The following is a 56,153-nucleotide window of genomic DNA, read 5'->3' as shown; positions in this document are numbered from 1 at the left end:
GGGCGACCGGTGCCGTGCCGTCGGATGCGCCGTCGGACGCGCAGGGCTCCTGCTCCGGTGACCGGCATGACACACAGCCGCGTTCCGCCGCACATAGGGTGGGGCCCATGACGTCAGTGGAGGAGGAACCCCCGCGCGCGCTCCTCGCGGGGGCGTCGCGTCGGTGGGTACGGCTGCTGCCGTGGGGCGTGGCGTTCGTGCTGTGCGTCGCCCTGCTGCCCACCACCATCCATGTGCTCAGCGTCGACTACGGCCTGAACGGCGGCATCGCGAGCGTGCTGGCCGTTGCGCAGACGGCACCGCTGCTGCTCGCCGTCGTCCGCCCGCTGCGGGCCTGGTACGTGATCTTCGCCGCCGACGTGGCCGGGGCGCTCGCCCTGCTCACCGTCGACTTCGACGAGCGGCACCTGTGGCCGTTCCCGCCCATGGAGATCGTCGGGTACGTCGGCCTCTGCCTCGCCCTCGGCCTGCGCGAGCGGCGCCGAACGCTGCTGCTGGTGTGGCTGGCGACGGCGGGCGCCAACGCCGCCCTGGAGTTTGTCGCGCCCACCGGTACGAGCGGCACCAGCACACTGCTCACCGTACTCAGCGGCGTCGCACTCCTGCTCGCCGGTGCGCTCCGCGAGCGGTACGAGGCGCAGCGCAGGCTGGCCGAGCAGGAGACGATCAGCGAGGCCGAGCGCGGCCGCCGGACGCTGCTGGAGGAACGCGCCCGCATCGCGCGCGAGTTGCACGACGTGGTGGCGCACCACATGTCCGTCATCACGGTGCAGGCGGACACCGCCGCGTACCGCCTCGACGGGCTGCCGCCCGACGTGCAGAAGGAGTTCACGTCCATCGCGGCGACCGCGCGCGATTCGCTCGGCGAGATGCGACGGCTCCTCGGTGTGCTGCGGAACGAGGAGGCGCACGGCGAGCTCGCGCCCCAGCCGGGCCTGACGCGGATCGGGCAGCTGGCGGAGGCGACGGTAAGGGCGGGCGTGCCGGTGGAGTTCACCCCCTGCGACGCCGACGTGCCCGAGGGGGTGGGCCTCTCCGCGTACCGCATCGTCCAGGAGGCCCTCGCGAACGTCGTACGGCACGCGCCGGGTGCTCCGACGCAGGTGTCGGTGTCGGAGTCCGTCTCGGAGGGCAGCGCGCGGCTCACCGTCCTCGTCGTCAACGGGCCGCCGCCCGAGCCGCCCGCCGCGCCGCTGGAGGAGGGCGGCACCGGGCACGGCCTCGTCGGCATGCGCGAGCGGGTGCGGCTCGTCGGCGGCACCCTCGACGCCGGGCCGCTGCCGGACGGCGGCTTCCGGGTGGCCGCCCAACTCCCCCTGACCGGAAAGGACCTGACGTGACGACGCGCGTCATCATCGTCGACGACCAGGCCATGGTGCGGGCCGGCTTCGCCGCACTGCTGGCCGCCCAGAGCGACATCGACGTGGTGGGCGAAGCACCCGACGGTGCGCAGGGCGTCGAGCTGAGCCGGCGCACCCATCCCGACGTCGTGCTGATGGACGTCCGCATGCCCGAGATGGACGGCCTCCAGGCCGCGCGCCGCATCCTCGCGCCCCCGCCGGGCGGTGGGGGCACCGCCCTGGGGGAACACCGGCCGCGCGTCCTGATGCTCACCACATTCGACGTCGACGACTACGTCTACGAGGCGCTGCGGGCGGGCGCGAGCGGCTTCCTGCTGAAGGACGCGCCGCCGGCCGACCTCATCGCGGCGGTACGCGTCGTGGCCTCGGGCGACGCGCTGCTCGCCCCCTCCGTGACGCGCCGCCTCATCGCGGACTTCGCCCGGCAACGTCCCGCCGCCCGAGGCAAGCCCGCGCTGCGGCTCAAGGCCCTGACGGAACGCGAAACCGAGGTCCTCACCCTGGTGGCCCGCGGCCTGTCCAACGCGGAGATCGCGCAGACGCTGGTGCTGGCCGAGCAGACGGTGAAGACACATGTGAGCCGCGTCCTCACCAAGCTCGGCCTGCGCGACCGTGCCCAGGCGGTGGTCTTCGCGTACGAGTCGGGGCTGGTGGCCCCGGGCGAGTAGGACTTGAGTTCTGGTGGTCCTCGCGGTCCTCGCACCCCCGGCTCAAGGGGTGCGGTGGACTTCGAGATCCGCACGGTGCGGACCGTGGCTCAGGGACGGAAGAAGCTCCGTGCCCGGCGCCGGAACGAGGAATGCGTCCGGCTCGTGAGTGCGGGCTACAGCAACAGGGAAGCGTGCCGGATCGTCGGTATGAACGAGCGGACCGGCCGTGACCGGCGCAACAATCCCTGGAAACCGCCGGACGGCCCCTCCCCGGGGACGCGCCCCGGAACCCCGAGCACGTCGCCATCAAAGGCGGAGGGGCCTGCGGCCCCTGGTGCCCGCACGGTGCTGGTGCCGGCGTCCCTGAGCCGCGTCGGGCGGGTCGCGGTCCCGTTGGGGCGGCTCGCTCCACGACCCCCGACGGCGCAGGCGCCCCCCACCCAGTCGGCAACGTGGCTCCCTCGCCGCGGCTACGCTCCGGACCCCGGCACAGGGCGGCAACGGGGCGAAGGCTCCTGCACGCCACGCGAGCGGCAGCCCGGCAGCCCCTTCCCCAAGCTCGCCGACAAGCCCCGAGCAAAGGATGCCCCGTTCCGGCGCAGGCCGGGGCTTCGTCCCCGGGCCCCGGGCGGTAGCCCTCCGGCGGAGGGTAGGACCTGTCCTTCCTCCACCCACCCCCTACCGTGGTAGCACCTCCACATTGGCTCCCGGGTGTGACGCCCGGCGCGCAGCCGTCCCCGCACACTTCAACTCGTCGGCACGAGAAGATCGCGAGAGGGCGGAACATGAGGCTACGCAACGGCAAGCGGCACACGGTGGACGACCGACCGGAGGTCCCGGCCGCCACACCCGGTCCTGCCGTCGAACTGCGCGGTGTCCGGCGGCAGTACGGCCGCGGCGCGGGCTCCGTGCATGCCCTCGCGGGCGTCGACCTCGCCCTGCCGCGCGGCACGTTCACCGCGGTCATGGGGCCGTCCGGGTCCGGCAAGTCCACCTTCCTGCAGTGCGCCGCCGGGCTCGACCGGCCGTCGGCGGGATCCGTGCGCCTCGGCGGCACGGAGATCACGGGCATGAGCGAGAACAGGCTCACCGAACTCCGCCGCAGCCGACTCGGCTTCGTCTTCCAGGCGTTCAACCTGCTGCCGTCGCTGACCGTGGAGCAGAACGTCCTGCTGCCCCTGCGCCTGGCCGGGCAGCGCCCCGACCGCCGCCGAGCGGCCGCGGTGCTCGCGCAGGTCGGGCTCGCCGACAAGGCGCGGCGCCGCCCCGGCGAGCTCTCCGGCGGCCAGCAGCAGCGCGTGGCCGTCGCCCGCGCCCTGGTCACCGGCCCGGACGTGGTGTTCGCCGACGAGCCCACCGGCGCCCTTGACACCGGCACGGCCGCGGAGGTCCTCGGACTGCTCCGGCACGCGGTGGACACCCTCGGCGCCACCGTCGTCATGGTCACCCACGACCCGGCCGCCGCCGCCTGGACCGACCGTGTGCTGTTCCTCGCCGACGGCACCTTCGCCGACAGCCTGGAGCACGGTTCGGCGGAGCAGATCGCGGCGCGGATGACGCTGCTTGCCGGCCGTACGGGTGCGATGGCAGGGGCCGCGGCATGAGGAGCTTCGCCCCGAACGGCCTCGCCCGCGCGGCCGTACGCTTCAAACCCGCCTCGTTCGCGGGCACGTTCGTCGCGCTGATGATGTCGGCACTGATCGTCGCGGCCTGCGGCATCCTGCTGGAGACCGGCATCCGCGCCTCGGTGCCGGCGGAGCGGTACGCGAAGGCGCCGGTCGTCGCGGCGGCCGACCAGTCCGCGCGACTCGTCACCGACACCATCGACGGCCCCGAGGAAACCGCGTACCCGCTGCCGGACACCGCTCGCGTGGACGCGGGGCTCGCGGCGAAGGCCGCACGGGCGCCCGGCGCCGAGGCCGCGGTGCCGGACTTCACCTTCCCGGTGCGACAGAGCGGCGAGGGCGGCACCGGTGAAGACGCCCGCGCCCTCACCGGCCATGGCTGGGGCGCGCACGCCTTCACCGGTACGGATCTGGCCGCCGGCGCCGCCCCGCGCACCGGCGACGTGGTGCTCGACCGGGCCGCCGCCCGTGGCGCCAAGGTTGCCGTCGGTGACACCGTCACCCTCGAAACCGCCTCCGGCCGGGCCGACTTCCGCGTCTCCGGCCTAGCCGCCGCCGGTCCCGGCGACGGCCGCACCGGCCCCACCGCCTGGTTCGCCGACACCCGGGCCGCGACCCTCGCCGGGCACCCCGGCAAGGCCGACGCCATCGCCGTGCTGGCCAAGGACGGCACCGGCGCCGACGCCCTTGCGAACGCCGTCGAGAAGGCACTTGCCGGCTCCGGCGCGCAGGTGCTCACCGGCAACGGCCGCGGCGAAGTCGAGGACCGGGGCCTGGCGTACGCCAAGGAGACGCTCACCGCACTCGGCGGCTCCTTCGGCGGGATCGCCACCCTCGTCGCCGTCTTCACCGCGGCCGGCACGGTCGCCCTCTCCGTCGGCCAGCGCACCCGCGAGTTCGCGCTACTGCGCGCCGTCGGCGCCACCCCGCGGCAGATCCGCCGCGCGGTCGCCGCCGAAGCGCTGCTTGTCGCGCCGCTCGCCGGGCTGTTCGGGTGCCTGCCGGGGATCGCGCTGGCGAGCTGGTGGTTCGGGCAGCTGCAGGACCGCGGAGCCATCCCGGAGGCGGTCGATCTGCATGTCTCGTGGATCCCGCTGCTCATCTCCGTCGGGACCGGGCTGCTCACGGCGCTCGGCGCCGGCTGGACGGCCGGGCGCAGGCCCGCGAAGATCAAACCGGGGCAGGCGCTCACCGAAGCCTCGGTGGAGCGGCTGCGGCCGGGCATCCTCCGAATCGTCCTCGGCCTTGCCGCCCTCGGCGGCGGCGCGGTCCTCGCCGGCGTTGCCGCCTCCGCCGCCGGTGCCGACGCGGCCAACGCCTCCCTCGGCGTCGTCATGCTCTTCATGCTCGCCGTCGCGCTGCTCGGCCCGCTGGTGGCCCGGCTGTGCGCCGCACTCTTCGGTCTCCTGCTGCGCGGCGGCGGCGCCGCGGCGGCGCTGGCCGCCGCCAACTCCCGTACCAACGCCCGCCGGTTGGCCTCCGCGATCACCCCGATCGTGCTGGCGATGGCCTTCGCCTCGACGCTCGTCTTCATGCACACGAGCGAGAGCCAGATCGCCGCAGAACAGCTCCACGACGGCATCACGGCCGACCACGTCGTCACCAACCCGGCGGGCCTGCCGGCCGGCGCCGCCGACCGGGCCGCCCGCGCTCCCGGCGTCGATGCGGCCGTGAGCCTGCTCGACACACAGGTGCTGGTGCCCGTCGACTCCGGCGGCGAGACATCGCTGCAGGGATCGGCGACCCAAGGCATCTCGGGCTCCGGCGCCCAACTCGCCGAGGTACAGGACCTGGACGTACGCAGCGGCAGCCTGGACCGCGTGGGTGCGGGCCGTATCGCCATCGACAAAACCCTCGCCACCGCGGCGAAGGTCAAGGTCGGCGACAAGCTGCCGCTCCACCTCCCCGACGGCACCGAGGCCCGCCCGGAAGTAGTCGCGGTCTACGGCCGCGGCCTGGGCCTGGCGGCGGTGACCATGGACCGTGCGTCCCTGGCCGGCCACGTCACATCGGGCTTCGACAGCACGCTGCTGGTACGCGGCGGCGACGCCGAACCGCTCGCCGCACTCGGCAAGGTCACCGACGCCTCGGGCTACGCCGTCGAGCAGAACGTGGACCGCGAACTCGGCGCCTGGGCCAACTACATGATGGCCGCCGTCCTGGGCGGCTTCGCCGCCATCGCCGCCGTCAACACCCTGGTGATGACGGTCCTGGACCGCCGCCGCGAACTGACCACGCTCCGCCTCGTCGGCTCCACCCGCCGACAGGTGCTGCGCATGCTCCGCTGGGAGAGCCTGCTGGTATCGGCAGCGGGCGTGGCCCTGGGCACCACCATCGCCATGATCACGCTGACCCCGATGATGCGGGGCCTGACGGGCGAGTCCCCCCACATACCCCCGCTGCTGTACGCCACATTCGCCGCAACCGCGGTATCCCTCGGCCTCCTCGCCGTGACCCTCCCGGCCCGCGCGGCACTGCGCGACCGGGATGCCTGAGACCATGACGCGAAACCGGCGCTTCACGCCGGGAGATCGAGTGCGGCCGCGCGGGGAAACGGATCATCCCGAGGACCCGGTCGGTACGGTGCTGACCCCGGCCGGTTCGGTGCTGACCCCGGTCGCCACGAGGCAGTTCCTCGCCGATCTCCCCCTCGCCGACGGCGAGTTGTACCTGGACGAAGAACGCGACCTGAGCGGCGCTCATCCCGAAGAAGCTCTCGGCCCGGGCGGCGACCGCGTCGACGCCGGCCCGGTCGAAGCCGTCGGCGAGGAACAGTTCCCCGGCCGCCGACAGGATGGCGGCCCACTTCCGGGTGGACCCGAGCCCCGCGTGAAGGGCCGTCGTATCCGCGCCGGTCCCGGCAAGGCGGCCGCGCTACGCGTACGTACGGCCGACCCCTTACCCGCCCGGCAATGACGGAAAGGACATACATCCATGACCGCGACTCTGGCTCCCCCGGTCCACATCGGGAAGGCCGCTGTCGGGGCTCTCGGCATGCTGGCAGTGGCCACCGGTGCCTTGGAGTCGGTGGTGACGCCGACGCTCCCGCTCCTGCAACGCGAGCTGGACATGAGTCCCGCCGAAGGGGCGTTACTCAGCATCATGCTCCTCATCACCGGCGCGCTCGTCACACCGGTCGCAGGCAAGTTCGGCGACCGCTACGGCGGAAAACGGGTCCTGATCCGGCTGATGGCAGTGGTCTGTGCCGGTGGACTGGTGTCCGCCCTGGCGCCGAACCTGCCCGTGCTGCTGCTCGGCCAGGTACTCCAGGGAGCGATGGTGGGCGCGCTGCCCCTGTCGTTCATCCTGGTGCGCGCACACCTCCCCGCGGGAGAGTCGAAGGTGGCCATCGGAGTGGTCAGCGGGTTGTTCGTGGGGGGCGGGATGGCGGGAACGCTGTCGGCCGGGCCTGTGGCGGAAGGGCTGTCCCGACACTGGATGTTCGCGCTGCCGACGATCGCGGTCATCGGGGCCACCCTGCTGGTGAGCAGGCTGATGCCGCGCGATCCGCCGGGCCGGTCGGACGACGCCGGGGTCGACTGGCCCGGCCTGTTTCTCCTGAGCGGGACGCTGGTCACACTCATGCTTGTGCTCGCGCTGGCGCCCGATATCGGCTCGCAGCCACTCGTACTCGGCGCCCTCATCGTGGTTCTGGCCGCCTGCGTGACCGGATGGGCAGCCGTCGAGCGTCGTGCCGCCTCGCCGATGGTCGATCTGCGCATGCTGGCACGGCCTGCGGTGTGGAAGTCATGTGTGCTGACCTTCGTGATCTGCGTCGGCACCTCGGTGGCGGTCTATCTCGTCCCGCAGCTGTTCGCGGTGCCCGCCGACGCGTACGGCTTCGGGGCAGGTGCCACCGAGATCGGCTTCTTCCTGCTGCCCGGCGTCGTGGCCGCGTCGCTGGCCGGGCCGATCAGTGGGATCGGGGCGCGGCGTCTCGGCTCGCGTGCCGTGGTCACCGCCGGGATCGTCATCATGGTCGTCGCCCTGATCGCCCTGGCAGCCGTGCACACCGAGATCTGGCACCTCGTCATCGGCAAGGCGATGATCGCGCTGGCCAACGGCCTGTGCGTCACGGCGATGGTGACCGGCACCGCCACATCCGTCGACCAACGTGACACCGGCATCGCCACCAGCCTGGTCCTGGTGACCCGCGTGCTCGGCTACGCCGTGGGCGCGCAGGTCAGTGGTGCGATCCTCACCGCCGGGACCCCTTCCGGGTCGGATGTCCCGGCCGAATCGGCCTTCGTCACCGGCTTCGTCATAGCCGGCGCCGTCACGGCGCTGTCCCTGCTTGTCACCCGCACCATGAGCAAAGGAGTCAAGGAATGACCCGCACTGATGTGTTGAGGGATACCCGTACCACGGCGCGGCGCACGGCCCTGATATCCGGGGCCGGCGTCGCGGGGGCCGCCCTCGCGTTCTGGCTGAACCGCTACGGATTCACCGTCACGGTGGTCGAGAAGGCGGGCACACTTCGAGACGGCGGTTACCCCATCGACGTGCGCGGCACCGCACTCGAGGTTGTCCGCAGGATGGGAATCCTGCCGCGGCTGCAGGACGCGCACATCGACCTGCGTCGGCTGACCTTCCTCGACGGGGACGGCCGCGAGGTGGCCGCGGTCACCCCGCACACCCTCACCGGCGGGGTCGCGGGACGGGACCTGGAGGTGCGGCGCGGCGATCTGACCGACGCTCTCTACACGGCGGTCCGTGACGACGTGGAGTTCTTGTTCAACGACTCCATCGACACCCTCGACCAGTCCGGCCACGGGGTCGACGTCACCTTCCGCGGGGGCGGCAGGCGTACGTTCGACATGGTGTTCGGTGCGGACGGAGTGCACTCTCGTACCCGAGAGTTCCTGTTCGGCCCCGAAGAACAGTTCCACCGATACCTCGGCTACTGCTTCGCCGTGTTCACCCTGCGCAACACCTTCGGGCTCTCCCGCGAGACCGTGATGTGGAACACCCCGGGCAGGGCCGCGGCACTCTACGCCGTGGGGGACAACGACGACGTGCACGCCTTCCTCAACTTCGCCCTCCCGGAACCGCCGTTCGACACGTTCCGGAACCCGCAAGCCCAACGGGACCTGGTCGCCGGGGTCTTCGCCGACGCGGGATGGGAGGTCCCGGGCATGCTGGCCGCCCTGCGCGACGCGGACGACCTGTTCTTCGACGGGGTCAGCCAGATCCGCATGCCCCGCTGGTCCAGCGGCAGGGTCGCGCTGGTGGGCGACGCCGCGTACGCGCCCTCGTTCCTCACCGGACAGGGCACCAGCCTCGCGCTCGTCGGTGCGTACATGCTCGCCGGTTCCCTCGACGACCGGGACCACGCCGCGGGCTTCGCCGCCTACGAACACAGCACCCGTGAGTTTGTGACCGTGAACCAGGGGCTGGTCGGTGAGGGCGGTGCCACACTCTTCCCGATCACCGCTCGGGCCCTGGAACAGCGCAACGACAGGCTGCGCAAGCTCAGCGCCATGCCCTCCACGGAGGGACGAGCGGCCCATTCGGCCCTCACCCTGCCCGAATTCACGTCCTCCTCCGGTCCCTCGCAGCCGATCCTGGGTCTCGCCTGTCCGTGAGGCACGTCACGATTGGTCGTCGGAACTCGACGTCCCGTCGACTCGACTACTGAAGCGGTACGACTTCAACTGCCCTCGCCTGTGCGACGGTTCGATGCGACCAGGAAGGTCGAACATGGCCGATGTTCCGCTGTCACCCCGCCCCGCCGGTGCGGTCTCCCGCAGTCTGCTGCCGCCTCCCGCGCTCTGCGGCTTCCTGCTCCTGCTCGTGGCGGTGTTCTCGGTGTCCTACGCCGTCGGAACGGCGGCGGGGCCGGTGGCGCCCGGCATACACGGCACCGGGGGCAGCGGTGGGAGCGGCGGCGGCAGGGACGACGTACCCGGAACGGACGGGAGTACGCAGGACATGCCGGGGATGAGCCACGGGCACGGTGAGTGATGGGGGCCGAACTGACGACGAGCATCGTGGTCACGGACATCACCGTGGGCGGGATGACCTGCGCGGCCTGTGTCCGGCGGGTGGAGAAGAAGCTCGGCAAGCTGGAGGGCGTCACGGCCACGGTCAACCTGGCCACGGGGCTCGCGCGGGTCAGTCATCCGGCCGGTGTCGCGCCCGAGGACCTCGTCACCGCGGTCGAGCAGGCCGGATACCAGGCCGCTCTGCCCGTGCGCGAAGACGATGAGGCGACCGAGGAGGCGGACGAGGCCGGGACCGAGGCCCGGCGCGAGCGGGAACGACTCGTGGTCACCGCGCTGCTGGCCGTGCCGGTCCTGGTGCTGTCGATGGTGCCGGCCCTGCAGTTCCGCAACTGGCAGTGGCTGTGCTTCATGCTGACCGCTCCGGTGGCGGTGTGGAGCGCCTGGCCCTTCCACGTCAGGGCGGTGCGGGGGCTGCGTCACTCCACGGCCACCATGGACACCCTGGTTTCCCTGGGGGTCGTGGCATCGTTCTCCTGGTCGGTGTACGCGCTTTTCCTCGGGGGAGCGGGCGAGCCGGGGATGCGGATGTCGTTCAGCCTGCTGCCCTCCGCGTCGGAGGGCATGGCGCACCTGTATCTCGAAGCCGCCGTGAGCGTCCCGCTGTTCGTGCTGACCGGCCGGTTCCTGGAAGGCCGGGCCCGGCGGGGAACCGGGCAGGCGCTGCGGTCGCTGGCCGAACTGGCGGCGAAGCAGGTGTCCGTACGGGACGAGCACGGTGAACGGTCGATCCCCATCGAGCGGTTGCGGGTGGGGCAGGTTTTCGTGGTGCGCCCCGGTGAGCGGGTCGCCACCGACGGGCGGGTGACGGAAGGCAGCTCCGCCGTCGACCTGTCCCTGGTCACCGGCGAGAGCGAACCCGTGGAGGTCAGTCCCGGCTCGGCCCTGATCGGCGGGGCCGTCAATGCCGGCGGGCTGCTTCTCGTCCAGGCGACCGCGGTCGGCGCGGACACCCAGCTGGCCCGGATCACCCGCCTCGTCACGGAGGCGCAGGCCGGCAAGGCGCGGGCACAGCGGCTGGCCGACGCGGTCGCCGGCGTGTTCGTACCCGTCGTCCTGGCCGTCGCGGTGACCGTCCTCGGGTTCTGGCTGGGCGCCGGAGCCGATCCGCAGGCGGCGCTCACCGCCTGCGTGGCCGTCCTCGTCGTGGCCTGTCCCTGCGCACTGGGACTGGCGACACCCACGGCCCTGATGGCCGCCACCGGGCGTGGGGCGCAGCTGGGTGTGCTGGTGAGCGGGCCGCAGACACTGGAAGCCCTTCAGCACGTGGACACGGTTGTCCTGGACAAGACCGGCACGCTGACCACCGGTCATATGACGGTGGCCCATGTCACCGTCGTACCGGACGCGCTCGGGCAGGACGCGGTGGTGCGGCTGGCCGGGGCCGTGGAGCAGGGTTCCGAGCATCCGATCGGGCGGGCGATCACCGCGTATGCGCGCCGCACGGCGACAGCCGAACCGCTGCCGGACGTGACGGACTTCGTCGCGGTGCCGGGCCGCGGGGTCAGCGGCCGCGTGGACGGCCTCACGCTCGAGGTGGGCGCGCCGGACGCCAAGGTGCCGGGTGTCCTGGCCAAAGCACTGGACGCGGCGGAGGAAGCCGCGCACACTCCGGTTCTGGTGCGGGTCGACGGTCGGGCCAAGGCGCTGATCGACGTCGGAGACATCGTGCGCCCCGGCAGCTACCGGGCCGTGGACCGGCTGCGCCGGCTCGGTGTCCGCCCGGTGCTCGCCACCGGCGACCGCTCGGCGCCCGCCGAGGCCGTCGCCGACGCGCTCGGCATCGACGAGGTGCACGCCCGCTGCACCCCCGAGGACAAGGCCACCCTCGTAGCGGAGCTGAAGCAGCAGGGCGCACGGGTCGCGGTGGTCGGCGACGGCGTGAACGACGCCGCCGCGCTCGCCGCCGCCGACCTCGGCATCGCCATGGGCAGCGGCACCGACGTCGCCATCGGCGCGGCCGACCTGACCCTGGCACGCGGAGACATCGAGGCGCTCGTCGACGCCGTCCTGCTGGCCCGGCGCACACTGGGCACGATCCGGGCCAATCTGGCGTGGGCGTTCGGCTACAACGTCGTCACCGTGCCGCTCGCCATGGTCGGCCTGCTCGATCCCATGGTCGCCGCCGCGGCGATGTCGGTGAGTTCCGTGCTGGTGGTGGCCAACAGCCTGCGGCTGCGCAACTGGCAGCCGTCTTCCGCTCGCGGCCGGGGGCACGGTACGCGGGGCGGCAAGGCAGGTGCCCGATGAAGCGGATCCTGGGCCGGGTGGCCTTGTTGGGGAGTTACGACCGGCGGCGGCTGCGGGACGGCGCGCTCGCCGCCCTGGTGCCCGTCGCCGCGTGCAGCGTGGCGCTGGCGGGCCTGACCACCTGGGTCGGCACGGGCCGGGCGGGCAGCCCGGCGCGCATCCGTGTCACGGACGGGCGGGTGCTGCTGCCGTCCGCCGGAGTCCCGGAGACGGCGGCGTTCTTCCGCATCGCCAACGAGGGCGGCTCGGCCGACACACTGGTCCGGATCACGGCGCGTGACGTCCCCGGCGATGTGACGCTCTCCCGGCACCGTATGCAGCGAGGGAACGCGGCCTACCGGTCCGCGATCGACTCCGTTTCCCTCGCGGCGGGCGACAGCCTCGCCATGTCGCCGAGCGGGGTCGACCTGACGGTGCCCGTGCCCTCGGAGGAGTGGCGCTCGGGTGATCTCGTGCCGTTCACCCTGGAGTTCCGGCGCGGCGGCAGGGTTCAGGTCCTGGCCGTTGTGGTGCGGCCCGGTTCGGTGCCGTTGCCGTAGTCGTTCCCCACGGTTCCGAGGTCCTGAGTTCCCGAATTCCCCCGTGGCTGCTGTGAGTTGTGTCACGTCCCTGACGGTGAGTCGGGGGGCGGGGGCTCATACGTACCCCTTGATGACAATCGGGCGCCGGGTGCGAGGATGGGCGGGCTATGACTGTCCGAGGGTGGTGCCGCACCGTGCGGGCCGGCGTGTTCGCCGCCGCCTGCGTGCTGCTCGCCGCCCTCGGCCACGCGACCATGTCGGGGACCTCCGTTCCTTGGTGGGCCATGGCCGCGGGTGCGACCGGCACCGGTGCGGTCGGCTGGCTGCTGGCCGGTCGGGAGCGCGGACGCACACTGATCGTCGCGGTCGTGACCGCCGCGCAGGCCGTGCTCCACGAGACCTTCTCCCTCGCGCAGACGCTCGCGTCCACGTCGACATCCGATCCCACCGCCCTGCCCCACACCACCGGTGTCCCGACGGGCACGAGCGCCATGGACATGGGCTCCATGGGGTCGATGCACATGGGGCCGATGCACATGGGCACGATGCACATGGGGCCGATGCACATGGGGTCGATGCACATGGGGTCGATGGGCTCGATGGGCATGGGCTCCATGGGCGGGACGGACCTGGGGTCCACCGCGCACGCGGTGCACGGCATGGGCGGCCTCGACCACCTGCACGGGGGCATGCACGGCATGCACGGCATGGCCGATATGAGCGGTGCCGCCTCGGCCGGGATGTTCGCCGCGCATCTCCTTGCCGCGGCCCTGTGCGGGCTGTGGCTGGCCTACGGCGAGCGGGCCGTTTTCCGCGTCCTGCGGGCGGCGGCGGCCTGGCTGGCGGCGCCCCTGCGGCTGCTGCTGGCCCCGCCCACGCCGTTCCGTCGCCCGCCCGTGCACAGGTGTCGTGATGCCGCCTGCCCGACTCCGGTGCGTCTGCTTCTGTGCTGTTCCCTCACCTTCCGGGGCCCGCCCGCGGGTACCGCTGTCGTCTGAGACAGCTGGATCCACCGGGGCCCACTTCGCCTCTCGTCCTGCGGTGCTCTCGCACGCAGGTCCCTCGGCGGGCTCCTCGCCTCGGCGCGTCCACGCGCCGCCGCGAGCGGCCGGGCCATGACGGGCTCCGGGCATCGCCGTACCTCTCGCCTACGGACGCACCCCATGTGCCGGTGAGCCATGCCCCTGTGCGGGCCCGGCCCCCGGAAGACCCGAGAAGGACATCACGTGATGATCTCTGTCCTGCCCGCTCCCCGGGCGGATCGCGCCTCCGCGGACGCGTCGGCAACCGCCTGGGCGCTGGCCGCCCGCGGTGGAGACCCCGACGCGGCCGAGCACTTCGCCCGTGCCCTGCACGGCGACGTGTTGCGCTATGTCGCCCGACTCAGCGGCGATCCGCAGACCGCTCACGATCTGACTCAGGACACCTTTGCGCGGGCGTTCGGCAGCCTGCACCGCTACGAAGGCCGCGCCTCGGCCCGTACCTGGCTGCTGTCGATCGCCCGTCGCGCGGTCGCCGACAGCCTGCGCCGCGCCGCGGCCCGCCCCCGGATCGCGGATGCCATGGACTGGCAGGCGACGGTGGAGCGCAGTCAGCCGTGCGGTCTGCCGGGCTTCGACGAGGGCGTGGCCCTGCTCGACCTGCTGGACACCCTGCCCGACGAACGCAGGGAGGCGTTTTTGCTGACCCAGGTGGCCGGACTGTCGTACGAGGAGGCGGCCGGTTTCGTCGGCTGTCCCATCGGCACGGTCCGCTCCCGGGTGGCCCGCGCCCGCGTCACCCTCGAACGGCTGCTCAAGGAAGCCGACGAGCCGAGCACACTGGCGGCCTGACCCGGACGCCGTCCTGTGCGGCGGCACCGGCGTCGGCGGCACCGGCGTCGGCGGCACCGGCGTCGGCGGTCTCGGCGTCGGCGGTCTCGGCGGCGCGGTCCTCAGAAAAGGGCTGTGCCGCCGGGAACCCGACGGCACGAGCGGGCGACTACTGGAGCGTGGGAGTCAACAGCATGCGATTTTGTTGTCCGGCACCGCAGTTGTCGCCGCTCGCGGCCGATCCGGTCGCGCCGGACCACTCCGACGCGCGCCGTTCACCTGCGGCGATGAGTGAAGGACCCAACTTCCTTGGTGTGCCAAAGATTTGAGGGAACGTCCCGGGAACTCCCGGGCTTCTTCACCCGACTACTACACCGATACCCGACGCCAGACACCACACCCGACACCGACTCGGCAGCCGGCCACGGCGGTAGCGGCCACGGCGGTAGCGGCCAGGAGGGGCCCGCATGACACCCGAGATAGAGAACGCCTTCGCGGCGATCAGAGGCGAGCATGGCACGGACTCCATCATGCGTGTGGAACAGATGCTGGAACCCGGGGGAGGGGCACCGCGGCACCCGCTCCAGAAGGGAGCCAAGTGGATTCTGCCCGGGCTGTCCCCGACCCCCTGGCACGATCCTCACGGTCATCCCGAACTGACCCCGGTCGTCGAGGCGTTCGAAGCCGCTCATCCGGCGATCAAGGCGGAGCTGACCGCGGCCTGGGCGGGGCGCCGGGAGGCGTTCTCGGACTACGAGCACTATCTGACCCGTCAGGAGGACTGGCAGGCCCTCTATCTGTACCGGGCGGGGGGTCTGGTCGAGGAATCGGCCGGGACCGTGCCCACGGCGTACAAGGTGCTCAAGGAGTTCGCGGTCGAGACGGACAAGATATGTCCTCTCCTGGAATGTCATTTCTCCACCCTGCTGCCGGGTGCGGCCATCGCTCCGCATTGTGACCTATGGAATTTCAGCATCAATCTGCATCTCGCCGTGGACATTCCGGACGGCTGCGGTATCACGGTGGCGGGCGAAACCCGTTCCTGGGAGGAGGGGAATTGTCTGCTCTTCGACTATTCCTTCGAGCATGAGGCGCGAAACGATGGCAACCGCCCACGGACCTGTCTGCTCATAGACCTCTGGCATCCGGAGACAAGCATTCCGGAACGTCGGGCGCTCACTGCACTCATCACGGAGATCAGGCGTCTCATGGGGGACGGCTGACCGTCTGAAACTCGCACCGAAAAACATCCGGCAGAGCGGTACTGCCGGATTTCAGCGCTGCCCGAAAATGCAATTCAAACCCTCGGGAAATGTTGTTCTGCGAACCGTTCTCAATTCCCCTTCCGGGTGTTATGGTGACTGAAAATGGTCGGCCGGTTCGATTTTCCGATCTGAATTTTCGCCGTTTTCCGCTGATGGGTGAGGGGGATGTCGACCGGTGCGGGCACGACTGTCTCTTCTCGTTCTGGCGCTGGCCCAGCTGGTCATCGCGCTCGACTACAACATCGTCTACGTCGCCCTTCCGGACATAGGCACCGGTCTCGGCTTCTCCCCGCACGACCTTCAGTGGGTGGTGAGTGCCTACGTCGTGACGACGGGCGGCTTCCTCCTGCTGGGCGGCCGGACGGCCGATCTGCTGGGCCGGCGCCGGACCTTCGTCGCCGCGGCGCTCGTGTACGCGGGGTCCTCGCTGGTGGGCGGGCTGTCCGGGTCGGCGGGGGTCCTGGTGGCCGTCCGCGCGGTGCAGGGCATCGGCGGCTCGCTGCTGTTCCCGGCCACCCTCGCCCTGATCAACACCATCTACAAGGAGGGGCCGGCCCGGAACCGGGCCCTGGCGGTGTGGGGCGCCGCGGGGGCCGGGGGCCTGTGCTTCGGATCGCTGCTGGGCGGGGTGCTCGTCGAGGCGTTCGGCTGGCCGTCGGTGTTCTTCGTCAACGTTCCCGTGGCGGCGGCCCTGGCGTGGGCGGGCCGGCTGCTCTTCCCGGTGGACGGTCCGCGCAGCGGCACCCGGCGGTTCGACGTCACCGGCGGGCTGGCCGCCACCGGTGGGATCACGCTCCTGGTGTTCCTGCTGATACACGCCCCGGAGGCGGGCTGGGACAGCCCGTCCGCCCTGCTCGGCGTCGTCCTCGCGGTCACCCTGCTGACCGTCTTCGCGGTCGTCGAGACCCGCTCGCGCGACCCGCTGGTGCCGGCCCGGCTGTTCGCCCACCGAGGGCTGATCGCCGCGATGGCGGTCACCGCCCTCTACAGCGCCACCTTCAGCTCCCTGCCCTATTTCATGACCCTCTACTTCCAGAATGTGCGCGGCTACAGCGCGTTCGCGAACGGACTGGCGTTCCTGGTCCCCGCCGTCGTGACCGCCCTGGGCACCCAGGCCGGCGAACGGGCGGTCGCCCGGGTCGGGGTGCGTCGCATGCTGGTCGGCGGCATGGTGCTGGGCGCGGCGGGAGCCGGTGCCCTCGGTCTCGCGCTCACCGCGGACGGCTCGTATGCCCTGCTGCTGCCCGGGATCGTGCTGCTCGGGCTCGGGCAGGGCGCCGCCTGGACCGGCATGTGGATCGTCGCCGCCTCCGGGGTGGCCGCCGAGGACCAGGGCGTCGCCTCCGGCATGGCCTCCACCACCCTCCAGGTGGGTGGTGCGGTCGGCCTCGCTCTGCTGGTCGCCCTGTCTGGGGGCGTCGGCCAGGGCCCGCCGGACGACGCCGCACTGACGGGGATCCGGGCCGCCGTCTTCGCGATCGCGGCCGGCCTCGGCTGCGGCGTGCTGCTCACTTTGGCCCTGCGCAGAACCGCGACGACCGCCGCGTAGGCGCCTCACCCCGCTCCCCTTCTCACCCCTCTCTCACCCCTTCTCACCCCACGAGGAGAACAGCTGTGCCCAGAAACACCCTGAGCCCGCCGGGGTCGGCGGCCGTCCTGTGCGGACTGGCCGGATGGGTGCCGCCCCGCGTGGTCACCAACGACGAACTGGCCGAACGGCTGGACACCGACGACGCCTGGATCCGCACCCGCACCGGGATCCGTCGACGGCACATCGCCGCGCCCGGCCAGGCCACCTCCGACCTCGCCGTCGAGGCCGGCCGGCTCGCCCTGCGCTCCGCCGGCACCGACTTGGCCGACGCGGTGATCGTCACCACGACCACCCCGGACCGCCCCTGCCCCGCCACCGCGCCCATGGTCGCCACCCGCCTCGGCCTGGCGGGAGCCGCGGCGTTTGACGTCGGCGCGGTGTGCACCGGGTTCGTGTACGGCCTCGCCACCGCCGCCGGGCTGATCGCCTCCGGTGTCGCCCGCCGGGTCCTCGTGATCGGCGCGGACACCTACTCCACTATCGTCGACCCGCTGGACCGGGCCAACGCGATCATCTTCGGGGACGGTGCCGGAGCGGCCGTCCTGCGCGCGGGGCACGCCGACGAGCCCGGCGCGGTGGGCCACTTCGACCTCGGCAGCGACGGCGCCCACGAGGATCTGATCACGGTCGCCGCGGGCGGCTCCCGTCAGCGTTCCACCGGCGGTCGTCAGCGTTCCACCGGCGGTGACTCCACCCACGCCGACTCCACCCACGGCGACTCCACCCACGCCGAACCCACCCACGCCGAACGCCACTTCGCGATGCGCGGCAAGGAGGTCTACCGGCACGCGGTGACCCGCATGGCCGCCTCGGCACGGGCCGCGCTGTCCGATGCCGGCTGGAAGACCGGCGACGTCGACCACTTCGTGCCCCACCAGGCCAACCTGCGCATCCTGCACTCCGTCGCCGACGACCTGGGTCTGCCCCGGGAGCGCTGCGTGGTCAACGTCGACGCCGTCGGCAACACCGGAGCCGCCTCCATCCCGCTCGCCCTGGCCGACGCCATGGCCCGGCAGCGGTTCCGCACCGGCGACCGCCTCCTGCTCACCGCCTTCGGCGGCGGCCTCACCTGGGGCTCCTGCCTCATGACCTGGCCCGAACTCGCTCCACATCCGCAACCGGAACGGACCACATCATGACCACCTACGAGCAGATCGTCGACATCATCGCGAAGCTGCACGACGTTCCCGCCGACCTCACCCGCCCCGAGACGACCCTCGGCGAACTCGACATCGACTCCCTGACCACGGTCGAGATCAGCATCCGTATCGAACGCGACCTCGGCGTCACCGTTGGCGACGCCGAACTCCAGCCCCGGCTCACCCTCGGCGAGATGGCCGATCTCGTCGACTCCCGCCGCACCACCACCGTCTGACCCCGCGAAAGGACCGCCCGCCATGCAGATCAAGGACCAGCCCGGCGCCGCGCTCGGCGTCACCGTCGAGGACTTCGACCACACCAGGGCCTCCGACACGGACATCCAGACCCTCAAGCAGACCATCTACACCAAGAAGATCGCCGTCCTGAAGGGACAGGACCTCTCCCCGCAGGAGTTCCTCGCCCTCGGCAAGCGCCTCGGCCGCCCCGAGACCTACTACGAGCCCATGTACCAGCACCCGGACGTCCCGGAGATCTTCGTCTCTTCCAACGTCCCGGAGGACGGCAAGCAGATAGGTGTGCCGAAGACCGGCAAGTTCTGGCACGCCGACTACCAGTTCATGCCCGACCCCTTCGGCATCACCCTGATCCACCCGCAGGTCATCCCGGAGAAGAACCGCGGCACCTACTTCATCGACATGGGCGCGGCGTACGAGCGGCTGCCCGAGGAACTGAAGAAGGAGGTCGCCGGAACACACTGCCGGCACTCCGTGCGCAAGTACTTCAAGATCCGCCCGCATGACGTCTACCGGCCCATCTCCGAGATCATCGAGGAGGTCGAGACGAAGACCCCGCCGGTCGTCCGACCCACCACCTTCACCCACCCGATGACCGGCGAAACGGTCCTCTACCTCAGCGAGGGCTTCACCGTCGGCATCGATAGCCAGGACGGTGAACCGCTCGACGAGGAACTGCTGGGGCGCCTCTTCGAGGCCACCGGCCAACTCGACGACACCTTCGAGCACGATGGCATCCACCTCCAGAGCTTCGAGAAGGGCGACCTGCTGGTCTGGGACAACCGCAGCCTCATCCACCGGGCCCGGCACACCACCACCCCGGAGCCCACCGTCTCCTACCGCGTCACCGTCCACGACGAGCGCAAGCTGTACGACGGGATGCGGGCCGCATGACCGCGCCCGCCGCCGACCACGCCGCCGACCGCGCCGCCGCCCCGCCGCAGCAGTCCTACCCCACCGACGAGGAACTGCTGTCCCGGGTCCTGGTGCCCTACAAGCAGCACTGCGAGTACCTGAAGTCCGCCGAGGTCACCGCCGTCGCCGGGCTCTCCTCCGTACGGGGCGCGTTCGCGATCCCGGAGTCCTGCTATATCGACGACACCGGCCATCTGAACTCGGTCGAGGTCAACATCGCCTACAACCAGATGATGTACTACCTGGTCGCCAAGTCCGTGAAAGAGGGACTGCTGACCGGGTTCGGGAACTGGACCCTCGACGACTTCTGGCGCCACCAGCTCCCGGACATCCTCATCGCCCGCTTCGCCGCGAACTTCCGGCGCCCCGTCAACCCCCGCTCCTTCACCGGGGAGATGGAGTTCCGCTCCGTGACCCGGCGCACCCCCGGCGGCGGCAGCCCCTTCCTCCACGCCCACACCGTGTTCCGCTACCAGGACGCCCACGGCGGCCGGTGCGACGGCGAGGCGACCCTCGCGTTCGTCAACGTCCCCTGACCCACGAAGGGAGACCGCTCATGGAGAACTCGACGGCGCCGCAGCACAAGGGCACAAGGCTCCACCACCCCGAAGTGAACACCCTCGTCCACACCACCCGCTTCCACGCCGGCCGTCAGCCCGAAACCCCCGCGGTGATCTGCGAGGGTCGCACCCTGACCTACGCGGACCTGCACCGCGGCAGCAACCGCCTCGCCCACGCCCTGCGGGCCGCCGGACTCACCGAGGGCGACCGGGTGGCCTACCTGGGCAAGGAGTCCGAGCACTACTACGAGGCCCTCTTCGCCTGCGCCAAGACCGGCACGGTGCTGGTCCCGGTCAACTGGCGGCTCACCGCGCCCGAGGTGAGCCACATCCTGCGGGACTCCGGCACCCGGCTGCTGTTCCTGGAGGACGAGTTCGCCCCGAACGTCGAGGCCATGCCCACCGAGCCCACCGGACCCCCCGGACCCCTCGGACCCCCCGGACCCCCCGAGATCATCGTCCCCGTGACCTCGATCGAGACATGGCGTGCGGAACACCCCGAGAGCGACACGGAGTTCGAGGCCACCCCCGACACCCCGGTCGCCCAGCTCTACACCAGCGGAACCACCGGCCTGCCCAAGGGGGTCGTGCTCGCCCACCGCAGCTTCTTCGCGATCCGCGACGCCCTCGCCGGCGAAGGACTGGACTGGATCGACTGGCGGGCGGGCGACATCGCGCTGATCGGCATCCCCGGATTCCACGTCGGCGGCCTGTGGTGGGCCACCCAGAACTTCAATGCCGGCACCACGGTGGTGGCGATGCGCGCCTTCGCCGCCCGGCAGGCCGTGGACCTCATCCGCGACCTCGGCATCACCACCGCCTGCGTGGTCCCGGCCATGCTGCGCCTGATGCTCACCGAACCCGGAGTGAGCGCGAAGGACTTCACCACCCTGCGCAAGACGGTGTACGGCGGCTCCCCGATCTCCCAGGCGCTGCTGGAGGAGAGTCTCGCCGTCCTGGACTGCGAGTTCGCGCAGATCTACGGACTCACCGAGACCGGCAACACCGCCGTCTGTCTGCCCCCGGCCGCCCACGTCCCCGGCGGCCCCCTCATGCAGGCCGCCGGGCACCCCTACCCGGGGGTGCGGGCCAAGGTGATCGACGACCAGGGCCGTGCACTGCCACCGGGCGCGGTGGGCGAGATCTGCCTGCACACCCCCGCCCGGATGGTCGAGTACTGGGGGCTGCCCGACAAGACGGCGCAGACGCTCGTCGACGACTGGATCCACACCGGTGACGCCGGCTACCGCGACGAGGACGGCTACGTCTTCATCCGCGACCGCATCAAGGACGCCATCCTCGTCGCCGGCGAGAACGTCTACCCCGCCGAGATCGAGAACGTCCTGGAACACCATCCCGCGGTGGGCGAGGCGGTCGTGGTCGGGATACCCGACGAACGCTGGGGCGAGAAGGTGCACGCCTTCGTCGTACCGGCGGCGGGCCACCGGCCCAGCCCCCGGGACCTGCACACCTTCCTCGTCCCGCGACTGGCCGCGTTCAAACTGCCCGCGAGCTACGAGTTCACGGACCACGTCCCGCGCAACCCCAGCGGCAAGATCCTCCGCCGCGAGCTGCGCGACCGCTTCTGGAGCGACTCCGCGCGCAAGGTCAACTGACCGGTCCGCCCGTGCCGTTCCCGCCCGTGCCGTGCCTGCCCGTGCCGTTCCCGCCCCGGCGCGGGCGCGCCGACGGCACCGGCACACCACCGGACGAGCCACTGAGAGAGAGTCCCATGCCTGAACCCCTCACCCTGGACGGTTTCCGCGCGGACCTGGCGGAGTGCCTGTTCCTGGAGCCCGGCGAAGTCGACCTGGAGGACAGCCCGCTGGACGCGGGGCTGGACTCGCTGCGCATCGTCACCCTGCTGGAGCGCTGGCAAGAGGCGGGTGCCGAGGTGACCTTCGTCGAACTTGCCGAGCGCACCTCCTTCGCCCAGTGGTGGCAGCTGCTCACCGAACGCCGGCGAGGTGCCGACCATGCCGACGCCTGAGCGCCGTCCGCTGCTCGCCGCCCAGGAGGGCATCTGGGCCGGCCAGCAGCTCGACACGGACAGCCCGGCGTACAACACTGCCGAGTACCTGCGCATCGCCGGTCCGGTGGACCCGGCCGCCTTCGACCGGGCCCTGCACCACGTCGTCGCCGAGACCGAAGCCCTGAACGTCACCTTCGACACCGACGACACCGGCCGCCCCTGGCAGATGCACACCCCGGCCGTCGACTGGCACACCCACCTCGCCGACCTGACCGCCGAACCCGATCCGCACGCCGCCGCACTGGCCTGGATGGACCAGGACCTGGCCCGTCCCGTCGACCTCACCCGCGCCCCGGTCTTCGGCCACGCCCTGCTGCGGACCGCACCGGAGGAATACCTCTGGTACCACCGCGTCCACCACATCGCCCTCGACGGCTTCGGCCTGTCCCTCGTGGCCCGGCGCGTCGCCCAGGTCTACACCGCCCTCCTGGCCGGTCAACCCGTACCGGAGAGCGGCTTCGGCACCCTGGAGTCCGTCCGCGCCGAGGAACGGGCCTACCGCGAATCCGCCCGCCACGCCGAGGACCGCGCCTACTGGACCGACCGCTATGCCGACCGGCCGCCGGTGGCCACCCCGGCGGGCCGGTCCGCCCTGCCCGCCCGCACCTTCCACCGTCAGGTCACCGACCTCGACCCGGCCGGAGCCGACACCCTGCGCACCGTCGCCCGCGAACTGTCGGTGACCTGGTCGGAAGTGCTGATCGCGGTGACCGTCGCTCATCTGCACCGGGTCACCCGGGCACCGGAGATCGTCCTGAGCCTGCCGGCGATGGCCCGCCTCGGCTCGGTCTCCCTGCGGGTGCCCGCCATGGTGCGCAACATCCTGCCCCTGCGGGTACCCGTCGCCCCCGGCGACAGCCTCCGCGTCCTCGTCGCCAGGGTCTCGCGCGGACTGCGCGCCGGACTGCCGCACCAGCGCTACCGCTACGAGCAACTGCGCCGCGACCTGAAGCTGGTGGGCGGGCGGCGCCGACTGTCCGGGCCCGGCGTGAACATCATGCCGTTCGCGTACGGCCTGCGGTTCGCCGGGCATCCGAGCACCGCCCACAATGTGTCCGCCGGCCCCGTCGACGACCTGGCGGTCAACGTCTACGACCGCGGCGACGGCACCGGTCTGCGCATCGCCGTCGACGCCAACCCCGACCTGTACACGGAGACCGAAACGTCCGGTTTCCAGGAGGGCCTGCTCGCCCTGCTGGAGCAGGCCCTCACCGCCCCGGACCGGCCGCTCGCCGCCCCGGACCGGCCGCTCGCCGCCCCGGACCGGCCGCTCACCGCCCCGGACCGGCCGCTCGGCGGCCCGCGGACGCGCCAGGCCGTTCCCGTCCTGGACGGCGGCCCGCTGCCCGCGCCCGCCCGCCCGGTACTGAGCCTGATCGCCGACCACGCCGCCCGCCGGGGCGGGGCCCTCGCTGTCGAGCACGCCGGAGCGACCCTGACCTACGCGCAACTCTTCGACACCGCACGCGACATCGCCCGCAGACTCACGGGCCGCGGCGTCGGCAGGGGCGACCTGGTGGCCGTCGCCCTACCCCGGGGCACCGACACCGTCGCCGCCCTGGTGGGTGTCCTGCTGTCGGGCGCCGCCTACTGCCCCCTCGACCCGCACGCCCCCGCCGACCGCACCGCCCGGCTGCTGACCGACACCGCTCCGGTGCTCGTCCTGACCACCAGGGACCGCGCCGCCGACTTCCCCGACTACGCCGTACTACCGCTGGACCGCCAGGACTTCGGCCCCGTCACCACGCGTACGCCACCGGCACCGAGGCTCACGGACCTCGCATATGTGCTGCACACCTCGGGTTCCACCGGCCGGCCCAAGGGTGTGGCGATCGCACATGGCGCGCTGGCCCACTTCGTCGCCGCGGCCACGCACCGCTACGGGCTGCGTCGCGAGGACCGCGTCCTGCAGTTCGCCCCGCTGCACTTCGACACCAGCGTGGAGGAGATCTTCCTCACCCTGTGCGCCGGTGCCACCCTGGTGATCCGGACCGACGACATGACGGAGTCGGTGCCGCGCTTCCTCGCCGACTGCGCACGGCTGCGGGTGAGCGTCCTCGACCTGCCCACCGCGTACTGGCACGAGGTCGCCTACGCGGTCTCGACCGGCGCCGCGGCCCTGCCCGAGGGTGTACGGACCGTCGTCATCGGCGGCGAGGCGGCCCTGCCCGAACGCGTCGAGCGCTGGCGCAAGACCGTCGACACCTCCGTCGCACTGCTGAACACCTACGGGCCGACCGAGGCGACCGTCGTCGCCACCGTCGCCGACCTGCACGACCCCGGCCTCACCGCGGGCGACGTCCCCATCGGCCTGCCCCTGCCCGGCATCCGCGCCGCCGTCGTCGACGGCGAGCTGTACCTGCTGGGCGACACCCTCGCCGACGGCTACCGGGGAGATGTGCCCGACGGCTCGCGCTTCGCCCCGCTCACCGCCCTTCCCCAAGCCCCCCGCGCCTACCGCACCGGGGACCTGGTCCGGGTCGGCGAGGACGGACAATTGCGCCACCTCGGCCGGGCCGACACCGAGTTCAAGATCAGCGGGCATCGGGTGCAGCCTGCCGAGGTCGAGAGCGCCCTGCTCACCCATCCCCGGGTCCGGGAGGCGGCAGTCAGCGGGCAGATCCTGCCGGACGGCACCAGGCGTCTGGTCGCCCATCTGGTGGCAGCGGCCCCGGCGCCGTCCGCCGCCGAGGTCAGGGAGCACCTGCGGGCCAGGCTGCCCGCCGCGATGGTCCCCTCCGCCGTCGAACTCGTCGACCGGCTGCCGCGCACCAGCTCCGGCAAGATCGACCGGGTCGCGCTCGCCGAGCCGTCCCCACACCGGGCGCCCACCGCCGGAAGTCCCCTGGAACAGGCCGTCACCGGCATCTGGCGGCAGATCCTCGGCACCGGTGCCGTCACGGTGGACGACGACGTGTTCGACCTGGGGGCCCAGTCCCTCCAGGCCATCCAGGCGGCCAACCGGCTCGGTGTGGAACTCGGCCGGGATGTGAAGGTGGCCTGGCTCTTCCAGTACCCCACCGCCACCGCCCTGGCCCGGTTCCTCGCCGACGCGGAGCGGCCGAGCCCCGCACCGGCCGCACTCCCGCAGACCCTCCTGACCGACAGTGAGCTGGATCCGGGAATCCGGCCCGCCATCGGCCGCGCTCCCCAGGCCGCCCCCCGGCGCGTTCTGCTCACCGGCGCCACCGGCTTCGTGGGCGCGCATCTGCTGGCGCGACTCCTGGCCGACACGGAGGCCGAGATCGTCTGCACCGTACGGGCACGGAGCGTGCCCGAAGCCACCACCCGCGTCCACGCGGCGCTCACGCACCACGGCATCACGCTCGACGCACAGGCGTCGGCCCGTCTGACCGTCCTGCCCGCAGACCTGGCCCGACCCGGCCTCGGCCTGCCCCGGGAAACCCTGTCCGACCTTGCCGCGAGCTGCGACGCGATCCTCCACAACGCCGCGACCGTCAGCATCATGCGCGACTACGTCACCCTGCGCGCCGCCAACACCGAGTCCACCCGGCAACTGTTGCGGCTCGCGGCCGTCAACACGACACCCCTGCACTATGTCTCCACCCTGTCCGTGGCACCGCCGGTGAGCCGCAGCCCCGAGGTGCCGGAGACGTTCCTGCCGGCCCACGAGCAACTGCGCCACGGCTACCAGCAGTCCAAGTGGGCCTCCGAAAGGCTGCTGGAACAGGCGGCCGAACGCGGTCTGCCCGTCACCGTCCACCGGCTGGGCCGGGTGGTCGGGCCCGCCGACACGGGCTACGTCAACGAGCGGGACTTCCTGTGGAACGTCCTGCGCGCAGGGATACCGGAGGGGATCGTCCCGGAGCTCTTCGAGGACGAGATCTGGACACCGGTGGACTTCGTGGCACGTTCCCTCGTCCACCTGAGCCTGGGCCCGGACCCGGGCGCGAAGTCCGCCGGTCCGGTCTTCAACCACGCCACCCTGCCCCGGGTACGGCTCGCGGATGTCTACGGCTGGGTGCGGGAGTACGGCTATCCGATACGGACCCTGTCGCTCACGCGCTGGCGGGAACTGCTGCCCGGCTCGGCCGACGTGGCCGCCACGACGCTCGCCTTCCTCGACGCCGCCGAACAGGCCGCCCCGACCGACCTGCGCCTCGGCCACGTCCACACCGACCGGGTCCGCGCCGGCCTGGCAGGCAGCGGCATCACCTGCCCGCCCGTCGACCGGGACCTGTTCTTCCGCCACCTGGACCACTGTGTGACCGCGGGTATGCTGCCCGCCCCGCCCAGCGGCACACGCTCCGATCCGGGACGCCCGCGAAATAGTCCGCAACTGCCGGGAACTCACGGCCACCACACCCCGACTACTGCAGCGGAACCCTTCAGTTCATGAGCACATCCCGCACGCAAGGAGCCCGTATGTCGATGAACCGGCCGGTCGCTGCCGCCCTGGCCGCCGCCCTCTGTCTGCTCACGGCAGCATGTGGCTCCTCGTCCGACGACAAGGCGAGCGCCGAGTCGAACGAGGCCGAGGCCGCGGCCGCGAAGACCGGCTACCCGGTCACGCTGGACAACTGCGGCCAGCAGGAGACCTTCAAGAAGGCCCCCAGCCGGGCCGTCGTGATGAGCGGCGCCTCGGTGGCCGAGGTCTCCACCCTGCTGGCCCTCGGCCTCGGAGACAAGATCGTCGCCAACCAGCAGAGCTACGGCAGGTCCGAGGTGGCGGACCGGGCGGAGGCCATCAAGAAACTCCCCACCGGCGACGTGAAACTCAACGACGCCTACGACATCCCCCGGGAGGCCATGCTCGGCCTGCGCCCGGACCTGGTGCTGTCCACCACGTCGTACGGCTTCGACGAGAAGAACGGCTTTGCCACCCGTGCCCAGCTCAAGGAGGTCGGCGCCAACACCTACGTCTCCCCGCAGGGTTGCGACCAGGACACATCGAAGATGACCATCGCCGACAGCCACCGGTTGCTGCGTGACATGGGGAAGGTCTTCGGTGTGAGCGACAAGGCCGAGAAGCTGATCGCCGCCTCCGAGAAGAACATCGCGGCCGTCTCGGACAAGGTGTCGGACAAGGCGAAGGGGGAGAGGACGCCGAAGGTCATGGTGCTCTTCTCCAACATGTCCATGGGCGGCAACGACTTCAGCTCGGTCGCCGCCAAGGGCATCTACAACGACATCCTCGCCAAGGCCGGCGGCTCCAACGCCTTCGAGAACGCCTCCACAACCTCCTTCGCCGACCTGAGCAAGGAGAAGGTGGCCGCCACCGACGTCGACGCGCTCGTCGTCATCGCCTACAACGACCCGAACCCGGCTGCCTACGCCAAGAAGCTGCTCAAGGAGTTCCCCCAGTGGCCGGCCGCCAAGAACAACGCGTATGTGACGCTGTCCGACTCGATGTACCTGGGCCCCAGCAACGACCTGGCCGTGGAGAAGATCGCGAAGATGCTGCACCCGGACGCCTTCTGACCCGGATCAAGGTCCCGCTGGCGTTCACGGTCCTGCCCGTCGCGCTGGCCGCCACCATGATCGTGGCGATCAGCGTCGGCGCCGTCAACATCCCGCTCGGCGATGTGTGGGGCATCGTCCTCCACCACGTCACCGGCGCGGGGGCTGCGCCGTCCGACCCCGCGCTCGACCAGATCGTCTGGAACTTCCGCACTCCGCGGGTGGTCCTGGCGGCCCTGGTCGGCGCTGGCCTGGCCGTGACCGGCGCGGTGCTCCAGACGGTGGTGTCCAACCCGCTGGCCGACCCCATCGTGCTGGGCTTCTCCTACGGCGCCACCCTTGGCGCGGTCCTCGTCATCACCCTGGGCAGTGGCGTGGCGCTCGCCGGGCTCGGCGTGTCGGCGGCGGCCTTCCTTGGGGCGGTGGCCGCCGGCGCCCTCGTCTTCGCGCTCGGACAGCGCCGGGGACGACTGGCCCCGACCCGGCTGGTGCTGGCGGGCGTCGCCATCGGCTACGTCTTCCTCTCCGCCACCAGCTTCGTCCAACTCCAGGCGACCCCCACCGAGTTGCGGACGGTGATGTTCTGGATGCTGGGCAGCGTCGCGGGCGCCCAGTGGGACCAACTGCCCACGGTCACCGTCGTGGTGCTCGTCACGACCGCACTGCTGTCCCTGTTCGGCCGTCGGCTCAACGTGCTGCTGGCCGGTGACGAGTCGGCCACCGCGCTCGGCGTCGACGTCAACCGGCTGCGTGCCGTCCTGCTGGTCCTCAGCGCCCTGCTGACCGGGACGGTCATCGCGGTCGCCGGCAGCATCGGCTTCGTCGGCCTGATGATCCCGCATCTGGTGCGACTGACCATCGGCGCCGACCACCGACGGCTGCTGCCCCTCACAGCTCTGCTGGGCGCCGTCTACCTGGTCCTCGTCGACCTGCTCTCCCGCACCCTCAACCGCCCCAACGAACTGCCCCTGGGCATTCTGACCGCCCTCCTCGGCGCCCCGTTCTTCCTGTGGCTGCTGCGCCGCAACAAGGGCCTGGACTGAAGCATGAAACTCATCGTCGACCGGCTCCGGATCACCCTGGACCGCAACCCGATCCTGCGTGAGGTGAGCCTTGAGGCCCGCGCGGGGGACATCGTCGGCCTCGTCGGCCCCAACGGCAGCGGCAAGTCCACGCTGCTACGTGCCGTCTACCGCTCACTCCGCCCGGCGGACGGGGCGGTCAGAGTGGGCGAGGACGACGTCTGGGAGCTGTCCCCCCGGGCCGCGGCCCGCCGTACGGCTGCCGTTCTCCAGGACGCCGGGGGCAGTACCACCGGCCTGACGGTCACCGAGATCGTGGCCCTCGGCCGTGCCCCCCACCACGGTCTGCTCGGCCGTGACGGACCCGAGGACCACGACGCCGTGTCCGACGCCATCGCCCGCTGCGGGTTACGGCCCTTCGCGGACCGCGACTACGCCTCCTTGTCCGGCGGTGAACGCCAACGCGTCCTGCTGGCACGGGCGCTGGCCCAGACTCCCAGGCTCCTCGTGCTGGACGAACTCACCAACCATCTCGACATCCGGGCCCGGTTCGAACTCCTGGACCTGATCCGGGCCACCGGCGTCACCACGCTCGCTGTCCTGCACGACCTCGATCTCGCCGCCCGCCTCTGCGACCAACTGGTCGTGCTGCGTGGGGGAGTCGTGGCGGCGGCGGGACCGGTGCTGGAGGTGCTCACTCCGGAGCTCCTCGCCGATGTCTTCGGCGTCCGGGCGAGCACCGAACGGCACGCCGACGGTGTCGTCCGCATCACCTACGCGGCCAGCCCCCTCGCGAACGCTGAGAGCCCGGAGAACGGCGCGACCCACATCGCCGAGATCCCCGACCACACTTGAACGTAGTTGAGTGCGCGTCAGACCTCGGAGCCCCTGACCACGAGTGCGCCGGGGGAGTGGCGCCGTAGCGGGCCGCACCGCGCTGTGCGAGTGCCCTCGCTCGAATGAGTGGTCAGAAGAGGGACCGGGCGTGGTCGTGGGGTCGTGGACCTACGGTCAAGGCATGTGCACTGCCCAGGCCAGGTCCGCTGACGGGAAGCTGGTCCGAACGGGCGCTGCACAGCAGTGGGGAGCCTGGCTGTCGGAAAAAGTTTCTCCGGCACACCGAACCTCCCCCGGACATTGCGCATCTTCAGGTGCGTAGGCGCGCACTGACTACGCACGCCGATTCGTATGTGAGGGGAACCCGGAACTTCATGAAGAGCAAGCTGACCGCCGTGGCCGTTGCGGCCGTCGTCGTCGCCGGCACTGCCGCCACCACCATCCCGGCCTCGGCCGCGTCCACCAGGGCCGAGCCGACCCGCTGCCACACCGCCGACCTGAAGGCCGGCTTCGCCACGGGGGATGACGCGAAGCCGGAGATGGAGCAGACCAAGAAGCAGACCCAGGCGTACATCTGGTTCACCAACCAGAGCAAGCGCACCTGCACCCTGTCCGGCTTCGCCGGTGTCGACATGATCGGCGCTCAGCAGACCGACGGCACCTGGTCGCTGGCGCGCTCCTCCAAGAAACCCGAAAAGTTGACCCTGAATCAGGGGGACACGGTGGACTTCAGTGTCACCCTGCTCCCGGTGGCCGGGTCCACGCCGCAGAAGGAGAAGTTCGTTCCGGCGAAGTTCCTGGTCACCCCGCCGAACGAGACGGAGCACTTCACCCTGAAGTGGCCGTTCGGCGGCCAGATCCTCAAGCAGGACGGCGCCACCCACCCGGCCACTTACCTCAACCCGGTCGGGCTGTAACCAACTGGGCAGCCTCTGAGCTTGCCTTCAGCGTCACTGGTGGCCACCGCAGAACACCCGGAACGAGTTGAAACCTCCGGATGGTGCGGTGGCCACATCTGACACGCGCCACGCCCGGCCTTCTCACGGGGGCCTGGCAGATAGGCGCGGGGGCTGGTGTTGCCAGGTCGACCGGACACACCGGCACACGTGACGGTGCCGCCGACTTCGCCATCCCGGCCCGCGTCGGCTCAAGCCGCGTAGAGCCCGTGGTCGAACAGGGTGCCGCCAAGGGGGCGCAGCCGCGGGGCCATGACCGGGGAAGCAGTGCGGGAGTCGGTCACCAGCCCAGAGCTCGGCTCCCGCGAGGAAGGCAAGTCCGTTCACGACCGCCCTTCGATCCGGTTGCCCTCGGAGTCGAACCGGTGAACGCGGTCCGCGGGCGCGTGCGCGGTGATCTGCGCGGGCACGGGTTCGTCAGCGCGCAGCCGCATCCGCACGGTCTGCTGACCGCATTGGAAGTGCACGATCCTTTCGGTGCCGATCAGGTCGGCGTCGACGACCGGTCGTTGCTGGGCCGACGTGGCGTGCGGTCTCGAATGCGCCATTGTCGGCGATGGCGGTGCCGTTCATATCGAGTGCGCCGAGGGTGCAGGGGGGACAGGTATCGGACTCGGAAACCTCAAAGCGTGTGCTCGGCCGTGACGTCGGCCATGGTGTCGAGGAACTCACGGGAACGCTTGGGGCGGCTGAGGGTGATGCCGACGAACAACGTGTCCAGCACGGCCAGGCGCGCGAGCCGGGTCGTCATCGATTCCAGACGGAACCCGAGGTCCGGGGCGCCGGCGACCAGGAGGTGATGCGCGTATGTGGCCAGGGGTGAGCGGAGGTGGCTGGTCACGGCCACCACCCGGGCTCCGCGGCTGTGTGCCGCCTCGACCGAAATCAGGGTCTCCTTGGTGGCGCCGGTGTGACTGATCGCCAGCACCGCGTCCCGCTCTTCCAACGCACGGGCGATGAGGTGTTGGCCGAACGTGTCGGACGGTGCCTGCACCACAAGCCCCAGCGTCGTGAGCCTGTAGGCGACATCCTTCGCGGGCGCCGACGACGTGCCGTTGCCCACCACCAGGATCCGCCGGGCGCCGGCGAGCGTCTCGACTGCTCCCTCGTACGCGTCCAGATCCAGTGTGCGGGCGATGTCCTGCATGATCAGAGCACTGTTACGCAGCACTACACGAGGAACGTCGCGCCGCGGCGTTCGTGGGCTGATGTCCTCGGCGTGCTCGAGATCGTCCTGCTCTCGTTCCTGGGTGGCGAGATCGCTGGCCAGGGCAAGCTTCAGGTCGTGGAATCCCTTGAATCCCAACTTTTGGCAGGCCCGGATCACCGTGGACTCCGCGGTCCCGGCCCGGTCGGCCACCTCGGACACCGAGGAGGTCAGCACCCGCTTGGGGTCCTGGACGATCAGGTCGACCACCTTCAGCACGCTGGGTACCAGCCCTGCCCGGCCTGCCTGGATCCGAGCGGCGACCTGGCCCGTGCGGAGGCGGGGAGAGCTGTTCGGCTTCGCGCGGTTCTTTTCTGTCACGCGAGGGACTATACCTCCCCCTAGCCCGAATTAAGGAGGATAATTCCGCACTTCTGCCAAATGTGGGGATTATTATTTCTTCATTGGCCGGGCGGACGCTGCGGAGTCATCCGGTCTCCCTGGCGGCCCCGTCCTAGGCGACGCCGACTGTAGACCGTGCGGGGCGGTCTGCGTCTGCAAGTACATCGGCCGGATTGCGCGCTGTCCCTCGCCCTTCGTCGAGGGAGAGTTCGCCGATCCGCTCCGGCTGCTGAACGGCGCCGGAACGCAGCGGAGTCTTGCCGGAGAAGAACCAAAGGTCGCCAACTCGCATTGCCTGTTCGTACTGGTAACGCGATGCCGAGATCTGGGGCAGCTCAACTTTCAATTCAGCTTGCCGCTGTGCGATCTGTTCGTTCACGACAACTCCTCCGGGACTGCAACCGACTCATCCTAGATGACAACGCCACCGTCCCCACCTCTGACGTTGAATCCACAGACCACGCGGCCGAGTTCGCACGGTGGTGCGGTCTGCCCGTGGAGCGGACCCAGGAGGATCCTCTCCCATGACAACACCGACCGGTGTCTCACCCCAGACCAACGCCCTTCGGGTCACCGGCTTTCAGCCCCTCGTTGCTCCCGCCGTCCTCCGCGGCGAGCTTCCCCTGGGGCCGATTCGCGCAGCCTTCGTGGAGAGCAGTCGTCATGCCGTCAGGAAAGTGCTGACCGGCGAGGACGATCGGCTTCTCCTGGTCGTCGGCCCGTGCGGCCTCAGCTACACGGTGGGCATCTCCACCACGACCGCCGCCCATCCGGAAGAAGCCGCGCCGCACCTGCCGCCCTACGGCGATCGCGGCCCCCGGCCCCAGCCCGTATACCCCGAGCCGGCTTTGGCGGTGAAAAAGCTGGTCATCGCGGCCGGCAAGCAGGCAGCCAGGTCGGTGCAGTGGCGGGAAGGCTCCTGCCCGGGCAGTGGCCGCAGCGGCTTCAAGCGCATGTACTCCCGCTTCGTGGCCCCGCGGATCAGGCCCGCCGGACGCGAGATCCGTAAAGCCGTATGCGGCCCCGAACTTCCGCTGCGCCGGCTGCTGGCCGAACGGTCCGTCACCGAACCCGAACCCCTCCAGTTCTGGCTGTCCAGCCTGCCCGCCGACACCCCGCTGGCCACCCTCGTGCGCACCGCGAAACTGCGCTGACGCATCGAACACGACTACCGCGAGATGAAACAGGCCCTGGGTCTGGCCCACTTCGAAGGCCCCGCCTGGAGAGGCTGACACCACCACGTCAGTCTCGTCTCCGTCGCCCACGCCTTCTGCACCCCTTTGCTCGTCGTGTTCGTGCAGCATCCGCATGACGGTTGGGGGCACGGTGGGCGCGGTCCCGCACCCGATGCAGCAGGCGTGGCTCGACCACGACGTGGCCCAGCGGCTACTGCCAGCCGGGCCAGATCATGGCGGCCGTCTCCGTCGTACTCCGAGCGGCGGAGGCAGGATGCGAGACAACCGCCGCAGACCTACCTCGACGGGATCCGCAACATCTCCGCCGCTACCCTGAACGGGGCGGGAGCTGCTGGGGACGGGGGTTCGGATGACGACGTGGGCAACATCCACCTGCCGGTGCGGCCATCAGCGGTACCGCGATGGAGACCCGGTGTCCTCCGGCTCCTGCCCGGACGACTGCACGGACGACTGCGTGTGCACCGCGTTCGGGGTGCTTGCGCCGGGTCCGGGGCATTGGGATCGCGAGCCGTCGGTGCCTGAGCCGGACCGTACCCCGCATCCGGCCTGCCCATTGCAGGACCCGGGCTGCCTGGGTTTCCACGACTTCGTCGACGGGTGATGGAACGCAGCGGACCGCAGGCCGCCTGTGGCCGCGCGGCATGATGATCGGGGTGTCCGGATGACGGAGATCGAGGGCGCGCGCGAGGAGTTGGACCGGGCTGCCGAGTCGCTGTGTGCGGAGTTGCGCCGGCTGGCCGCGCGGCTCACCCCGGGCCGGGTTCCGGAACCCTACATGCCGTCCGATCCGTTCATTGTCGACCGGCATGAGCCCTTGCTGTACCAGTACCACGCCACGATCCGCGTCGAGCGGCCCGCCGAGGACTACGACGTCACCGCGGCAACCCGCGCGGCGACGCTGCTGACCTCGGCAGGCTGGCAGGTCACCGACGAGGTGACGGATGCGGGCAGTGACACGGAGCTGACCACTGTTACTGCGTGTCGGGACGGGTTCCAGGTGCGGGTGCGTATACAGCGGGGGTGCGGAGGTGTCGTCTACGGCGGGCAGACACCAGCGATGCCGTTGTATACGCCGAAGCCGTTCGTGCGCCCGGACCCGGTACGCACCCCGGAGACGGTGCGGCGGGGCTATGTCTTGTGCAACGAGTGCGACGGGCTGGGCTGGTGCCCTGTCTGTGAGGGGTGCGGATGGTGCCCGAGCGAGGAACACGGCCGCGAGCGATGCCCGGAGTGCTTCGAGGAGAAGTTCTGCCCGGTCTGCCAGGGCCATGGGGAACTGGAGATCAGCCGCTTGCCGGACTGGCAGCGCGACCAGTACCCCGAACTGCGGGAGCAGTCACAGGACTGAGGGTGGTGCGTAGCCAAGGTCTGCCATGGTCATGGCCCATGCCGTAGACCGCGGCTTTGTCGGCGGGTTCTGTCCGTTTGCGCTCTGGGACCCAGGCGGTGGCCGTCGCCGACTGGAGGAGTTCAGCCGGGCCGGGGTGGTCTTCTCACGGTTCAGGTCATCCCCTTCGCGACTGCCCAAGCCGTCAACACCGGTGAGATATCGAGCGACGAGCGGGCGGTGCGGATGGCGCTGTTCGGCGTTATGGCGGCCGTGCTTGCTATCGGCTTGCTGTTGCTGCTCGTGCGGAACACGGCCGGACGTTGGCTGATCGTGGCAGGCGGCATCCGCAAACAGGATGTCCTTGCCGTAGTACAAGCGAAGGATCTTCCGCATAGTCCCCAGTGACACGGGCCATGCCCTCCCGGGCTGCCCTCCCGGGCTCACTGAGCAGGGTTCACTGCACCTCCGATGGCACACAGACAACATGCGCTGTCACGGTACGACCGTGATCTGCCGGGACCGCTCCAGCGGTTACGGGGAGGGCTCACGAGTCGGGGCGCCGCAGGCCGCACAGGTCGCGGACCGCTATCACCTGTGCGCCAACCTCGGCCGCCGGCGGAGCCGAAGGTCGTGACCCGGCTTGGTGAACAGCGCGCCGTCGCCCACGAGTTGTGGGAGCAGGGGATGTCGAAGGCGGTGATCGGCCGGAGACTCGGGCTGCACCAGGCCACCGGACTGGCTGGAGCACCGGCGCAGCCGGTGGCCGAACACTGCAAACCTCCGCCTGCTGATCAACCAGCTGTGCGGACTCCGCGCGGGCCCTCCTGGAGCGGCCCCTGGAATCACCACGATCTTGTGGGGCCACCCGCGGACGTCAGCGGGTGGGCGGGACGAACTCGGGCTGGTCGAGCAGGCGCAGCCAGCTTCCGTCGGGCTGACGCCGGACGACCTGCGCCCGGGCGCCGGCCCCGTCCTTCGGCGGGGTCGAGGTGAGAGCGATGTCGCCGCTGATCAACGTCGGCAGAGGTGGTTCCGGCTCAAAGCGGGGAGCGCCGGCCAGCACCTTCTCCCATAGCGCACGGATCGCCTCCCGCCCCATCGTCAGCTCGCCGGGCGGGTAGGCCATCACTGCATCCTCTTCGTAGAGCGCGGCGACCCCGGTTGCGTCACCGGCATTGGATCGCTCGACGAACAAGCGGGTGATGTCTTCGGGCCGCATGGCCTGCTCGTACTCCGGCATGGGTTCCTCCTGATGTCGGGCTTCGGTGCTTCCCAGCGTGGTCGCCCGCCGACCAGAAGTCCAACAGATGGATTTTCTGCAAACTAGAATCTGTACTCATGGAACTGAGGCAGCTGGAATACTTCGTCGCCGTCGCCGAGGAGCGGAACTTCACCCGTGCGGCCGAGCGGGTGCACATCAGCCAGTCCGGCGTCAGCGCCCAGATCCGCCGGCTCGAACGGGAACTCGGTGCCGAGCTGTTCGACCGGTCCGCCCGCACCGTCACCCTCACCGTCGCGGGGAAGGCCGCGCTCGAACCCGCCCGTGCCGCACTCGCCGCGGCCGGAGCGGTCGGCCAGGCGGTGGGCGAGGTGACCGACCTGATCCGGGGGCGGCTCACCGTCGGGATGGTCATCGGCTGCACCCTGACCCCGCTGTTCGACGCCCTCGCCGGATTCCACGAGGCGCATCCCGGCGTGGAGATCTCGCTGCTGGAGGACAGCTCCGACCGGCTCCTCGAAGGAGTCCGTACCGGCGCCGTCGACTTGGCACTCATCGGCGCCGCAACCGCCACCCCCGACGGGCTGGACGCACTGAGAATCATCAGCGAACGGCTCATCGCGGCAGTCCCGGCCGGGCACCCCTTGGCCAAACGACGGCGGGTCACCCTGCGCGACCTGATGGCCTACCCGATCGTGTGCATGCCACCCGGCACCGGCCTGCGCGCCGTATTCGACCAGGCTTGCGCCGCACAGAGTCTCCAACCCTCGATCGCGCTGCAAGCCAGTGCCGCGGATGCCATTGCCGACCTCGCCGCCCGCGGGCTCGGCATCGCCATCCTCAGCAGCTCGATGGCCGCGAGCTACCGCGACCGGCTCACCGCCCGCACCATCGATGATGTCGAAACACCAGCATTGCTCGCCCTGGTCTGGAAGAGCGCACACAACCCCTCGGTACGCGAGCTGCTCGTACACAGCCGGCAAGCATTCACGGACTCTCCGGGGCTGCACCAGTACTGAACTTGAACTGGTGGTGTCGGCTCAGGTGCTTGCTGTGCCGCGGGCCGGCTGTTCTACGATCCCGTGCTTGCCAACCGTGAGGCTACGATCGCCACGAAGTGCTGCAAGACGGCGAACGGCAGCGTCTGCGTCTCGTCGAAGAAGACTTCTGCCGGCTTCTCCTCCTCGGGGGCGTAGGCAACCACCGTCACGGCTGCCGGTCCGGGAGCCGGTGAAGCAGGCAGGGCAGGGGCTCCGCCCGGAACTATGCGGGCCTCGCTGAGCTCGAATTGAGTGGTCCGGCCCTCGCCCGCACCCGTCTCGGTGGTGAGAGCACAGTACAGATCACCGTCGTAGTCCCAGGTCAGCAAAGACATGGCGGTGATGCTGCCCTACCATCCGCGGCCGCACCTTCACCACCCGCGCCGAGGCCAACCTCGCGCTCTTCCAGTACATCGACGGCTTCTACAACAGCCGGCGCATCCAGAAACGGCTCGGCTACCTCAGCCCCGTGGCGTCGGTTTCCCTCCACCGAAGCGCGCTGCTGCCGGACGCCCCGCAGATCTCGATGTCATCCCTGCCGCGCCCCCGCCAGTCGGCCCCGTGCGGCGGTCTGGATCTGGGAGGGCCCGAGTCCCCACTGGAGGGTACGCCCGACGGCCGTCGCCAGGGGCCGGTCCCAGCCCGCGCGGACGGGGGCCGGGCGGTGGATGCCGAGTTCGGTGCGGGCCCAGTCGGGGAGGAGTCCGACCGAGGCGTTCGTGAGCAGACCTACGGCCAGCCGCTCCCGTCGGGTGCGTCCGAACCGGCGGAGGAACAGTACCGAGTCCAACGCGGCCTCAGCGGCGTGGAGTTGGGGGCGGAGGCGACTGAGCCGCGCCCCTCTTCCTGGCTGGTGGGCTCAACATCAGAAAGAAGTGGCCTCGTTGCGTACCAGCGAGGCAGGATCGGCCCTGTGATACGCCATGCCCATGAGGATCCCGAACTGCTGGCTGCGGTTCGCCGGTATGTCACGCCCGAGCGGCGCTATCTGAAGCTCGGCGGCGCCTTGCTGCGCATGCAAAGCCCTGAGTACGACCGATTTGTGCGACGGCTGAGCGAGGATGCGGGAGTCATCACTGCGGAGGAGATCGCTACCCTCCTTGAAGGCGGGTGGCGCGAGCGGAGGACTGCGGCGTGGCTCGTAGCTGTTTCCCAACGGACCGAGTTCCGTGAGCGCCTCGGGGAACTCCTGCTGGCCAGCGAAGTCTGCTGTGTTGGTCTGGCTTACTGCGTGGCCCTGGCCAGTTCTGGAACGCCGCGTGATGCCGATCTGCTGGTCGCCTACCTTGATTGTTACCTTCGCCGTCCCGACCTCGCGTACGACCAGGCCGTGGTTATGGGCGCTCTCCTCTACATCGATCTGAACCTCAGAGGCGATCAAGCGGCCCGCTTCCTGGTCCCGGGCGGGTTGTGGCAACGGTGGCTCGAGGGTGCATCCCACATGCAGCTCACCACCGCCCCTGGCACCTACCTGAGCCTCATTCGTCGGCTCTGCGCCTTCGTCGACGAGTGTGCCGAGGCGACATGACGGCTACGACCCTGATCAGGTAGTCCTGCCGGTATTGGGGTGACGTCAACGGAACGTTGATTCTGAGCTCCTGGCGGAGGGCGGTGCAGTGGAAGTCACGGTGCAGTGGATCAAGACGTCCTGGACGAAGCAGTCGCGGGGCCCTTGCCTCGCGCCGGATCGCCCCATACAGATGGAACTTGGATCTCCACAGCGCCCGGTCCCCAAGCTCACGGATCTGACTATCGGCGAGAGGCGATGTACTGCGTCCAGTCGCGCTTGGCCAGAGTGGCCCACCGGGTTGGCATTGCTCACGCTGGTGCCTGTGACTTCAGAGAGGATCGACGCAGGAACGTTGGCGGCCAGGGCGAGGCGGGCGGTGTTGCGACCGGCGAGTCCTTTGAGGTTGTGCTTGCGGAGTTGAAGGTGGATCGACTGCAGGCACATCGGACGAGCCGGGTTGTGGCCCAGGAAGAGCCACGGGGTTGTGCTGGCGGAGCGGTTGTTCTCCCAGGCCGCTTCGGCTTGCTCCAGGCGCTGCGGGACGAGAGTCGAGATGCGGGGCGGCAGGTCCACGTGGTGGTCGTGCCGACAAGGCGAACGGCTCCCGCTCGGAGCCGCGCCTACCTGCGCAAGCGCGGTATCCGCTGCACGATCCTGGAGACGCGTGACCAGATCGCCAACCGCAAGAAGGGTGATTCCCGCGGTGGCCGGCCACCGAAGTTGGACGCGGCCGACTGCAAAGAGCGCCGCGCGGTCGAGTGCGGGATCAATCGCCTCAAGCGCCACCGCGCGGTGGCGACGAGATACGCCGGACTCGCGGTTCCGCTACGAAGCGACCGTGCTGGTCGCGGCCATCAACGAATGGCTGTGACCAGCACTTTCGAAAGACACCCTAGTAGGGCACTGTGTCGCACCAGGTCTTTGCCCAGGCGGAGGCGCCGTGCTTGTTGGCCGCGCGCACGGTGATGCAGATCTTGTCGCCCGAGTACGGGCCGTTGATCGTGTAGCTGGTGTTGCTGGTGGAGTAGACGGTGTCTACGTTCTTCGCGGTGTAGTTGCTGCCCTTGTTGGTGTAGTGGATGTCATAGCGGGTCGCGCGGGAGACCGCCGTCCAGCTCGCCTTGATCGGCATGTTGCACGCTCCGAAGCAGGCGTTCGTGTAATCAAGGCGGTAGCTCTTCAGGCCGGGCGGCGGGGAGCCGGCGGACGAACCGGAGGAGCCGGAGGAGCCCGAGGACGAGTCACCGGGGCCGGACGAGCTCTGTGCGGTCGTGGCCGAGGAGTCGTCGGACGAGCTGTTGCCGGAGGTGTCACCCCCGGTTGCTCCTGTGCTCCCGCTGTCTCCCTCCGCCTTGACGCCGTTCGTGGCGTCCTCGCCGTGATCGGAAACCTTTTCCTTCTTGTCCTTCCCGTCGGATGTCTTGGACGGTGAACCGATAGGCGTCACCGGCGAGTTACTGCCATCCGGCGTGGAACTCCCGCTGCTGCCCGGCGCCTGGGCGTGGGATCCGCCCCGATCACCGTTCCAGGGCTGGAGCACGGCCATCGTGGTCCCACCGGCGGTGAGGACGACGACCACAGGCAGAGCGATGAAGGTGCGGCGGCGCGGGCGGCGTTCACGCTTTTTCGGCTCGGCGCCGCCGCTGCCCGGCGCGACGACCGCGGGCGGCCCGGACCGCGGGCGCAGGTCCGCGGTCGCCCGGTCCCCGGACTCCTCGCGCAGCGGCCGTACCTCGGCGTCGAGCAGTTCGGCGGTCTGCTGCGCGATGCGCGCGAGGACGTCGGCGGGCAGCCAAGCCTTGTCGGTGGCCGACGGCCGGGCCCGCTCCGGGTCGGCCAACAGCTGGTCCACATCGGGTCGTTGCCCGGCGTCCTTGGTCAGACACCGCGTGATGAGCGCCCGCAGAGCGGGGTCCTCAAGGCCCTCCAGATCCGGCTCGTCCTGCACGATCTGGTACATGACCGCGTGCTGGTTGCTGGCCCCGTGCCCGAAGGGCAGCCGCCCCGTCGCCGCGTACATGAGCACACACCCGAGGGTGAACACGTCGCTCTTGGGTCCGGCGCTCTGCCCCTGGACCTGTTCCGGCGACATGAAGCCGGGAGAGCCGAGGACCATCCCCGTACTGGTCAGAAGCGACTCGACGGAGGTCTCCAGGGCCCGTGCGATCCCGAAGTCGATGACCTTGACCCCGTCCACGGTCAGCATGACGTTCGACGGCTTCAGGTCCCGGTGCACGATCCCCGCGTCATGGATGTCCTCCAGAGCGCGCAGCAACCCGTCGGCGAGTGTGTGCAGGGACTCGGCGGGCAACGGGCCGTACCCCCGCACGACCTGCTCCAGCGAGAGACCCGGCACATACCCGGTGGCGACCCACGGTGGCTCCTCGTCGGGCCCGGCGTCGAGCACGGGTGCCGTGTACCGCTCGGCGACCCGGCTCGCGGCCTCGATCTCCCGCCGGAACCGCGCCCGGAACCGCGCGTCCGACACATGCTCATCGTGCACCACCTTCACGGCGACGATGCGCCCGCCGTCGGACCGTGCGAGGAACACCTTCCCCATGCCACCGGCGCCGAGCCGCCCGAGCAGCAGGTACGGCCCGATCCGCGCCGGATCCAAGGCGGTGAGCAGTTCGACGCCCCCGCCGAAGCGGCTGTCCCACCGGGTCTTTCGCTCGCCGCTCCCGTCCCCGTTCGAACTGCTCATACTGTATGGCTCCCCTGTCTCGCCTCTTGCCGCCCGGTCGATCGGCGTAAGGCTACTGAGAATAGAGGTCGTTGTTGATCCCGGTGAAGGCGAGGACGCGCGGGCGGCGGCATCGGTTCTGCCCGCCCTCCGCAGGGCCAGGATCTTCTGAAGCCCAGGGCTGTCCGGACCGCGCGAGCAACCTGAAACGTCGATCCTCTCCTCACTCGCATTTCGCACGTTCTGGCCGGTCAACGGCGTGGGCGCGGGGTGACTCGGTGAGGCGATCTTCGGCATCCAGTGGGACGTCGGAAGCTGCTGCGGCCCGACATGGCGGAAGTATCCGTGGTGAGCTCCAACACTCTTACGAGGGACTGCGGATGCTTCCGGATCTGACCCACAGCGCTCCCTGCTGTCCGTGTTGCAGGCGCTGCGGCCATGCTTGACCACTCCGTCGTTCCGGACCTTCTCTGCATAGGACTCCTAGCAGAAGGAGGTCTACGCGGATCTTGTCCTTACAGCTGAGAGTGTGGATATCGGCCGCCCGCACTGACCATGCTTGCGCCACCCACCTGCTTCGCGCGCTGCTCGTACTGACGAACGTCGAGGCCACTACAGGGAATTGATCTCTACCGCAGGCAGCCCACGACCAGCACAAGCACCCCGGAACAGCGTCACTGAGCCGGGATCGGCTGGGTGAGGTTCAACGGGTTGCCGTCGGGGTCCTGGATGTGGGCGACGCGCTGTCCCCACGGCATGTCGTTGGGGCCGCCGCGGACCGAGCCGCCCAGCGCCGTCACCCGGCCGAGCATCTCGTCGACGTCGTCGACACCGATGCTGAGCAGGATCCGCGGTGCCGCCCCGGTCCCCGGGTCCGTCTTGGCCACCAGCCCGAGGTCGGTGTCGCCGATGCGCAAGCCGAGGTAGAAGGCCGGGCCTTCCGCCGGTACCCGGAAGATCTCCTCGGCGCCGAACAGTTTCGTATAGAAGCCGAGCAGGACTTCCTGGTCGGCAGTGATGATCACTGGCTGGATGGTGGACATAGCACTCCTGTCAAGAACGGTCGTGTCGCTGGATGGACCGTTCGAGGACGGTGAACTCATCGGCAAAACCGCCCTGCCAGACGATCTACACCCCGGACTGCCGCCCGCGACCAGTACGTGCAGCCTGAAACGGGGCCACACCACCCCTGCTGACCAGCCACTTCAAGCCTTTCCCGAAGCTGTGAGCATCGATATGACCGCCATCGGCACGACGGCCGCCCGAATCGATCCGGGCGGCCGTCGTCTGTTGGTCGGCATGCAGTGCTGGTCAGTCGTCGGCCTCGTGGGGGAGGCCGTCGTCCAGGACGATCCGAATGGTCTCGCCTTGTCCGGCGACGTCGGCGAGTTCGGCCGCGATGCGGTTGTAGGAGGTCACGGCCAGTGCCCAGTCGCCCTGCAGCGGGGCGGCGGTGGAACGGGTGTTCCACAGCTCGATCAGCAGGGCGATGAGGGAGCGTCCGGACAGGACGGTCCGGACGCGGCCTGCCTTGAAGTCCTCGACAGCAGGCGGGGTGCGGAAGTGGTTGTGACGGGCGGCCAGGGCGGCGAGCCATTCCCAGCTGTCGCGGTGCGCGATCAGTTCGGCGGAGGCCACGCCGGCGGCCTTCAGCAGAAGGACACCGTGGGCGACCCGCGGGTCCTCCCCGACGGCGGATGCCTGTGGCGTGGCAGCGGAAGGCTGGGCGGCGGAAGCGCCCGTACGCTGGTAAGCGGCCTCGATGGCGTTTTTGAGAGCCGGGTCCCGCCCCTGGCTCCCGGCCTCGGGCTGTGGCTGGTGCTCAGTGTTCCCCACGGTTCCCCCCTGTGAGTCGGTGTCGGACGAGGCGGCCGGATGCGCTGAGGTGGAGCCGTGGTCGGCCTCCGCTCCGGGCTCCGGCGGCGGCGCAGTCTCTTCGGAGCGCGTCTGTGTGCCGTCGTCGGCTTTCTGGCCCAGTGCGAGGGGGCGAAGGGTGTCGGCGAGGCCCAGCAGTTCCCGAAGCTCGCCCCGTGTCTCGTTCAGGTCACTGATCATCCGGTCCTGGCGCCGACGTACCTCCCGGTTCTCCTCGCGCAGTCCGGTGACGCCGCCCTGGATGAGTTCCAGGATCTTCAGGCGGCTCTGCGTGAGCTCCCCACGCAGGGCGGTCAGCCCCACCGTCGGGTCGTCGAGGCGTTCGAGCTGCTGCCGTATCGCCGTAAGTTCCTTCATTGCTTCGCCGAACGCGTCCTTCCACCCCACGTGACCCCCTGATTACTCCGAGCAATGCACGACCGCTCGTATCTCCCCACAAAGACTCCGCGTGACGCGATGGTTTCCAGCCCTTCCCTGGCCAGACCCGTCTCGTCCGCATTCGATCGAACGCAGTCCGCACGCGATCCCCCGCGCTGAAGCGCTACGGCCTCCCCCTCGCCCTGGCCGATGAGGAGCGGCCCGTCGGGCGGATCCCGTCGGGCGGATCCCGGCGGGCCAGAAGGACGGCTCTGTGCCGGGCGGCCTCAAGGTAGTCATGCAGCAGCAGCGGGGCGTTGGATCGGCGGCAGAACTCGGCGGGTGGGACCCAGTCCTGGGGCTTGCCGGGGTGTGCCAGGATGGGCGGCATGGTGAATGAGACGGCGACGCATGATGAGCGGCTGAGGGACCTGGAGGCGGAGGCGTTCCGCACGGGCCGCACCCTTGCCGAGCACGGCGAGCAACTGGCGACGATCCGGGAGCAGCAGCGCACGGCGTTCGGCAACATCGATTCCCTCGCTGACGCCATCGGTGCGCCAGGGGACCGCTCGGTCGCCCAGCGTCTTGACACGATCGAGCGCGTGCTGTTCGCCCTCGCACGGGCTCAGGGCATTGACCCGGGGACTGTCTGACCTGTGCGGGTGGGCCGTCGTGCCCGGAGCGCCGACGGCCCGGCAGGCCATGCTCGCGGCGGGGCGGCGCTGGAGATCAAGTAGAGGGCGCGTGTCACTGGGGCAGTCCACAGCGCCCGATCAGTGTCCGCAGCCTGCCCTCTGCCGGGCCCGCACCGGTCCGCACCCAACAGCCGTAGGTCTTCTAGGAGTTGTCGGGCGTGCGCGGCCGGGCAAGTACTTCCCGTTTTGCTTCCTGTTCGGCGTCCAGGAGTGCGTCAACGGCTTTCTCCCGCTGGCCTGCGTAGGTGTAGTTGCCCAGCGCCACGGCCACGCCCTCGGCGAGTTGCACGCATAGGGCGAGCCGGTGCAGCGACACGTTGGCGGAGCGGTTGCCGCCGGTCCGCTATCCGCCGACCAGCGGGTGCGCCGGGAATGTGTGGTCCTGCCACAGTTGCCGGGAGGTCTCCTCCGGATAGGCAGTGATGGCTGGTCGCGTATCGAAGAGCCGTACGAGGCGCTGCTCAGCGTCGTAAGCGGGCCAGCCAGGATCGCCGTCAGCGGCGAACGCTGTCCACGTGGTGCGCATCTGCGCGGAGAGCGCCTCTGCCTCCGGGAAAGGGGGTTCGCCGATCAGCAGGGCGGGCCGTCCGCTGCTCAGGTTGCCGAATACGAGCGGTACGTCGAGGCCGTGGCAGGCGCCGAGGGCGCCGCCCATGCCTGGAGCGGGCCACGTCAGCTCATAGAGGTGGGTCCGGCCACCCGCGGTGGCGTGCGCCTGCGCGAGTCGGAGGGTCGGCATGCGGAACAGCCAGTCGGCGTTGACCAGTTCGTACAGTTCCTCTGGGCCCGCGGCCGGGAAACCCTCGCGGTAGCGCCGTGCGCCGTCGGGGCCCGGGGCGAGGATGTGCAGCGCTGTCTCGGCCTGTTCCTGCGTGACCTGGCCGAGCACGCCGTCGATCAGGCTGAACAGCCGATGCTCGTCACGGGTGTGACCGACCAGGAGTTCGATGTCCCGGCCGGCGCCGTCAGCCAGCGCCTGCCAGGGGGTGGCCGGCAGAACATCGCCGTCGACGACCGGCGCGAACGGGATGGGCCGGTGGGTGATCTGCCCCCAGCGGTCCTTCCACTGGCCGATCTTGGCGGAGATCGCGTCGGCTACGGCGGGCAGTCGGGACGGGGCCACCGTGGACAAGTCGGCCACCGTGGGCCGCACCCCCAGTTCGGCGGCGCAGGCGGCGGCGATGTCGGCGGCCAGCTCGGGCGAGAAGAACGTGCCCGGAACGCTTTGTGCGACGGCTCGGCGGAAAAGCCCTGCTGCCCGTGGCATGGCCAGCAGCGCAGCGACCGATCCGCCGCCCGCCGACTGGCCGAAGACCGTGACCCGGTCCGGGTCACCACCGAACGCCCGGATGTTGTCGTGCACCCACTGCAAAGCGGCGACCTGGTCGAGAAGGCCCCGGTTGGCAGGCGCCCCTTCGATCTGGGCGAAACCCTCGATGCCGAGCCGGTAGTTGAGTGTCACAACGACGACGCCGCCCCCGGCCAGGCGACCGCCGTCGAACTCCGGGAGGCTGGAGGCGCCGATCACGTAGCCGCCGCCAGGGATCCACACCATCACGGGGAGACCCGCTCCGGTGGTCGGTTCGGGTGACCAGATGTTGACCGTCAGCCAGTCGTCACCCGTGTTCTGTGTCAGCGCGTCCGTGCCGAACACGCTGGACTGCGGGGGCGGCGGGCCGTACGACGCCGCTGCCCGCACACCGTCCCAGCTACGTACCGGCTGCGGTGCGGCGAAACGAAGCGCACCGACCGGTGACTCGGCGAACGGGATGCCGCGGAAGACGGCCAGCCCCGCCTCCCAGCTGCCGCGCAGGGCTCCGGCCGCCGTACGGACTTCGGGTTCGGACTCGGACGGCCCGGACGCGGTAACGCTCACTACTTGCTTCCTCTCCGAAAGGCCGAGCGTATCGGGTGCTTGCTCTGGCAGGGCACGGCATCACCGCACCACTGGGATCAGCGGCACGCCTCGCCACCTTCAGCGCAGGCACCAACTGCCCGGCTCTACGGATACTTGCACCGCATGCAGGATGAAGGCGAGCGGTTTATAGAGGGCCGGACTCACCTCGACCGGAGCGACCGGCATCTTGAAGCGGTGACACCCCCGTTCCGTTGGACCAACGGAACGGAACGTGCGTTCCGCGACCGTGGTGCCCGGTCCGGCTTTGGTGGCCGACGCCCACCGAAGCCGGACCGGATCGAAGGGCTGCCCGGAGTGGCCAACTCAAGTGCAGAGTGGCCGGCTGAAGTACAGAGTGGCCGACTGAAGCGCTCACGCGGTCAGGCGCCTGTCGGCTTCGCGCCTTGTTCAGCTCTGTTCCCGTTCCACCGGAAGCCACAGCTCAGCGTCGGCTTTGCTCTGGTCCGGGGACAGGCGGGTGCGCAGGATCTCGGGGCCGGGGCGGCTGCGGTACGGGTTGGACGGGAACCACTGCGTGAACACGTCCCGCCACAGCTCCTGGATGGCCTGTGGGGCCGGCCCGGAGGTGGTGAAGACCGCCCAGGTGCCGGCCGGGACAGGGAGAACAATGGTGCCTTCGGGGGCAGCCGCTGACGTGATCACTCCGTGGTAGTAGTCGAGTTCGGTGTCTTCGGCGCGGCTCGGGTCCAGGTTGTCGCAGACCGCGACGATGCCCTGCGGCTCCTGGTCCGACAGCGTCTTCAGGCGTTCCAGGGTCTGCGGTTCGATCCCGCGGACGAAGTCGATGATTGCCTGGTTCGGCCCTGCGTGCACCAGTGGCACTCGGGCCTTGAAGCCGACGACGCTGAAGTCCGGCCTGTCCACTATGCGATAGCGCATGCTGCTGCTCCCTTCGACGGTGAGGCGGAAGGTCAGCCGGGGCTGGGAGACGAGCGCGGCGCCGATGCGCCGGGCCTGGCCCGGCCCGACCCCGTGCATGGCACGGAACGCCCGGGCGAACGCCTCGCCCGAGCCGTAGCCGTAGCGCACCGCGATCCCCAGCAGAGACTCACGCGCTGCGAGCACCTCGGCACCTGCGACCGTGAGCCGACGGCGCCGTATGTATTCCGACAGCGGCATGCCCGCGAGCGCGGAGAACATCCGGCGCAGGTGGTACTCCGAGGTGGCCGCGATGCGCGCCAGCTCGGCCACGTCGATGTGCTGGTCGAGGCGGCGCTCGATGTAGTCCAGGGTCTGGTTGAGACGCTCCAGCACTCCCGGTCTCCTTCCTCTTTCGTGATCACCACGTTAGGCAGCAGGCACCCTGCCGGACCCGACATCCTGTGCCCGATCAGGTCGGGTACGCGCGGCAGCATGGCAGCCCGGCAGACAGAGAACAGCGGCGCCTGCGGCCTGGCCCGCCTTCCGGGATCGGCGCCGTCCGGTCCTGGTCCACGGAAGTGGTGCTCAGCCTGCCCACCCCGGGCCGTAAACGGTCCGGTGTGCGCGTGGACGGGCATGGGCTTCTGCGGGTAGGCGCGCGAGGACGACACCGGATGATGCCGCGTGAGCTGCGCCGGACTTCCAGGACTTCGCCGCCTGGCGGCTCGGCGTGTACGAAGCGCCGGACAGTGCACCGCGGTGGCGGAGGCGCGGCGCCGGCGAACCGGATCGCGGTGCGGTCACGCATGAGCTGGACCGCCTTGTGCGGCTGGACTTCTCGCACTTGGCCGGGCAGGGATACGTCGACGAGGATGCGGTGCGTCGTATGTCCTTGCCGCCCTTGCCGCCCTCTCGCCGGGCGCCGGGCGCGAGAATCCTGCGCCGGATCGAGCAGGTGCCGCCCTTTGTTGACACCGGTCCGGATCGTCAACAACCCTGACCGGTCATGACTGGCGTTGAGAACAACCCCTCGCGCAGGACCGCGCAGTGGTGGGAGCGCCTCGGCGCCGCACTCGGTGGACCATGGGCGCCGCGGGCACGGCCCGGCAGCGGGCACGTCCGCTGCGAACCCGACTGGTCCTGGCATCTTGTCCTTTCCGACCACGATCTGTGGTGCGTGCTGGATGGCATCGGACGTGCCCGGCTCAACGGCCGCGATATCACTCTGACCGCCGGTTGCGCGCTGATGCTGCGGCCAGGGGACGAGATCGACGCACGTCACGACCCCCGCAGTCCCCTGACCGTTGCTTACCAGCACTACGCCCACGACGCTCCCGGCCAGGGCGCGGGCGCCGACGACTGCCCGCCCGACCTGCTGCCCCCGCGTCTGGTGCACCTGGACGACCTGCCCGAGGCCCGCCGCCACCTCGACGGCCTCACGCGCCTCAGACGCCGCCCCGGCCCGGACACCTCCGCGCGGACCACCGCCGCACTGGCCGGGCTGCTGCTGGAGATCCACGCCCAGGCCGCCCGGGCCGCCGGCGACCTGCCTGTGCTGATGGACCGGCGCATCCACGACGTAGTGGAGTGGCTGACCCGCCACCCGGCCCGCCGCCTGGACGTGCACGCCGCCGCCGCGTCAGCCGAGCTGTCGGCGGACCAGTTCTCCCGCCTCTTCCGCCGCGAGATGGGCCAGTCCTTCCGCACCTACCAGACCGCAGTCCGGATCGACCGCGCCCGCGAGCTCCTGGCCGAGAGCGGCATGACGGTGAGCCAGGTGGCGGCGGCCCTCGGCTACGCCGATCACCGCCTGTTCGCCCGCCAGTTCAAGCACCACACCGGCACCGCACCCGGCGTCTGGAAGCGCTCCGCCTGAACGGACATCCTTGAGGCCGGTTCAGTGCCCGCAATCCACGACTCGCGCCCTCCCCGGCCGCCTCTGCCCCGGCCTACCGTCGTCCCATGACCTACAACGTTCCCGCCGGGCTGTACCGAGCCGACCGCCTCGCTCCGTTGCTGGACTCGACCGACGACATCAAAGCCGCGGAGACCGACACCTACCGCAGCCTCGGCTTCCTGGCCGTCCGCAGTGTCCTCACCGACAGTGAAGTCCGCGGAGTCCTGGACGGCCTCGCCGCAGTAGCCCGCCCGCCATCCGCCGCAAGCGTGGACTTCGAGGAGTGGGCGCGCCCGGAGGAACGGGACCGCGACGACCTGCTGGACGGCGTGCGCAAGCTCCAGAGCTTCTGCGCCCACGAGCCGCGCCTGGCCCAACTCGCCCGCCATCCCGCGATCCTGGCCACCGCCGCCCGGCTCCTGGACGCCGAGCCTGTCCTCATCCAGGACATGGCCCTGCTCAAGCCGCCGGGCGGAGGACGGGAGAAACCCTGGCACCAGGACAAAGCCTTCTTCGACATCCCGCTGGCAACCCCCGTCGTGGGCGTATGGATCGCCCTGGACGAGGCCACGACCGGCAACGGCTGCATGCATATCCTGCCCGGCACCCACACCGAAGGCCCCGTGGTCCACTTCGCCCGCCGCGACTTCCAGATCTGCGACACCCAGGTCCAGACCCACCGCGACACCGCTGTCCCACTGCCACCCGGCGGCGCCCTCTTCTTCGACGGGCTGCTGCACCACGGCACCCCGCCCAACCTGACCGACACCCGCCGCCGCGCCGTCCAGCTGCACTACGCGCCCGCGGGGACCGTACGGACTCCGCAGGAGGACCGGCTGGAAGTCTTCGGCGCCGACGGCAAGGACGCCACCTGCTGAGCCAAGTGACGCGACGTCCGGTGTCCCACCGACAGCTGCCGTCGGGCCACAAATACCCCTGACCCGCCCACCGCCGACCCCACGGCGAAACAGAGCACATCCCACTCGTCGCACACGAGACCAACCACCACCTCACCACCGCGATACCCCAGGTCAAAACCACCATCTGAGATCTCTGCCGAACCGGGATGGTTCAGTCCGGAAGTACCCAGCTCTCCGCCCAGCTCAGGGCCGACGCCCAGCGTAGACGCGTACGTGGCAGGCGTTGGGTGTCGGCCATGCCTGGTGCATGCGGGATCGGCAGCTACTGCCCGGGCCGTTCTTCGGCCAGATCGATGACGGCCCAGTCGTAGAAGCGGTGCCCCCTCGGGCCGGCCCCTGCCGACAGCTTCTGCCAGACCCGCCTGGGCACCTTCGTGGCCGGGACGGCCGCGCGGAACTTCCCTGCACCGGTGGTGACTTCGGCCGAACAGGCGACGGCGAGCACGAAACCGACCTTGCGCTCTTCCAGCGCGGACCACAGCTTCGGGTTGCCGCCGTAGACCTCGTCGCCCGCGACCCGGCCCACGTGGTGCCCGGCGTCCAGGAACCGGCCGATCATGCAGGCGGCAAGCTCCGGCTTGGTCGCGAAGACGGTGTCGTTGCCGAGCCCGGTTGCCTGGCAGCGGTCCGGGTCGCACGTCCACGAGCGCGGAACGTACAGTTCACGGTCCACCGCCGCGTGCCCGCGGCGGCCCGCGTGGACGAGACAGACGGCGACCTGCGCGTTTTCGCTTCTGCCGGCGGTGCCGGTGTACTGGCGCGGGACACCGACGGTGTGCGCGCCGTTCTTCACATCCCCGATCTCGTCGACCACCAGCACCGCGTCCTCGTCGTGCAGATGCTCCAGCACGTCATCACGCACGCTATCCGGCCCATCAGGACCTCGAACGCCTCGTGCCGGCGGGCAAGTTCTACGCTGTGACTTGCGGCCACCGTCTTTTCGTTTGTCCACACAACACACGATGATCAGCGGTTGCCGTACCCGTCTCTCAGCCGACCTGTACTGAGCGCTCCAGCCGGCCACGCTGAGCACCCCAGTTGGCCGTCCCGGAGTCGGAGGCTGAGGGGTTCATCGGTCGCCGGGAGTAGGTCCCTGGCCTCATGCGCGCTTTGAGTCTGCTGGCTAGGGTCGGCACTCATGCGGACCACGGGGATTGTTCACCGCCAGGCGGCGGAGCGTAGGCGCGACACTCTGGAACGGCTGGTTACCGAGCGGGATGTATGGGTGTCGACAGCACATCCTGATCACGGGCCGCACCAGGTGCCGCTGTGGTTCTTGTGGGATGGGCGAGCGGTGTGGATGTGCACCAGTGCCACTTCCGTGACTGCGCGGAACGTCCGCGAGGAGCCGCGCGTGCACCTGGCGCTGCCGGACACCTTCGACGTGGTGCTTCTCCAGGGTGAGGCGGAGTGCTTCCTGGACCAGGATGTGCCCGCAGACGCAGCGGATGCCTTCGCCGCCAAGTTCGGGTGGGACCCGCGTACGGAGGAAGGTTCCTTTCTGTATGTGCGCGTGGTGCCGAAGAGTGTGCGCGCTTGGCGTGGCGAGCCGGAACTACGCGGCGGAGTCATCATGCGCGACGGGACGTGGCTGGAATAACGGCCGCCCCTGATTGACGCCCCTCTCCCCACCAGCAAGATCACGACCTACTGCTGGAGTACTGATACTCCAGCAGTGCTCCGTGGCTTGACCTGGGGAAACGTCGGGCGGTGGGAGTTTAGCGGGCAGAGGGCTGTCACGGCTGGCTTCTGCCCGCCAGCCCCTCGAAGGGGTTCTCCTCCGGCGCCTCAACGAGTATCTGGTGCGCTGGGCCTGCCGGAAGTACAAACGGCTTCACCGCCGGGAGCGGAAAGCGAAGGAACTGCTGGCGGGCATCGCCCGCCGGTATCCGAACCTCTTCGCCCACTGGCGGTTCGGTCTCAAGCCTGATGGCCGGGCGATGGGAGCCGTGTGAGCCGAGAGGCTCCCGCACGGTTCTGAAAGCGGCGGCGGGTGAGATATACGCCGCCGACTCACCTCGTCGTCCTGGTCGGCGGCAGCCGTGATGACGTCGCCCGTCTGCGCGAGGGCATCTCCGATGTACTGCACCCTCTCGGGCTGAGGCTGTCACCGGCCAAGACTCAGATTGTGCACATGCCGGACGGGTTCGACTTTCTTGGGTTGCACATCCAGTGGCGCCGCAAGCGAGGCTCGAACAAGTGGTGCGTCCATACCTTCATTGCCAAGAGGCCCATCCGGCAACTGAAGGACAAGATCCGTGCCCTGACGAACAGAACGTCGCAGCAGGACCCGGGGACCGTGCTGAAGAGGATCAACTCGATTCTGCGCGGCTGGGTCAACTACTTCAAGCACGCGGTATGCAAGACCACGCGGCGATCCGGTCGATCGGCAGCAGCGTCCCGTCCGGGATCACGAATGCCTTCGCCGCGGCGGCCGTCACCGTCGTGGCGAGGTCGGGCGCCCGCACCGCGAGCTGTCCGACGGTTTCCGTGATGTACCGGTACAGCGTGCTCACGCCCACCTCGAACCCGGCCGCGAGCTGCGCGTAGGTGTGCCCCAGACGCAGGTGTGCCAGCACCCGCAGCGCCTGGCGGCCGGCGGACTCAGGCCAACCGGCGGATTCAGCAACCAGGTTGGCTCTCGACATCATCGCTGCGGGCTCTGTATAGGCTGGTGCGCGTGGATGTGACGGGGTGTCTTGGGTGTGACCTTCTGACCGGGCGCCGGGAGTTGCCCGGGGGTGTCCTGCACGAGACCGCTGCGTGGGTGGTGAACCACGTCGTCGGTCCGATGAATCTCGGCACCTTGATCGTCGGTCCCCGGGAGCACGTCGTGGCCATCGCGGATCTCGATGACACGGCAGCGGCGGAACTCGGCCACCTGTTGCGTTGGTCGGCCAGCGCGGATGGACGTCTCAGGCGAGCACGATGCGAGCCGCTTGATGGATCTTGATGGATACAGGTCAGAGAGTGAGTCCCGCGTCGCGTGCGAGAAGCGCGGCCTGGACGCGGTTGGTGACGTCGAGGGTGGCCAGGATGCGGCTGACGTGGGCCTTGACGGTGCTTTCGCGCATGGCGAGGCGGGTGGCGATGTCGGCGTTGGTGTCGCCTTGGGCGAGCAGTGCGAGGACGTCGCGCTCGCGTGGGGTGAGCCGTTCGAGCTGGGCCTGGGCTGCGGCGGTCCGAGGTTGGTCGGTGGCGTGGTAGCGGTCGATGACGCGTCGGGCGGCGGTGGGGTGGAGCATGGCCGAGCCTGCGGCCACGAGGTGGACGGCGCGCAGGATTTCGGTCGGGTCGGTGTCCTTGAGGAGGAATCCGTCGGCTCCGGCGGCCAGGGCGTTGTAGACGTATTCGTCGAGGTCGAAGGTGGTCAGTGTGATCACCTTCGGGGGGTGGGGCAGGGCGCGCAGCCGGGTGGTGGCGGTGATGCCGTCCATGCGGGGCATGCGGACGTCGACGAGGGCGATGTCGATGCGGTGGGCGGTGGCCTGCTCGATGGCCTGGAGGCCGTCGCTTGCCTGGGCGGTCACTTGGATGTCCGGGTCGCCGTCGAGGAGGTCGGCCAGGCCGAGGCGGACCAGGGCGTCGTCGTCGACGATCATGGCGCGGATCATTCGGTGGTGCCGTTCTGTGCGGGGGCGGCGGGCTGGGGGATGCGGGCGGCCAGGCGCCAGGCTCCCGCGCCGGAGGGGCCGGCGTTCAGGTGGCCGCCCAGAGCGGTGACCCGTTCGCGCAGGCCGATGAGGCCGTAGCCGGAGTCGACGGGGGCAGCCGCGGTGCTGTCGGTGGTGCCTGCGGTGTTGGTGATCTCGACCAGGGTGGCGGGCGGTCGGTAGGCGACGCGTACAGTCACGGCGGCGCCGTCGGCGTGTTTGCGGGCATTGGTGAGTGCTTCTTGGACGATGCGGTAGACGGCCAGGCGGTGGGTGGTGGGGGCCTGCTCCGGTCGGCCTTGTGTCGTCAGGTCGACGCGTTGGCCGGCGGTGCGGGCTTCGTCGACGAGTTCGTGGACGTCTTTGAGGGCCGGGGTGAGTGCGGCATCCGCCCGTGTGGTGTCGGGTTCGTGCAGGGCTCCGAGCACCTGGCGCAGATCGGTGAGGGCTTCGGTGGATGCGGTGCGCAGCAGGCCGAGTCGCTCGACCACCGGGTCAGACAGTGCGTCCCGCTTGGTGGCCAGTACTCCGGCGTGAAGGGCGATCAGGCTGAGGCGGTGGGCGAGCACGTCGTGCATCTCGGCCGCGATACGGGACCGTTCTGCCACCCGTGCGGCCTCTTCGCGCAACTGCGCCTCCACGCGCAGATGGTCCATCTCGGAGGCCAGCGCCTGCACCAGGCGTCGGCGGTTGCCGAGCCACAGCCCGACGACGAAGGCGAACGTCAACGACACCGCCACGGCCACATAGCCGCGGTCCACCCACCACCGGGTCGGCGGATATCCGAGCACGTTGGCGCCGAGGGCGACAGCCACGCAGACGGCTGCCGCGCGTATCCGGCGCGTCATCGCCAGGTCGAACACGACCACGGCCAGCAGAAAGAGGGTGACCGAGCCCCACCACGCGGTGACGGCCGCAACCACCCACGGCGCCACGGACCGCTGCCAGCGCGGCACCAGCAAAACCACCGCGCACACCAGTGCAGAGGCGATCACCGGGGCCAGATACCGGCCGCCGCTGACGGGGTCGCCTTTCGAGGCGGTCACCAGCACGCCGAACGCCACGAGTCCCACACGTCCGTAGACGGCTGCCCGTCCCACGCTGCTGCCTGTCTTCACTCGTGCAAGCCTAGGCGGCGCCCGCCGACGCTCCCCTCGACCATCGGGCACGCTCACCCCCTACTTTCGTAGGGGGACCCGGACGCACAACGACGGATCCGCTGGTGCACAGGGATTTCTAGCGTTCCCTCCATGAACGACTGGACCACCTCCCACGACCGCGTCCTGGCCCAGCGCCACGCCGAAGGCTGGATGTTCCTCATCGAGGCCGCACGCGACATGCGCACCACCGGAGCCATCGCCCCCAGCAGCAAAGCCCTGGCCCGCGCCCTGACCAGCCCGCTGCGCGCGCAACCGTCCCGCCCCTTGACGGTCCTGGAGGCGGGCGCCGGCACCGGCGCCGTCACCCGCGTCCTGATCCCCCACCTCTCTGGCGGCAGTCACCTGGACATCGTGGAGCCCAACCCGCGCTTCACCGCCCGACTCGACCACCTCGTCGCCACCCACCCGCACCTCGCCGGTCACGCCGGCAAGGCCACCGTGCACCAGACCTGCGTCGAGCAGCTCGACACCACCCAACGGTACGACGTGATCATCTCCGGCCTGCCCCTGACCAACTTCCCGCCGCAGCAGGTCGAGCGCATCATGGCCCGCTTCATGGATCTTCTGCACCCCGGTGGCACGCTGGCCTACTACGCCTACCTGGGCACCCGCACCGCCCGCACCCTGACCGCCTCCCGCGCCGCCCTGCGCCGCCACGCCGCCGTGGACGAGATCATGACCGGCTACCAGCGCGCCTACGCCACCGGACGCTGGACGGTCTGGGCCAACCTGCCCCCGGCCCACGTCTGGCACCTGCAACGCCCCCGGTCCGAGGCAGCCGACCACCCGGCGCGGCACGGCGGCGAGTCGTGACGGTGAACTCGATCATCCAGGGCCTCGGCCACCTGCCGCCGGCCCTGACCTACGCGGTGGTGGCCGCGGCCGTGCTGGCCGAAATGATCCTCGTGATCGGTGCGTTCGTCCCCACGCTGACCCTGCTGCTGACCGTCGGCGCACTCGCCCGCACCGGACAGATCAACCTGCTCCTCGTCATCGCGGTCGCGGCCACAGGTGCTGCCCTTGGTGACTTCCTCGCCCACCGCACCGGCCGCCTCCTCAGCCACCGGCTGCACACCGGCCCACTCGGCCACCGCATCCCGGCCACCGCCCAGGACCGGGCCGAAGCCCTCATGACACGGCACGGCGGCCGGGCCGTCTTCCTCGCCCGCTTCCTGCCCGTGCTGCGCACCCTCACCCCGTACCTCGCCGGCGCCGCCCACCTCCCGTACCACCGCATCGCCCCCTACAGCCTCACCGCCGCCTTCCTCTGGGCGACAGCCGAGGCCGGCGCCGGATACGCCGCCGCAACCTCCCTCCAGCACCTCCTCACCATGAGCGGCCCCGCGATAGCCCTTGTCGTCCTGATCGCTTTGGGGGTCGCGCTCCTGCGGCGCCACTACTCCCGGCCCGCACGACGCACCGGCACCCCTGCGAGTGCCGCCAGCCGCCCCGACCGCGACCGGCTACCGGTGCCGCCCGCTACGCGGTGATCGGGCGGGGAGTGACAGACCTGCAACCTCAGCCACAGGCCACCAAGGGGCCACGTACTACTGCTTCGCCGCCTGGCGTGACGACGGCACTGCAGGCAGGCAGACAGCGGGCCCTATCATTCGTCTCCAAGGGACCAGCAGTCGCGGAGAGGGCTGAGAGGGATGGTGGCAGCACGCATGGCGGCAGCAGTACTGGTCACGTGGGCCGCGCTGATCGTGCTCCTGCTCGCGCCGTCGCCCCTGCCAGAGCAGTGGCGTTACTACATCTACTCGCCGGCGAGCGTGGGCTTGTGGATGCTGGCCATGCTCGTTGCCCCCATAGTGGTCTGCACTGTCAAGTGGCGGTGGATCAGGTCAGGCAGCAGGTGAACCCCGTTCTGCTCTGAACCAGGGGGTTACCTCGCATGCTCAGGCGGGTTACTGGCGGTTTCGGTGAGGTGGGGGAACAAGCGGTAGGCGTTGCGGGTCGTCAGTGTGCGCCAGGTGTCGTCCTCCGGCTGGGGTGCCGCCTCGATGGAGGCGAGTTGCGCCGCGATGGCGGCCGGGGGTGTGAAGCAGTGGTCACTGCCGTAGAGGATTCGTTCGGT

General features: G+C 70.3%; 49 protein-coding genes and 8 pseudogenes. 40 read left to right on the top strand and 17 right to left on the bottom strand.

The genetic code is table 11. The annotated features are described in order from the left end of the window. Window positions 1-107 precede the first annotated feature (107 nt). The 25 genes from ACWEKM_RS16405 to ACWEKM_RS16285 all read left to right on the top strand — a co-directional run bounded on the left by ACWEKM_RS16405 (window position 108) and on the right by ACWEKM_RS16285 (window position 30,174). Window positions 108-1,340: a sensor histidine kinase gene (locus ACWEKM_RS16405; protein WP_451621851.1), complete on the top strand. Its 1,233-nt coding sequence runs from the start codon at window positions 108-110 to the stop codon at window positions 1,338-1,340. Next, a complete protein-coding gene (locus tag ACWEKM_RS16400; RefSeq protein WP_451621850.1) occupies window positions 1,337-2,029 on the top strand; it encodes a response regulator in 693 nt (230 codons plus the stop codon). The genes ACWEKM_RS16405 and ACWEKM_RS16400 overlap by 4 nt, the downstream gene beginning before the upstream one ends. Window positions 2,030-2,796: 767 nt before the next feature. Further along, window positions 2,797-3,615: an ABC transporter ATP-binding protein gene (locus tag ACWEKM_RS16395; protein WP_451621849.1), complete on the top strand. Its 819-nt coding sequence runs from the start codon at window positions 2,797-2,799 to the stop codon at window positions 3,613-3,615. Further along, window positions 3,612-6,131, top strand: coding sequence for an ABC transporter permease (locus tag ACWEKM_RS16390; protein WP_451621848.1), 2,520 nt, complete (start codon window positions 3,612-3,614; stop codon window positions 6,129-6,131). The genes ACWEKM_RS16395 and ACWEKM_RS16390 overlap by 4 nt, the downstream gene beginning before the upstream one ends. A gap of 4 nt (window positions 6,132-6,135) precedes the next feature. Then, window positions 6,136-6,552: a hypothetical protein gene (locus ACWEKM_RS16385; protein ID WP_451621847.1), complete on the top strand. Its 417-nt coding sequence runs from the start codon at window positions 6,136-6,138 to the stop codon at window positions 6,550-6,552. An 18-nt stretch (window positions 6,553-6,570) separates the two neighbouring features. Next, entirely contained in the window at window positions 6,571-7,968 is a 1,398-nt protein-coding gene (locus ACWEKM_RS16380; protein ID WP_451621846.1) for an MFS transporter, read from the top strand. Continuing rightward, window positions 7,965-9,221, top strand: coding sequence for an FAD-dependent monooxygenase (locus ACWEKM_RS16375; protein ID WP_451621845.1), 1,257 nt, complete (start codon window positions 7,965-7,967; stop codon window positions 9,219-9,221). The genes ACWEKM_RS16380 and ACWEKM_RS16375 overlap by 4 nt, the downstream gene beginning before the upstream one ends. Before the next feature lie 115 nt (window positions 9,222-9,336). Then, window positions 9,337-9,600: a hypothetical protein gene (locus tag ACWEKM_RS16370; protein ID WP_451621844.1), complete on the top strand. Its 264-nt coding sequence runs from the start codon at window positions 9,337-9,339 to the stop codon at window positions 9,598-9,600. Further along, window positions 9,600-11,888 (top strand): heavy metal translocating P-type ATPase, encoded by a 2,289-nt coding sequence (locus ACWEKM_RS16365; RefSeq protein WP_451621843.1) that lies wholly within the window; start codon window positions 9,600-9,602, stop codon window positions 11,886-11,888. Before ACWEKM_RS16370 ends, ACWEKM_RS16365 begins: the two co-directional genes overlap by 1 nt. Then, window positions 11,885-12,427, top strand: a complete 543-nt coding sequence (locus ACWEKM_RS16360; RefSeq protein ID WP_451621842.1) for a copper chaperone PCu(A)C — start codon at window positions 11,885-11,887, stop codon at window positions 12,425-12,427. The genes ACWEKM_RS16365 and ACWEKM_RS16360 overlap by 4 nt, the downstream gene beginning before the upstream one ends. A 149-nt stretch (window positions 12,428-12,576) precedes the next feature. Then, complete coding sequence (locus ACWEKM_RS16355) at window positions 12,577-13,407, top strand: hypothetical protein (RefSeq protein WP_451621841.1); 831 nt, start codon at window positions 12,577-12,579, stop codon at window positions 13,405-13,407. Window positions 13,408-13,638: 231 nt separating this feature from the next. Further along, the gene (locus ACWEKM_RS16350) at window positions 13,639-14,241 is read left to right on the top strand and encodes a sigma-70 family RNA polymerase sigma factor (RefSeq protein ID WP_451621869.1); all 603 of its coding nucleotides are present in this window, start codon (window positions 13,639-13,641) and stop codon (window positions 14,239-14,241) included. 446 nt (window positions 14,242-14,687) lie between these two features. Continuing rightward, window positions 14,688-15,443 (top strand): aspartyl/asparaginyl beta-hydroxylase domain-containing protein, encoded by a 756-nt coding sequence (locus ACWEKM_RS16345; RefSeq protein WP_451621840.1) that lies wholly within the window; start codon window positions 14,688-14,690, stop codon window positions 15,441-15,443. 217 nt (window positions 15,444-15,660) lie between these two features. Continuing rightward, the gene (locus ACWEKM_RS16340; RefSeq protein WP_451621839.1) at window positions 15,661-17,034 is read left to right on the top strand and encodes an MFS transporter; all 1,374 of its coding nucleotides are present in this window, start codon (window positions 15,661-15,663) and stop codon (window positions 17,032-17,034) included. Between the two features lie 65 nt (window positions 17,035-17,099). Then, a complete protein-coding gene (locus ACWEKM_RS16335; protein ID WP_451621838.1) occupies window positions 17,100-18,215 on the top strand; it encodes a beta-ketoacyl-ACP synthase III in 1,116 nt (371 codons plus the stop codon). Then, window positions 18,212-18,451, top strand: coding sequence for an acyl carrier protein (locus tag ACWEKM_RS16330; protein ID WP_451621837.1), 240 nt, complete (start codon window positions 18,212-18,214; stop codon window positions 18,449-18,451). The genes ACWEKM_RS16335 and ACWEKM_RS16330 overlap by 4 nt, the downstream gene beginning before the upstream one ends. Before the next feature lie 22 nt (window positions 18,452-18,473). After that, window positions 18,474-19,364 carry a (3R)-3-[(carboxymethyl)amino]fatty acid oxygenase/decarboxylase gene (gene scoE, locus ACWEKM_RS16325; protein ID WP_451621836.1) on the top strand — a complete coding sequence of 297 codons (891 nt, stop codon included), beginning with the start codon at window positions 18,474-18,476 and terminating at the stop codon, window positions 19,362-19,364. Beyond that, entirely contained in the window at window positions 19,361-19,921 is a 561-nt protein-coding gene (scoD, locus tag ACWEKM_RS16320; protein ID WP_451621835.1) for a (2E)-enoyl-ACP glycyltransferase, read from the top strand. Before scoE ends, scoD begins: the two co-directional genes overlap by 4 nt. Window positions 19,922-19,941: 20 nt before the next feature. After that, window positions 19,942-21,561 carry a long-chain-fatty-acid--CoA ligase gene (locus ACWEKM_RS16315; protein ID WP_451621834.1) on the top strand — a complete coding sequence of 540 codons (1,620 nt, stop codon included), beginning with the start codon at window positions 19,942-19,944 and terminating at the stop codon, window positions 21,559-21,561. 116 nt (window positions 21,562-21,677) lie between these two features. Continuing rightward, window positions 21,678-21,935 (top strand): phosphopantetheine-binding protein, encoded by a 258-nt coding sequence (locus ACWEKM_RS16310; RefSeq protein ID WP_451621833.1) that lies wholly within the window; start codon window positions 21,678-21,680, stop codon window positions 21,933-21,935. Next, window positions 21,922-26,337 (top strand): amino acid adenylation domain-containing protein, encoded by a 4,416-nt coding sequence (locus ACWEKM_RS16305; RefSeq protein WP_451621832.1) that lies wholly within the window; start codon window positions 21,922-21,924, stop codon window positions 26,335-26,337. The genes ACWEKM_RS16310 and ACWEKM_RS16305 overlap by 14 nt, the downstream gene beginning before the upstream one ends. A gap of 26 nt (window positions 26,338-26,363) precedes the next feature. After that, window positions 26,364-27,419, top strand: a complete 1,056-nt coding sequence (locus ACWEKM_RS16300; protein WP_451621831.1) for an ABC transporter substrate-binding protein — start codon at window positions 26,364-26,366, stop codon at window positions 27,417-27,419. Window positions 27,420-27,475: 56 nt separating this feature from the next. Continuing rightward, complete coding sequence (locus ACWEKM_RS16295; protein ID WP_451621830.1) at window positions 27,476-28,441, top strand: FecCD family ABC transporter permease; 966 nt, start codon at window positions 27,476-27,478, stop codon at window positions 28,439-28,441. A gap of 3 nt (window positions 28,442-28,444) precedes the next feature. Then, complete coding sequence (locus ACWEKM_RS16290; RefSeq protein ID WP_451621829.1) at window positions 28,445-29,275, top strand: ABC transporter ATP-binding protein; 831 nt, start codon at window positions 28,445-28,447, stop codon at window positions 29,273-29,275. Between the two features lie 356 nt (window positions 29,276-29,631). Then, complete coding sequence (locus tag ACWEKM_RS16285) at window positions 29,632-30,174, top strand: DUF4232 domain-containing protein (RefSeq protein WP_451621828.1); 543 nt, start codon at window positions 29,632-29,634, stop codon at window positions 30,172-30,174. A gap of 362 nt (window positions 30,175-30,536) precedes the next feature. Here the strand turns inward: ACWEKM_RS16285 and ACWEKM_RS16280 are convergent, their stop codons facing one another. The 3 genes from ACWEKM_RS16280 to ACWEKM_RS16270 all read right to left on the bottom strand — a co-directional run bounded on the left by ACWEKM_RS16280 (window position 30,537) and on the right by ACWEKM_RS16270 (window position 32,141). Beyond that, window positions 30,537-30,761 carry a hypothetical protein gene (locus tag ACWEKM_RS16280; protein WP_451621827.1) on the bottom strand — a complete coding sequence of 75 codons (225 nt, stop codon included), beginning with the start codon at window positions 30,759-30,761 and terminating at the stop codon, window positions 30,537-30,539. Between the two features lie 74 nt (window positions 30,762-30,835). Further along, window positions 30,836-31,741 (bottom strand): MurR/RpiR family transcriptional regulator, encoded by a 906-nt coding sequence (locus ACWEKM_RS16275; RefSeq protein ID WP_451621826.1) that lies wholly within the window; start codon window positions 31,739-31,741, stop codon window positions 30,836-30,838. A 133-nt stretch (window positions 31,742-31,874) separates the two neighbouring features. Continuing rightward, complete coding sequence (locus ACWEKM_RS16270) at window positions 31,875-32,141, bottom strand: hypothetical protein (RefSeq protein ID WP_451621825.1); 267 nt, start codon at window positions 32,139-32,141, stop codon at window positions 31,875-31,877. Window positions 32,142-32,286: 145 nt separating this feature from the next. Here ACWEKM_RS16270 and ACWEKM_RS16265 point away from each other — a divergent pair. The 4 genes and pseudogenes from ACWEKM_RS16265 to ACWEKM_RS16250 form a co-directional block, all read left to right on the top strand. Next, window positions 32,287-32,991 (top strand): annotated as a pseudogene (locus tag ACWEKM_RS16265) (transposase); the annotation flags it as partial. 94 nt (window positions 32,992-33,085) lie between these two features. Then, window positions 33,086-33,236: pseudogene (locus ACWEKM_RS16260) on the top strand (2Fe-2S iron-sulfur cluster-binding protein); the annotation flags it as partial. 383 nt (window positions 33,237-33,619) lie between these two features. Continuing rightward, a complete protein-coding gene (locus ACWEKM_RS16255) occupies window positions 33,620-34,306 on the top strand; it encodes a hypothetical protein (RefSeq protein ID WP_451621824.1) in 687 nt (228 codons plus the stop codon). 225 nt (window positions 34,307-34,531) lie between these two features. Further along, window positions 34,532-34,693, top strand: coding sequence for a hypothetical protein (locus ACWEKM_RS16250; protein ID WP_451621823.1), 162 nt, complete (start codon window positions 34,532-34,534; stop codon window positions 34,691-34,693). Between the two features lie 469 nt (window positions 34,694-35,162). Here the strand turns inward: ACWEKM_RS16250 and ACWEKM_RS16245 are convergent, their stop codons facing one another. Further along, window positions 35,163-35,528: a YybH family protein gene (locus tag ACWEKM_RS16245; RefSeq protein ID WP_451621822.1), complete on the bottom strand. Its 366-nt coding sequence runs from the start codon at window positions 35,526-35,528 to the stop codon at window positions 35,163-35,165. Window positions 35,529-35,626: 98 nt separating this feature from the next. On the opposite strand from ACWEKM_RS16245, the gene ACWEKM_RS16240 reads away from it, so the two are divergent. Further along, a complete protein-coding gene (locus ACWEKM_RS16240; RefSeq protein ID WP_451621821.1) occupies window positions 35,627-36,526 on the top strand; it encodes a LysR family transcriptional regulator in 900 nt (299 codons plus the stop codon). Between the two features lie 53 nt (window positions 36,527-36,579). Here the strand turns inward: ACWEKM_RS16240 and ACWEKM_RS16235 are convergent, their stop codons facing one another. Next, on the bottom strand, window positions 36,580-36,882 hold the full coding sequence (locus ACWEKM_RS16235; RefSeq protein ID WP_451621820.1) for a hypothetical protein: 303 nt from the start codon (window positions 36,880-36,882) through the stop codon (window positions 36,580-36,582). Between the two features lie 20 nt (window positions 36,883-36,902). Between ACWEKM_RS16235 and ACWEKM_RS16230 the strand changes: the two are divergent. Next, window positions 36,903-37,007: pseudogene (locus ACWEKM_RS16230) on the top strand (IS3 family transposase); the annotation flags it as partial. Window positions 37,008-37,076: 69 nt separating this feature from the next. Here the strand turns inward: ACWEKM_RS16230 and ACWEKM_RS16225 are convergent. Beyond that, window positions 37,077-37,358 (bottom strand): annotated as a pseudogene (locus ACWEKM_RS16225) (oxygenase MpaB family protein); the annotation flags it as partial. A gap of 102 nt (window positions 37,359-37,460) precedes the next feature. Here ACWEKM_RS16225 and ACWEKM_RS16220 point away from each other — a divergent pair. Continuing rightward, complete coding sequence (locus ACWEKM_RS16220) at window positions 37,461-38,075, top strand: DUF6000 family protein (protein WP_451621819.1); 615 nt, start codon at window positions 37,461-37,463, stop codon at window positions 38,073-38,075. An 874-nt stretch (window positions 38,076-38,949) separates the two neighbouring features. On the opposite strand, the gene ACWEKM_RS16215 is transcribed toward ACWEKM_RS16220, so the two are convergent. From ACWEKM_RS16215 to ACWEKM_RS16205, 3 genes are all read right to left on the bottom strand, one after another. After that, window positions 38,950-40,761 carry a protein kinase domain-containing protein gene (locus ACWEKM_RS16215; RefSeq protein WP_451621818.1) on the bottom strand — a complete coding sequence of 604 codons (1,812 nt, stop codon included), beginning with the start codon at window positions 40,759-40,761 and terminating at the stop codon, window positions 38,950-38,952. Window positions 40,762-41,414: 653 nt separating this feature from the next. Further along, on the bottom strand, window positions 41,415-41,783 hold the full coding sequence (locus tag ACWEKM_RS16210; protein ID WP_451621817.1) for a VOC family protein: 369 nt from the start codon (window positions 41,781-41,783) through the stop codon (window positions 41,415-41,417). Window positions 41,784-42,051: 268 nt separating this feature from the next. Further along, window positions 42,052-42,972, bottom strand: coding sequence for a hypothetical protein (locus ACWEKM_RS16205; RefSeq protein ID WP_451621816.1), 921 nt, complete (start codon window positions 42,970-42,972; stop codon window positions 42,052-42,054). 389 nt (window positions 42,973-43,361) lie between these two features. On the opposite strand from ACWEKM_RS16205, the gene ACWEKM_RS16200 reads away from it, so the two are divergent. Then, complete coding sequence (locus tag ACWEKM_RS16200; RefSeq protein WP_451621815.1) at window positions 43,362-43,625, top strand: hypothetical protein; 264 nt, start codon at window positions 43,362-43,364, stop codon at window positions 43,623-43,625. A gap of 184 nt (window positions 43,626-43,809) precedes the next feature. On the opposite strand, the gene ACWEKM_RS16195 is transcribed toward ACWEKM_RS16200, so the two are convergent. The 3 genes from ACWEKM_RS16195 to ACWEKM_RS16185 all read right to left on the bottom strand — a co-directional run bounded on the left by ACWEKM_RS16195 (window position 43,810) and on the right by ACWEKM_RS16185 (window position 46,839). Beyond that, complete coding sequence (locus tag ACWEKM_RS16195; protein ID WP_451621814.1) at window positions 43,810-43,956, bottom strand: hypothetical protein; 147 nt, start codon at window positions 43,954-43,956, stop codon at window positions 43,810-43,812. A gap of 54 nt (window positions 43,957-44,010) precedes the next feature. Next, window positions 44,011-45,543, bottom strand: a complete 1,533-nt coding sequence (locus ACWEKM_RS16190) for a carboxylesterase/lipase family protein (protein ID WP_451621813.1) — start codon at window positions 45,541-45,543, stop codon at window positions 44,011-44,013. Between the two features lie 429 nt (window positions 45,544-45,972). Next, the gene (locus ACWEKM_RS16185; protein ID WP_451621812.1) at window positions 45,973-46,839 is read right to left on the bottom strand and encodes an AraC family transcriptional regulator; all 867 of its coding nucleotides are present in this window, start codon (window positions 46,837-46,839) and stop codon (window positions 45,973-45,975) included. Between the two features lie 613 nt (window positions 46,840-47,452). On the opposite strand from ACWEKM_RS16185, the gene ACWEKM_RS16180 reads away from it, so the two are divergent. Continuing rightward, entirely contained in the window at window positions 47,453-48,322 is an 870-nt protein-coding gene (locus tag ACWEKM_RS16180) for an AraC family transcriptional regulator (RefSeq protein ID WP_451621811.1), read from the top strand. A gap of 86 nt (window positions 48,323-48,408) precedes the next feature. Next, complete coding sequence (locus tag ACWEKM_RS16175; protein WP_451621810.1) at window positions 48,409-49,221, top strand: phytanoyl-CoA dioxygenase family protein; 813 nt, start codon at window positions 48,409-48,411, stop codon at window positions 49,219-49,221. 310 nt (window positions 49,222-49,531) lie between these two features. Here the strand turns inward: ACWEKM_RS16175 and ACWEKM_RS16170 are convergent. Next, window positions 49,532-50,131 (bottom strand): annotated as a pseudogene (locus ACWEKM_RS16170) (IS701 family transposase); the annotation flags it as partial. A 270-nt stretch (window positions 50,132-50,401) separates the two neighbouring features. On the opposite strand from ACWEKM_RS16170, the gene ACWEKM_RS16165 reads away from it, so the two are divergent. Both ACWEKM_RS16165 and ACWEKM_RS16160 read left to right on the top strand, forming a co-directional pair. Continuing rightward, window positions 50,402-50,863 (top strand): pyridoxamine 5'-phosphate oxidase family protein, encoded by a 462-nt coding sequence (locus ACWEKM_RS16165; RefSeq protein WP_451621809.1) that lies wholly within the window; start codon window positions 50,402-50,404, stop codon window positions 50,861-50,863. Between the two features lie 534 nt (window positions 50,864-51,397). Continuing rightward, a pseudogene (locus ACWEKM_RS16160) lies at window positions 51,398-51,577 on the top strand (group II intron reverse transcriptase/maturase); the annotation flags it as partial. Window positions 51,578-51,632: 55 nt separating this feature from the next. Here the strand turns inward: ACWEKM_RS16160 and ACWEKM_RS16155 are convergent. The 3 genes and pseudogenes from ACWEKM_RS16155 to ACWEKM_RS16145 all read right to left on the bottom strand — a co-directional run. Further along, window positions 51,633-51,866: pseudogene (locus tag ACWEKM_RS16155) on the bottom strand (helix-turn-helix domain-containing protein); the annotation flags it as partial. A 360-nt stretch (window positions 51,867-52,226) separates the two neighbouring features. Beyond that, window positions 52,227-52,877, bottom strand: a complete 651-nt coding sequence (locus ACWEKM_RS16150; RefSeq protein ID WP_451621808.1) for a response regulator — start codon at window positions 52,875-52,877, stop codon at window positions 52,227-52,229. Then, the gene (locus tag ACWEKM_RS16145) at window positions 52,874-54,034 is read right to left on the bottom strand and encodes a sensor histidine kinase (RefSeq protein ID WP_451621807.1); all 1,161 of its coding nucleotides are present in this window, start codon (window positions 54,032-54,034) and stop codon (window positions 52,874-52,876) included. The genes ACWEKM_RS16150 and ACWEKM_RS16145 overlap by 4 nt, the downstream gene beginning before the upstream one ends. Window positions 54,035-54,166: 132 nt before the next feature. Between ACWEKM_RS16145 and ACWEKM_RS16140 the strand changes: the two genes are divergently transcribed. The 3 genes from ACWEKM_RS16140 to ACWEKM_RS16130 all read left to right on the top strand — a co-directional run bounded on the left by ACWEKM_RS16140 (window position 54,167) and on the right by ACWEKM_RS16130 (window position 55,935). Further along, a complete protein-coding gene (locus ACWEKM_RS16140) occupies window positions 54,167-54,889 on the top strand; it encodes a class I SAM-dependent methyltransferase (protein WP_451621806.1) in 723 nt (240 codons plus the stop codon). Further along, a complete protein-coding gene (locus tag ACWEKM_RS16135) occupies window positions 54,886-55,566 on the top strand; it encodes a DedA family protein (protein ID WP_451621805.1) in 681 nt (226 codons plus the stop codon). Before ACWEKM_RS16140 ends, ACWEKM_RS16135 begins: the two co-directional genes overlap by 4 nt. A gap of 177 nt (window positions 55,567-55,743) precedes the next feature. Next, window positions 55,744-55,935 (top strand): hypothetical protein, encoded by a 192-nt coding sequence (locus ACWEKM_RS16130; protein WP_451621804.1) that lies wholly within the window; start codon window positions 55,744-55,746, stop codon window positions 55,933-55,935. 26 nt (window positions 55,936-55,961) lie between these two features. Here the strand turns inward: ACWEKM_RS16130 and ACWEKM_RS16125 are convergent. Next, window positions 55,962-56,153 (bottom strand): annotated as a pseudogene (locus tag ACWEKM_RS16125) (hypothetical protein); the annotation flags it as partial.

The sequence above is a fragment of the Streptomyces sp. NPDC004752 genome (assembly GCF_053601275.1).
Note: the sequence above shows the minus strand (reverse complement) of the source record. Positions and strands in the feature narration are given on the sequence as shown.

What these genes read in the sequence shown, in the direction of transcription:
- ACWEKM_RS16215 (WP_451621818.1), bottom strand. Translation starts at nt 40,761, where the DNA reads ATGAGCAGTTCGAACGGGGACGGGAGCGGCGAGCGAAAGACCCGGTGG.
- ACWEKM_RS16390 (WP_451621848.1), top strand. Translation starts at nt 3,612, where the DNA reads ATGAGGAGCTTCGCCCCGAACGGCCTCGCCCGCGCGGCCGTACGCTTC.
- ACWEKM_RS16405 (WP_451621851.1), top strand. Translation starts at nt 108, where the DNA reads ATGACGTCAGTGGAGGAGGAACCCCCGCGCGCGCTCCTCGCGGGGGCG.
- ACWEKM_RS16300 (WP_451621831.1), top strand. Translation starts at nt 26,364, where the DNA reads ATGTCGATGAACCGGCCGGTCGCTGCCGCCCTGGCCGCCGCCCTCTGT.
- ACWEKM_RS16280 (WP_451621827.1), bottom strand. Translation starts at nt 30,761, where the DNA reads ATGGCGCATTCGAGACCGCACGCCACGTCGGCCCAGCAACGACCGGTC.
- ACWEKM_RS16360 (WP_451621842.1), top strand. Translation starts at nt 11,885, where the DNA reads ATGAAGCGGATCCTGGGCCGGGTGGCCTTGTTGGGGAGTTACGACCGG.
- ACWEKM_RS16375 (WP_451621845.1), top strand. Translation starts at nt 7,965, where the DNA reads ATGACCCGCACTGATGTGTTGAGGGATACCCGTACCACGGCGCGGCGC.
- ACWEKM_RS16345 (WP_451621840.1), top strand. Translation starts at nt 14,688, where the DNA reads ATGACACCCGAGATAGAGAACGCCTTCGCGGCGATCAGAGGCGAGCAT.
- ACWEKM_RS16395 (WP_451621849.1), top strand. Translation starts at nt 2,797, where the DNA reads ATGAGGCTACGCAACGGCAAGCGGCACACGGTGGACGACCGACCGGAG.
- ACWEKM_RS16295 (WP_451621830.1), top strand. Translation starts at nt 27,476, where the DNA reads ATGATCGTGGCGATCAGCGTCGGCGCCGTCAACATCCCGCTCGGCGAT.
- ACWEKM_RS16240 (WP_451621821.1), top strand. Translation starts at nt 35,627, where the DNA reads ATGGAACTGAGGCAGCTGGAATACTTCGTCGCCGTCGCCGAGGAGCGG.
- ACWEKM_RS16250 (WP_451621823.1), top strand. Translation starts at nt 34,532, where the DNA reads ATGGCGCTGTTCGGCGTTATGGCGGCCGTGCTTGCTATCGGCTTGCTG.
- ACWEKM_RS16165 (WP_451621809.1), top strand. Translation starts at nt 50,402, where the DNA reads ATGCGGACCACGGGGATTGTTCACCGCCAGGCGGCGGAGCGTAGGCGC.
- ACWEKM_RS16235 (WP_451621820.1), bottom strand. Translation starts at nt 36,882, where the DNA reads ATGTCTTTGCTGACCTGGGACTACGACGGTGATCTGTACTGTGCTCTC.
- ACWEKM_RS16200 (WP_451621815.1), top strand. Translation starts at nt 43,362, where the DNA reads ATGGTGAATGAGACGGCGACGCATGATGAGCGGCTGAGGGACCTGGAG.
- ACWEKM_RS16130 (WP_451621804.1), top strand. Translation starts at nt 55,744, where the DNA reads ATGGCGGCAGCAGTACTGGTCACGTGGGCCGCGCTGATCGTGCTCCTG.
- ACWEKM_RS16355 (WP_451621841.1), top strand. Translation starts at nt 12,577, where the DNA reads ATGACTGTCCGAGGGTGGTGCCGCACCGTGCGGGCCGGCGTGTTCGCC.
- ACWEKM_RS16330 (WP_451621837.1), top strand. Translation starts at nt 18,212, where the DNA reads ATGACCACCTACGAGCAGATCGTCGACATCATCGCGAAGCTGCACGAC.
- ACWEKM_RS16385 (WP_451621847.1), top strand. Translation starts at nt 6,136, where the DNA reads ATGACGCGAAACCGGCGCTTCACGCCGGGAGATCGAGTGCGGCCGCGC.
- ACWEKM_RS16245 (WP_451621822.1), bottom strand. Translation starts at nt 35,528, where the DNA reads ATGCCGGAGTACGAGCAGGCCATGCGGCCCGAAGACATCACCCGCTTG.
- scoD (WP_451621835.1), top strand. Translation starts at nt 19,361, where the DNA reads ATGACCGCGCCCGCCGCCGACCACGCCGCCGACCGCGCCGCCGCCCCG.
- ACWEKM_RS16290 (WP_451621829.1), top strand. Translation starts at nt 28,445, where the DNA reads ATGAAACTCATCGTCGACCGGCTCCGGATCACCCTGGACCGCAACCCG.
- ACWEKM_RS16210 (WP_451621817.1), bottom strand. Translation starts at nt 41,783, where the DNA reads ATGTCCACCATCCAGCCAGTGATCATCACTGCCGACCAGGAAGTCCTG.
- ACWEKM_RS16150 (WP_451621808.1), bottom strand. Translation starts at nt 52,877, where the DNA reads ATGATCCGCGCCATGATCGTCGACGACGACGCCCTGGTCCGCCTCGGC.
- ACWEKM_RS16310 (WP_451621833.1), top strand. Translation starts at nt 21,678, where the DNA reads ATGCCTGAACCCCTCACCCTGGACGGTTTCCGCGCGGACCTGGCGGAG.
- ACWEKM_RS16350 (WP_451621869.1), top strand. Translation starts at nt 13,639, where the DNA reads ATGATCTCTGTCCTGCCCGCTCCCCGGGCGGATCGCGCCTCCGCGGAC.
- ACWEKM_RS16370 (WP_451621844.1), top strand. Translation starts at nt 9,337, where the DNA reads ATGGCCGATGTTCCGCTGTCACCCCGCCCCGCCGGTGCGGTCTCCCGC.
- ACWEKM_RS16365 (WP_451621843.1), top strand. Translation starts at nt 9,600, where the DNA reads ATGGGGGCCGAACTGACGACGAGCATCGTGGTCACGGACATCACCGTG.
- ACWEKM_RS16205 (WP_451621816.1), bottom strand. Translation starts at nt 42,972, where the DNA reads ATGAAGGAACTTACGGCGATACGGCAGCAGCTCGAACGCCTCGACGAC.
- scoE (WP_451621836.1), top strand. Translation starts at nt 18,474, where the DNA reads ATGCAGATCAAGGACCAGCCCGGCGCCGCGCTCGGCGTCACCGTCGAG.
- ACWEKM_RS16285 (WP_451621828.1), top strand. Translation starts at nt 29,632, where the DNA reads ATGAAGAGCAAGCTGACCGCCGTGGCCGTTGCGGCCGTCGTCGTCGCC.
- ACWEKM_RS16315 (WP_451621834.1), top strand. Translation starts at nt 19,942, where the DNA reads ATGGAGAACTCGACGGCGCCGCAGCACAAGGGCACAAGGCTCCACCAC.
- ACWEKM_RS16255 (WP_451621824.1), top strand. Translation starts at nt 33,620, where the DNA reads ATGACGGAGATCGAGGGCGCGCGCGAGGAGTTGGACCGGGCTGCCGAG.
- ACWEKM_RS16380 (WP_451621846.1), top strand. Translation starts at nt 6,571, where the DNA reads ATGACCGCGACTCTGGCTCCCCCGGTCCACATCGGGAAGGCCGCTGTC.
- ACWEKM_RS16140 (WP_451621806.1), top strand. Translation starts at nt 54,167, where the DNA reads ATGAACGACTGGACCACCTCCCACGACCGCGTCCTGGCCCAGCGCCAC.
- ACWEKM_RS16180 (WP_451621811.1), top strand. Translation starts at nt 47,453, where the DNA reads ATGACTGGCGTTGAGAACAACCCCTCGCGCAGGACCGCGCAGTGGTGG.
- ACWEKM_RS16305 (WP_451621832.1), top strand. Translation starts at nt 21,922, where the DNA reads ATGCCGACGCCTGAGCGCCGTCCGCTGCTCGCCGCCCAGGAGGGCATC.
- ACWEKM_RS16175 (WP_451621810.1), top strand. Translation starts at nt 48,409, where the DNA reads ATGACCTACAACGTTCCCGCCGGGCTGTACCGAGCCGACCGCCTCGCT.